We start from the raw sequence: 55,468 nt of genomic DNA on the forward strand, positions 1-55,468 counted from the left end.
CTGATCAGATCCTTGCCGGTCGACAGGTTGCGGCTTTCGAGCATGTAGGTTGCGTTGGTGCGCCAGCTAGCATTTTCCCACAACGGCACCTTGGTGCTGCCTTCCCAGCCACGGGTGCGGGCTTTGTCCGCATTCTCCAGCATGGTCCACCAGCGGCCCTGGAAATACCCCAGAGGGGCATATTCAATCTTGTCCTTGAAGTCGGTATGGAAGTACGTGAGGCTGGCCTCCCAGCCGTCGTGGTCGAATGAAACGCCGATTTCCTTGTTGGTACTGATTTCCGGGCGCAGGTTTGGGTTGCCTGCCATCCAGCAACTACCGGTAACATAGCCAAGCGGGCGTAGAGAGGTACAGCCGCGACCGCCAGAGTTGGTCGCTGCGCCCGCACTGCCTTCTTTCAAGCTGGGGGCCCGGAACCCGCGCGACACCCCACCGCGCACTGTCCAGTCAGGATGAGGGTGATAGACCACATAAGCGCGTGGGCTATTGTGGTTGCCGTATTCATCGCTGTGGTCGAAGCGATTGCCCAGTGTCAGCGACAGGTTATCGAGCAGGAACAATTCATCCTCGACGAACAGCGCGGAATAGTCACCTTCAAGCTCCGACCCTCCCACTGCTGCACCTTGGTAATCCACGGGCACCGTGCCCAGCGTGTCAGTGTTGGTCAGCTGTTCTCGTTTCCACTGGCCGCCCACGGTCAGGCGCTGGTTGACCAACAGTTCGAACGGGATATTAAGGCTGCCCTCGACAATTTTTTCTTCCGAGTTGGCCTTGCCCTCGCCGATGTCATTGTCGAATTTGTTCAAGTAAGCGTCGATACGCGAGGTTCCAAAGCCCCAGTCGCCATGGTGAGATACGACGAAACTGTCGCGCGTCAGGCGTCCGGCGCCGAAAGCTTCACCTACGGTATCCCCCCAATCACCGAACGTTTTCTTTGACGACCACGAACGCTCCACGCTGTGGATCGCCTCGAAGGACAACTCATGGTTGTCATTAACTTGCCAATTGAGCAAAGCGTTGACGCTGTGGTCTTTGGCGCCGCCGGCGCCGTCGTTGTAAACGAAGTCACCCGTTGCGTCGAGGCGAGGCGCGGCCTCGTCGGCAGCGCGTCGAGTGACATTGGCGCCCAGGCGCAGGCCGATGGTGTTCGTGACAGGCCCAGACAAGTTGACGCTGGTTTGGTTGGTCTGCCCGCGGTCGGAGTCTTCCGGCATCGTGGTGTTTACGTTGAGCGACCCACTCCACTCACGGGATACCTTGCGGGTAATGATATTGATGACGCCACCCATGGCGTCTGAGCCATACAGCGAAGACATAGGCCCGCGCACGATTTCGATCCGCTCAATCATGTTCGGCGAGATCCAGTTGATGTCCTGGCGACCCAGATCACGGCGGTAATTAGTGTCGGCGGAGCTACCGATGCGTTTCCCGTCCACCAAGATCAAGGTGTATTTGTCGTCAAGGCCTCGTAGCTTGATCTTCGACTGCTCGCCCACCGGGCCGTAACCGCCTGTCACGCCAGGGATACGGCGTAGGAGGGTGTTCAGGTCGTAGACAGGCTGGCGTTCGATCTCTTCCCGAGTGATGACACTGACACTGGCTGGCGCATCTCGTACATCCGTACCGCCCCCTGTGGCGGTGACGAAGGAGGCCTGCAGCTCGGTGGCGGGAAGCGGCTCGAGCTCGAGGGGTTCCTCGGCTTGCGCTGCAGCCGCGGCAAGCAATCCAACGGTGAGCAGGGCACGGGAGAACGGAGGGCATGGCAGCATTGCGTAACAGTCCTTGTCGATCGGTAGGGTTGAAATCGAGGCGGGACGTTAACGCAAATGAGAACTATTTGGAATAAAGTATGTAAAATTATTTACATAAACCTGACAAAAAATTTACTCAGCGGATAGATAGGCGTTCATCAACCGTGCGGTTGGCCCGGGAGGGTTTGATCATTCGGCAGATTGCCAAGGAGTATCTGGTCCAGAAGAAAGCGACGTGCTGCGCGTGAGCCGGCACTGATGCTACTCGGGTGCTGGATGCGATAGCACTGTATCGAGCCATGCAGGCGGAAGCGCCACAGCTGCTTTACCGGTATGCCTTGCGCACGGTAGTCACCCAGGTCGTTGCAAACGCTGAGTTCGCCTTTGTGCGGGAAGAATTGCTGTCGTATGTGGGCACTGCTCGCGCCGTTGGCAAACACGATGATGTCTGGGCGAAGAATGGTGATCTGCGCCTCGAGGAGGCGCTTGGATACCTTCATGAGATCTGCGAAATGCGGCCAGCGCATAGGGGACCCTTTCTGCCATGCGAAGCTGAAGAAGTTGGCCCAGGCGATACCTATGGGTTGGTCGGCCTGGTGGAGTTCGCGCAGAAAGTTGAAGAAGCTGGCCCCTCGGTCGGCTTTGTCCTGAATGTACTCTGCCAAGTGGCATTGCTGGATTGCCATGGCGCGCTGGATGTACTCGTCCAGGTCAATGAAGGGTTTGCCGGCAGTCAAAACATCCCAGCGACGCGTTTCGCGGCCCACAACCATGATACGTTTTGCCGCCTGCTCAAATTTCGGCGACGTACCAGGAAGAAACAAGCCTGAAAGGTGCTTGAAATCCGCTTCGTGCTCGCGGCTGCGATCCAGCCAATGCAGCGGTAGGTCTGATAACGTTTGGCGGTATGCGCTTATCAATTGTTGCTGCTTGCTTTCCATTTCATTTTTTCCAGAGCTGCATCTGTCGGCCAGATGTTGTCGGTGCGGAAGGTTTGCAAATGGGGGGGTAGTGTCGATTTGAAGTCTCACGATGAGAGTGGAACGTACCCACGATGACTAACGAAGCTTTCGCCCCTTTCCAGCGCCTGGCCGCTGACCTACTGAAGCATTTACCCGCTGACCACCCAGACGGCTCCCACGACCTGTCCCACATCCATCGCGTGTGGGTCAACGCGCAACGGATACAGCATGTAGAAGGCGGCGACCTGGAAGTGCTGCTTGCAGCGGTTCTGCTGCATGACTGTGTCGTAGTGGAAAAGAACTCGCCCTTGCGCGGGCAGGCGTCAACGCTGTCGGCAGAGAAGGCGACGTCAATCCTGGCGGACATGGGATGGCCCACGCAGCGCATCGAGCAGGTGGCGCATGCAGTCAAAACCCACAGCTACTCGGCTGGCATCGAACCACTCACCCTTGAGGCCAGGATTCTTCAGGACAGTGATCGCCTGGACGCCATCGGTGCAGTGGGTATCGCCCGGTGTTTTTACGTTTCCGGGCGCATGGGGTCGGCACTGTACGATTTCGAGAACCCCGCTGCACTGGGTCGGGAATATCAGGACACGACGTATGCGATCGAGCACTTCCATACCAAGCTGCTCAAGCTCGCTTCTGGCTTTAAAACCCGCGAAGGGGCTCGCCTTGCGGCTGAGCGGCATGAACGGCTTGAGGCGTATCTTGCGGACTTTATGGAAGAGGTTGGGGTGGGTGGCCCGGTGCGTGACCATTTGGCTTGACTGGTCTCGTGATCGTGGCTTGAGGCTGGCATTGCCGGGACCGCTTTGCGGTCCTTTCGCGACACAAGGCCGCTCCTACAGGGGCTTGCGCTGTATCAAGCACAAGGTTTGGCAGCTTGGAAGTGATCTGGCGCGTAGCTATTGCCCGGCAGTTAACAGTAGTCTTGGTTAACACGCTCTTCTGCCAGGACCGAACAGATGACTCAACCACCGGATGGGCTGCCGATTTACCGAGTGCTGACTGGCCCCGATGACGCTTCCTTTTGCCACAGGGTCAGTGATGCCCTGAAGCTGGGGTACCAACTCCATGGCGGCCCTGCACTCACGTTCAATGGCAAAGATGTGATCGTAGCGCAGGCTGTTACCTGGCCCGGGGCGCAGGATGGGGACAGCGACTAAGCGCTCAAGGCCCGTTTCAACACTTCGAAGATTCTGGCGTCCCCCGACTGCGCAACGTTGAACCGCAGAAAATCCCCCGCAGTCATGGACTGGCTAAAGGCATTCCCGGGCGCCAGCACCACCCCTTCATTCAAGCAAGCCCTGGCCAGCGTTGCGGCATCCTTGCCTTGCGGCAGCTGGCACCAGGCGTACAGGCCAGCCTGGGGAGTGATCCAGGGCTTGATACCAATCGCCTGAAGCCTGGCTACCGTTTTGTCCATTTGCTCGGCCAACCGAAGGCGAACACTCTCCATGTGCTTTCGGTACCCGCTATCGGTAATCGCGTGGTGGATGATGTCCGCCGCCAGGCGCCCACCGCCGAAGGTGGTCGCAATCTTGAGGTCGACCAGGCCCTCGATCCATTCACCGCGCGCAGCGATGTAGCCGCAGCGGATTGAAGCGGAGATGGTCTTGGAGAAGCTGCCGATCTGGATGACACGGGAGAGGCCATCGAACGCAGACAGGCGTGGCGCGGGTGTATGTTCGAAGTCGCCGAAAATGTCGTCCTCGACAATCACCAGGTTGGAGGTGTCGGCCAGCTTCAGTAGCCTGTGTGCCGTGACCGGCGACAGGGTGGCCCCGGTCGGGTTGTGGATGCCGGAATTTGTGATGTACAACCGGGGCACATGCGCGAGCAGGGCCGCGCCGAATGCATCGATGTCCGGGCCGGTCGGCGTGTAAGGCACGCCCACAACGTTCACCCGGTGTGCTTTCAGCAGTGCGTGAAAGTTGAAATAGCAGGGGTCGTCCACCAGCACCGTGTCGCCCGGTTCCAGCAGAAAACGGCAAATCAGGTCGATGGCGTGGGTGCCGGACTCGGTGAGCATGATCTGTTCAAGAGGGGCTTCGACCCCGATGCCTGCCAGCCGTCGCGACAGGAACTGCCGGAGCGGTGGATGGCCAAGCGGTGAAGCGTACTCCGTCAGTCTTGACGCGTCAGAACGGGCAACCATTCGAAGTGCTTTACGCACACCCGCTTCGTACATCCAGGAAGGCGGTAGCCACCCGCACCCGGGTTTCAACGCATCGAGGGAGGTTTCAAGCGATTGGCGCGAGATCCACAGCGGGTCGACGACACGATCCAGTTTGGGGCCAAGTTCGGTCAGTGCCAATGGCGCCACTGGGCCCGCGACGTAAAAGCCGGAGCCGGGGCGGGAGGTGAGTACACCCTCCGCCATTAACCGTTCATAGGCCTCAAGCACGGTAGAAACCGACACCTGCATGGCCTGGGCCATGGCGCGGACGGATGGAATTCTTGCGCCGGGTGTGTAGGTGCGAGAGGCGATCCTGGACTGGATCTCGGCCATGACCGTTCGAATTCGCGTGCCGTTGCGTTTCATCGCGCCCTCAACTGTGCTGGATTAATGTGCATAACAGTTCGGTTTAACTGTATTGGATTGTACATGGCCTGGGTGAGCCCGTCAGTGATGTACTGACGCCTGGCTTATCGAGGAATGACTGATGGAAAGATCAACAAGCGGGTGGATCAACGGCTTCATAGGCGTCGCAATTTTTGCGGGCTCGTTGCCGGCAACCCGCGTGGCCGTGGCGGACTTTGAACCGACGTTTCTGACCTGTGCCAGGGCTACCATTGCCGCCTTGTTGGGTGCGCTGTTCTTGATCGTGCTGCGCCAGCCTCGGCCGAAGCTGGGTGATTTGGCGTCATTGGCGGTAACAGCGCTGGGGGTTGTCATCGGGTTCCCGCTGCTGACGGCACTGGCGCTCCAGCATGTCACCTCTGCCCATTCCATTGTTTTTGTCGGGCTGCTGCCGCTGTGCACCGCTGGGTTTGCCGTTTTACGCGGCGGTGAGCGGCCTCGGCCGTTGTTCTGGCTGTTCTCCTTCATGGGGGCCGGGCTGGTCGCTGGCTATGCGTTGATGAATGGCGGCGAAGGGTCGTTGGTGGGCGACCTGCTGATGACGGCAGCGGTGGTTGTGTGTGGCTTGGGGTATGCAGAAGGGGCGCGACTGTCGCGCACATTGGGCGGGTGGCAGGTGATCAGTTGGGCATTGCTGGTGGCGTTGCCGTTCATGCTGCTGCTGACGGTCGTTAATTTTCCGGCACCTGATGCCTTTGCCAAGGTCAGTGCGCCGGCGTGGTTCGGCTTTGGCTACGTTTCGCTGTTCAGCATGCTGATTGGGTTCGTGTTCTGGTACCGGGGGCTTGTCCAGGGTGGCATTGCGGCCGTGGGGCAGCTGCAACTGTTTCAGCCGTTCATGGGGCTTGGGCTGGCGGCGTTGCTGCTGCACGAGCAGGTCAGCGGGTTGATGCTGGTGGTGACGCTGGGGGCTGTGATCTGTGTGGCCGGGGCCAGGAAGTACGCCCAATAAGTGAGTGAGTACAACTGTGGCTGGAGCTCGCCTTGGTAGTTGCCCAGTACAAAGACCGCGAGCATACCGCCACACAGCCCGGATCGTGATCGTCTCAACAAGGCGGCGCCACATACACAACCCGATCACGCCCGTTCTGTTTGGCGGCATAAAGCCCCTTATCAGCGCGTTCCAGTGCATCATCCATCGTTTCACCCTTGGCAAACAGGGTGCACCCGATGCTCAGGCTTACCTTCAATTGACCATTGGGCAGCTGCATCGCCCCTGCACTCACCTGTACACGAATTCGTTCAGCAATCCGCTGCAGCTCTTCGCTGTCCTTGACCTGCAAAATCGCGACGAACTCCTCACCCCCATGGCGCACCAGCAGGTCATCGGGGCGCAGTGCAGCGCGCAAGCGACGGGCAGTTTCGCAAAGCACCTTGTCACCGCCGCCATGGCCGTACTGGTCGTTGATGGATTTGAAATGATCCAGGTCGGCATAAACCGCCCCCAGCTGTAAGCCGTTCACCGCTGCCAAGCGCCGTTCATGCGCTTCGAACGCCGACAACGCGCCACGGTTCCAGAGTTGTGTCAAAGGGTCGAGCAGGGCTTTGCGCTGCTCGCGATCCATTTCAAGCCGCAGGTCGCGGTTCACCTGTGCCAGCGTGCGTAGCTGCAGATACCCCTCGGCGAGCGTGGCAAGGTCTCTGAAATTCGCCTGTTGGGCCTCGCTGAGCACGCGTGGCTGGGGATCGAACATGCACAGCGTACCGATGGCTTTGCCGTTGCCGGCGCGCAAGGGGTGGCCGGCGTAAAAGCGGATGTAGGGCGCGTTGAGCACGAGCGGATTGTCGATGAACCGCGTATCGCTCATGGCATCGGGGACCATCAGGGTATCGTCACCGAGAATGGCGTAGCCGCAGAAGGAAACACTGCGCGTCGTCTCGCTGGCCTCAAGCCCTATCCGGGCCTTGAACCACTGTCGGTCCTGGTCGATGAGGCTGATGAGCACGGTGTCCACATGGGCTAGGTCTTGGGTGAGCCGTACCAAGGTATCGAGGTAATGCTCGGCTGGCGTATCGACAAGGTTCATGTCATCGAGCGTGCGCTGGCGAAGCACTTCGTCAGCGGGTATGGGACAAGCTGGCATCGTTGGTCCTCCATTCCTTGGTTAGCTGCCACTGCACCTGGCGGTTGCACGTTCTCTATACCGTCGAGGCAAGCACAGCATAGGTTATGGCGTTGAGCCATGGGCTACAGGGTCGAGCGGTCATTTCTTGCCGCGTGTGTGATTTCTTCCGCTCGATCTTCGTCAAGAATGCTCCCCCTTAGCCGTCGCCTGGGGACTGATACAGGGCCTTCCATGCAAACGCTGTTGAACGAGATTCTTGAAGAAGTACGTCCCTTGATCGGCAAGGGCAAAGTGGCTGACTACATTCCTGCGCTGGCCGATGTGCCAGCGAACCAGTTGGGCATCGCAGTCTATGGCAATGATGGCCGCTATCACTGCGCAGGCGACGCCTTGGTGCCATTTTCGGTGCAGAGTATCTCCAAGGTGTTCAGCCTGGTTCAGGCGATTGGCCACTCAGGTGAAGCCATTTGGGAGCGGCTTGGCCATGAGCCCTCGGGGCAGCCGTTCAACTCGCTGGTGCAGCTGGAGTTCGAGCGTGGGCGCCCGCGAAACCCCTTTATCAATGCGGGTGCGTTGGTGATCTGCGATATCAACCAGTCGCGCTTTGCAGCACCCACGTTGTCGATGCGCGATTTCGTGCGGCGGCTCTCGGGCAACCCCCACATCGCTATCGATGCCCGCGTCGCCGATTCGGAGTATCAATTCCGTGCGCGCAACGCGGCCATGGCTTACCTGATGCAGTCCTTTGGCAACTTCCATAACGAAGTCGAGACGGTGTTGCGCAGCTATTTCAGTTACTGTGCGCTGCAAATGAACTGCCTGGATCTGGCCCGGGCGTTCTGTTTCCTGGCCAACGATGGGTTTTGCAAGCACAGCGGTGAGCAGATTTTGACCCGACGCCAGACCCAGCAAGTGAACTCGATCATGGCCACCAGCGGGCTGTATGACGAAGCAGGGAATTTCGCCTATCGGGTGGGGTTGCCTGGCAAGAGTGGCGTGGGGGGCGGGATTGTGGCGATCGTGCCGGGGCAATTCACTGTGTGCGTGTGGTCGCCGGAGTTGAATGCTGCGGGCAATTCCCTCGCCGGGATGGCGGCGCTTGAGTTGCTGAGTTCGCGGATTGGCTGGTCAGTGTTTTGATCAGTGGCCGGCGTTGTCTGTAGCGGAGCCTGCTATCGCCCGAGCAACCCAACCCTTGAACGCCTCCGCCACCGGCGATGGGTGCATCATGCCTGACTGGGCCAGCACCACTTTTTGCGGGGATACCGCTTCCAGCAATGGCCTGCATAGCAGCGGTGTGCCGTCATAGCAGTGGTCCCCGGCGGGCCGGGTGCATGACAGGGCCACGCCGTAGCCATGCGCGACCAGGCCCCGTTGCATTTCAAAGGTCTGGGTGTATTGCTGGCTACGCGGCTGCAAGTTATGCGCCCAAAACAGTGAAAGAAAATACTCACGCGTTTGTGCGATGTCCTCAAGAATCAAACACTCCTGCGCCAGTTCGTGCAGGGGTATCGCTGCCAGGTGAGCGAGGCGGTGGTCTGTGGCGATGAGCGCGTAGGGTTTCAACTCAGCCAGTACCTGGCGCGGCAGCGAGGGATCAAGGCCTATGTCGTAAGTCAGCGCGAGCTCGGCTTTACCGGCGCTCAAGTGGCGGTGTACACCTGCCAGGTCTGTCTCGAACAGGGTGACCTCGACATCGGGATACTGCTTGCGAAAGCTCGATAGCAGGCGTGGCGCGTAATAGGGGCCCAAGTCTTGGAAGCAGATAAGCGACAGGTTGCCGCGAAGCGAGCCTTGGGGCGTTTCTGCGTTCTGGTTCATGGCGATGGCCATGCCGATGATATCGCGTGCCTGGGCTAGCAAACGCGTGCCTGCAGACGTCAGCTCCAGCCCGCGGCTGACCTGGCGCCGGAAAAGCCGCTCGTTCAGCGCCTCTTCGAGCTGGGCAATCGCAACCGAAACCGAGGGCTGCGAAACGTGCCGGGCCCTCGCCGCAGCGCTGATGCTGCCGTGTTCGGCCACGGCGACGAAATACTCGAGTTGCCTGAAGGAGAACCCTATCATGTTTTCCTATACTCAGGATTAGGAAATATATTCTTTTCCTATTGGTATCAAAAAGCAATACTCGCTGTGCACCTTGCTTGTTCCACGTTTAACGCTGGCAATGGTGCGGTTGCCCAATAAAAAGACTAAAGGGTGCTTTATGAAACCGTCCGCCGAATTTCAACTCAGCGATGAAACCATCGAGGCTTTCCAGCGCGAGGGTGCTGTTTGCATCCGTCATTTATTCACCCCGGAAGAAGTTGCACTGCTGGAAACGGGTATTGAACAGAACCTGAAAGCGCCAAGTGAGCGCGCCAAAGTGGCCAGCCGCCCGGACGACCCTGGCTGGTTCTTTGAAGACTTCTGCAACTGGGGCGATATCGCGGCCTATCGCCAGTTCATCTTCGAGAGCCGGGTGGGCCGTGTTGCAGCGCAACTTATGAACAGCGAAACCGCCCGGCTTTATCACGACCACCTGCTGGTGAAAGAGCCAAACACGCGCCAGCGTACGCCTTGGCATCAGGACCAGCCCTATTACAACATCGACGGGCGCCAGAACTGCAGCATGTGGATGCCCGTTGACCCGGTCTCGAGAGAATCCACCCTTGAATTTGTCGGGGGCTCGCACCTTGGGCCTTGGCTGATGCCACGCAGTTTCCTCGATAGCCAAGCGCAATGGTTCCCGGAAGGCAGCCTTGCGGACTTGCCGGATATCGAAGCCGATCGCAGCGCCTGGAATATCCTCGGCTGGGACCTCTCCCCAGGTGACGCCGTGTTCTTCCACATGCTCACCTTGCATGCCTCTGGCGGTGTCGGGGGCAATCGTCGGCGCCGTGCCTTCTCGGTGCGCTTCCTGGGTGATGACATCACCCACGCACCGCGCCAGTGGAAAACCTCGCCACCGTTTCCCGGCCTCGAAACACAATTGGCCAGCGGGGCCCAGATGGACCATGAGCTGTTCCCGGTGTTGTGGCCAAGGGCTTGATGATTGTAGGAATGCGTGCCTGATAAAACCGCACGGCATCAGCGTTGTGCGGACCTGATAATAAAAGCAAGAAGGTATCTATGAACGCTCAATCTTCACACCAGCTGAAGCGGGGTCTCTCGACCCGGCATATTCGTTTCATGGCGTTAGGCTCTGCTATCGGTACGGGGCTGTTTTATGGCTCGGCATCGGCAATAAAACTGGCAGGGCCTTCGGTTTTACTGGCTTACCTAATCGGTGGTGCGGCCATTTACATGATGATGCGCGCCCTGGGTGAAATGGCGGTTCATAACCCGGTGTCAGGCTCGTTCGGCCACTATGCCAGCCAGTACCTCGGTCGTTACTTTGGCTTTCTGACAGGGTGGAGCTATGCGTTCTCGATGCTGGTGGTGTGCCTGGCGGACGTGACGGCGTTTGGTGTTTACATGGGGCTGTGGTTCCCCGAAACACCCAGTTGGATCTGGGTGCTTGGGATCGTGTTTTTTATCGGGGCGCTGAACCTGTGTAGCGTGAAAGTGTTCGGGGAGATGGAGTTCTGGCTGTCGTTGCTGAAGGTAACCGCTATCGTTGCCATGATTGTGGCAGGCGGGGCCGTACTGTTATTGGGTATCCAGTTGAACCAGTTGAATGAGGGGGCAGGCACCGTTGCCGGTCTCTCGAATCTATGGCGCCATGGCGGGTTCTTCCCCAATGGCATCAGCGGGATGATCGCTTCTTTCACTGTTGTGATGTTCGCCTTTGGCGGGGTCGAGATGATCGGCATCACCGCAGGTGAGGCGAGGGACCCTAAGCGTGTGCTGCCCAAGGCCATCAATTCAGTGCCGCTGCGCATCCTGTTGTTCTACATCCTTACGCTGTTCGTGCTCATGGCCATTTACCCATGGACCAGTATTGGCAGCCACGGTAGCCCATTCGTTCAGATCTTCAGTGGTCTGGGCATCAGTTCAGCGGCAACCGTGTTGAACATCGTGGTGATTTCAGCCGCTGTTTCAGCAATCAATAGCGACATCTTCAGCGCCGGGCGCATGATGTACGGCATGGCGCAAAACGGCCAAGCGCCTGCCGGCTTTGCATCACTATCACGTTTCGGTGTGCCTTGGATGACCGTCGCAGTGATGGGCGTCGCGCTACTGCTGGGCGTGGTACTGAACTACCTGGTGCCAGAAGACTTGTTCCTGGTGCTCGCTGCGGTCGTTACGTTCTCGATTGTCTGGGTATGGTTGATGATCCTGCTGTCTCAGGTGGCCATGCGGCGTGGCATGAGCAAGGAAGCGGTGGCTGCACTGGATTATCGGGTGCCACTGTGGCCGGTAGGGCCAGCGTGCGCGATTGCTTTCATGGTGTTCATTTTTGGTGTTCTCGGTTGGTTCCCGGCCAGTCGCACAGCCATGTATGTCGGGGTTGGCTGGTTGGTACTGCTATCCCTGGGCTACGGGTTGTGGGGCGTGCGTAGTCCGCGCCCGGTCTCAGCCTTATAAGCGGTGTTGAACGGGGCGTTCGACTGAGCATCGCTGAGCCACCCAGCGCAGGCTTGTCAGCGCCGCCGCAATACCGTGGCCGCCATGCCGGACAGCAACCCACCCAGCAGGCCGCCCCAGCGCCGCGAGGCGAGGGAGATGGCCCACATCAGCAGAGGTGTGACAATCAGCTCCAGATAGAGCAGGGTCATTGCGGGAGTGTCCAGGCTCGATGAACGTGCGCCCGCCGTTGGCATTGGGTGGGGCGCGGGTGAATCAGGCGCGGCTGGCCTCCAGGGCCTGGGCCAGGTCGGCGATGATGTCGTCGCTGTGCTCGATGCCGATCGACAGGCGCACCATGTCGCGTGGCACGCCGGCCTTCTCCAGTTCTTCATCGTTGAGCTGGCGGTGGGTGGTGGAGGCGGGGTGGCAGGCCAGCGACTTGGCGTCACCGATATTCACCAGGCGCACCACCAGTTGCAAGGCATCGATGAAGCGTGCACCGGCCGCTTGGCCTCCCTTGATCCCAAACGACAGGATCGAAGCTGGCTTGCCACCTGTGTAGCGCTGGGCCAGTTCATGCTCGGGGTGGTCGGGCAGCCCAGCGTACTTCACCCAGGCCACCTGTTCGTGAGCCTGCAGGTAATGGGCGACCTTCAACGCGTTTTCGGTGTGGCGCTCCATGCGCAGGGCCAGGGTTTCCAGGCCTTGCAGGATCAGGAAGGCGTTGAACGGTGACAGCGCGGCGCCCGTGTTGCGCAACGGCACCACGCGGCAGCGGCCGATGAAGGCGGCGGGGCCGAAGGCTTCGGTATAGGTGACGCCGTGGTAGGAAGGGTCGGGCGTATTGAGCAGGGCGAAACGTTCCTTGTTGTCCGTCCAGGGGAACTTGCCGGAGTCGATGACGATGCCGCCGATGCTGGTGCCGTGGCCGCCGATGTACTTGGTCAGCGAATGCACGACGATGTCCGCGCCATGCTCGAACGGTCGGCACAGCACCGGGGTGGCCACGGTGTTGTCGACAATCAGCGGCACACCATGGCGGTGGGCGGCTTCGGCCAGTGCGGCGATATCGACGATATTGCCAGCGGGGTTGCCGATGGACTCGCAGAACACCGCCTTGGTGCGCGCGTCGATCAATGCTTCGAGGGCCGCAATGTCGTCGTGGGCGGCGAAACGGGTATGGATGCCCATGCGCGGCAGGGTATGGGCCAGCAGGTTGTAGGTACCGCCATACAGCTTGGCCACCGAGACAATGTTGTCGCCGGCCTCGGCGACCGTCTGGATGGCGTAGGTGATGGCCGCCATGCCCGAGGCCACCGCCAGCGCACCAACCCCGCCTTCGAGGGCGGCCATGCGCTGCTCCAGCACGTCGTTGGTGGGGTTCATGATGCGCGAGTAGAGGTTGCCGGCCACCTTCAGGTCGAACAGGTCGGCGCCGTGCTGGGTGTCGTCGAAGGCGAAGGAGGTGGTCTGGTAGATGGGTACGGCCACCGCCCGGGTGGTTGGGTCGGGGCTGAAGCCCGCATGGACGGCGAGGGTTTCCAGCTTCATGCAATCGTTCCTTGAGCGTGGGTGGAAGCGTTCGAGCATGCGGTGGTGCGAGGGCGTGGGTCAAGGGTGTTGTGCCGGCGCGCTCTGGGCCTGGGCAGATTGTAAAGATAGGCAAAGTTTCCCCGGGCCATCATGCCGCCGCTCTAGAATCCGCCCGCTGCCGTACCGGCCCACGGTGGGCGGCAGATCTAGCCTTGTGGAGCGTTCCAATGAAGTCGAAACACCTTTTCCGCGCAGCTCTGGTTGCGGCGCTGGTATCCGCCCTGTCGGGTTGCTGGATGTTCATGCCGCCGGGTGGTGGCGGTGGTCATGGTGGTGGCGGCCATGGCGGTGGCGGTGGCTTTGGCGGCCATCAGGGCGGCGGCCCGCGCTAAGCTGACCCCGCGATGGAACGCACTGCCTCGGCCGGGCGGCAACAGCGCACCCGGCGCGAGGGCGTTCAATTGCCTCTATGCAATGCGACGGCGTTAGCCAGAAGGCCGAAAACCTTAAGTGGGCTCATGTCAATGCGTTCGCGGGTTGACTCTGCATCCGGCTTGACCCACTCCGAGTCGGCGTATGCGTACAAAGAGTTGTAGTGCATATCGTCCAGGCTTACACCCGGGGCGCTCCAGGACAGCATCAGGGCAAGCAGCAGATGTTCGCGCAGCCCACCGCGTGGTACATGGTTAGCTGTCTTGGCGAGCGCAGAGAACATCCTGTGCAGGAATGCCCCTAGATGTGCAATTTCTTCGGCGGTGGCCCGTCCTGCACCGCCACGGTACAGCGACACGTTGCAGATCGACTTGTCACTGACCGCATCTGGTACCGGCGCCAGGATATCGGTCGGCATCTCCTTCACTTCAAAGCTGAGCAAACGGTCGAACTGATCATGCTGTTCCAGCGTGCGGTAGTAATCGAAGCATTGAGACTTGAAGCCAGGTTCTTTGGCGGTGGTCAAAGTGACGTCGATAATGAAGCCCAGGCGTTGTAGCCCGTCCAGCATGAAACGAATGCCTTCGTCGAACACTTCGCGATAATTGCGGTTCCGCTCACCTTGAGCGTCGAAAATGTGCCCTTCGATATCCCGTACATCAGCCAGCAGGTTGTGCAACACACCACGCCGGCCCGCGTAAAAATGCTGCCAGGCGTTCTCCCAGTACACCTGTTCAATGTCGGGTGCGCGTTGAACAGGGGGGGATACAGCCGACTGCCCGGCCTGCAGTGTGTTGATCTGTTTCTTCAGGCTTTCAACTTCTGCGGTCAGTGCTTTTTCCCGGTTTGACAGGCCTTTGCGCACTCCCAGGCGCAGTGTATCGATACGCGTCTGCCCAACCGGGTATTCAAAACGCGCCACTGCAGGCCGGTGGTCGCCCAGCACATGGTCGCACCACCGTGCAAAGGTCGAATGTTCGCCATTGGCCCTGGGCAAACGCTTGCTCAACTTGCTCAGCGTGCTGTCGTCAATTTCGCTGCAGTCAAGCAAGACGTCGTAGCGTTCCAGAATGTTCAACTGAACCTGTTGAACGAGGGTGTCGCGGTCCATGCCCAGGCGCTCCGTGGCGGTTGTGAGGGCTGCGCAGTGCAGCGCAGCTAGTCTACGTTGCTGGCAAAATAGTGGCTACTGGCTATCTTGCGCTGAGTGTTCAGCTTGCACTGTTTCGGCAGGTGCGGTGATTGTGTGAGAAAGCGTCGGCGTAGCGTGCCTGTTCGCCACCCCGAATGGCACATGCACCATCGGCAGATTCCCGGCTGGCGATTGCAAGTGAGTGCGCTGGTCGTCAAAGAACACATGCGGCTTGAGGATCGACAGCACCCTCGGCTTTTCCATCCCGCCCAGAAAGAAGCACTCATCCGGCGACACGCCCCAATCTTTCAAGGTCGTCACCACCCGTTCATGCGAGGGTGCGTTGCGCGCCGTGACGATGGCAATGCGCAGAATCCGCTTGTAGTTCGGGTCTTCTGCCAGCTTGCGATCCTCCAGCATGCGAATCAGTGAAAGTTTGCGGTACAAGTCCGCCAAGGGCCCTGGCGAGTGCGGGGTGCCTTTGTGTACGCGCTCATGTTCCTGAAAGTCGTTCAGGTCGTCGTTGCGCTTGTACACGCTCTCTGCCTCGTCGTCGGCAATCACACCATCGAAGTCGAAGGCCACCCTTAGCTCTGTGTCAATTTCATCGTCGTAGATGCGCGTAGGCAGCACCCGCCCAGCCGGGTAGTTGGCGTCGATGGCCTTTTGCACATCTTCTTCGTTGGCACTGAGGAACAGCGAGGCATTGAACGCCGGGATGTACTCGTAGGGCGAACGGCCTGACATGAACGCTGCGCGGGTAATGTCCAGCTGGTAGTGGCTGATCGAGCGAAACACCCGCAGGCCGGTTGCCGGCGAGTTGCGTGAGAGCAGCACCACTTCCACGGGCAATTGGTCGGGGAAGGCCTGGTTGATGCTCAGGAAGCGGCGTATGAACGGGAACGCCACTCCCCTGGGAAACGGTTCGTCCAGATTGTCTTCCTGGTGCTGGCGGTAGGCCTCCACCCCTAGAGTCTTGTAGATGTCGTCCGAGACGGTGAGGTCGAACAGTGCACTCGAGGCAACGCCGATGACCAGTTTTTCTTCAATGGGGTAGGGCATGAGGCTGCTCCTGCAAGTGGCCTGGGGGCAAGTGTACGCGCACGCGGTGACGAAAGCCTTCAGGCCTCTGGCGTCAGCCCGAGCAGCACTTGAATCTGGTGCTGCAACTGGCTCACATGTTCGCGCTCTGCGCGCAGGGCGGCGTGCAACGTGCTGTTCTCCTGCTGGTGAAGGCGGGCGGTTTGCTCCCGTTCACGGTCGCTTTGCAACAGGTTCCACATCTCGCCTTGACGGACGGATTGCAGGCATACAAGCAGCAGGGTGATGCTGCAGACACACAGCAGGGAGATTTCCATCGCTTCCATTTAACGTTTCCTTGGGACGTGGCAACAAGCCGGTAAGCGAGACGATATGTCTATTAAGGATACATGTCGATAATGGTGACTTGTACAGGTAAAGGAATGGCGCAGGTTCCTCGGGCCTTACCTGGGTGCGGCATGGTGCTAGGTTAAGGCAATTTGATATCGCTCGACGGGCGCAACGCCATGCTGGCAAGGCGTTGCCTGCAATCGGTCTCTGGTTGGCTGAAGACGAAGGGTTTCGCCTGAATGTGACGGGTTAGTTGACATATCTCTCACGCTCTACTCGGCTGTGATCAAGTGGGCGAGCCTTGTCGGATACTGCCCAATTACTCAATTGTGCGACTCATCAGTGGATCCAGTGATGCCATTTTGATAGTTTTCCGCTCATTACCGCTGTATCCGGACAGGAATTGATGAGCCAGCCACACGAACACAGCACTTTGACCCCGCTCGCGAAGCCGATTGTGGACGAGGTGATCGAGAATACCCTTCAGGCAGATGCTTCGCCTCAGCCGGCCACCGAGCAAGGCACGCTGCACGCCAGTATCGAAGTGCTGAACCAGAAGCTTGTGGCAAGTACCCTGGCCCGGGTGCAGAAGGAGGGTGCTATCCGCAAGCGCCTTGAGCAGCACCAGCAGCAACTGGCAGACAGCAACCTGGCCAGGGAGGGCCTGTCGGCCACGGTGACCACGGCGCTGAAGAAGCTCGCACAGGCTACCAACACCCAGGCCGACCGCGTGGACAGCGTGGAGGCGCGGTTGGTCAGCCTGGCTGAGCGCCAGTGTGAATGCGACGGCCAGCGAGCGCACGGTTGGCCAGCGTATCTGGAGCGTCATGCCGTGTCCTTGTTGGCCTTGGCGGTGGCTGTGTTTACGCTGGGGCTGCACCTGCTCGGTTAATGCACGGCTATAGGGGCCTGTGCAGGTTGCGAGACAGTTGCTCTACCAGAAAGTCCACAAACACCCGCACCCGCGCCGGCATCGCCGAGCCGCCAACGAATACTGCATGAATCGGCTCGCGATCGTCGGGGTTGTAGGCCTCCAGCAGCGGCACCAGCCGTCCGCTGGCCAGGTCATCGACCACGGTGAAGGTGCCTATGCGCGCCACGCCGGCACCCAACCTGGCCAGTTGCGCCAGGGCTTCACCGCTGCTGCATTCGATATTGCCGGCCACCTTCAGTGAAAACACTTCGCCATTGCGGCGAAACGGCCAGTCGGGTGCGGCGCGGCGGAAGTTGAAGCGCAGGCAGTTGTGCCGGGCCAGGTCCTCCGGCACAAGTGGCGTACCGCAGCGTTGCAGGTACTCGGGCGAGGCGACCACCACCTGGCCAGTTTCGCCTATGGCACGCGCGCTCAACGAGCTGTCTGGCAGGTGACCGAAACGCAGCGCCACGTCGGTCTGGCCACCGAGAATGTCGGCCACCTCGTCGCTGAGGGTCAGGTCGACCAGCACTTGAGGATAACGCGCGCTGAACGCTGCCAGCAGCGGCACCACGGTCAGGCGGCCATGGCCCAGCGCAGCGCTGACCCGCAAGCGTCCGCGGGGTACGCCCTGGTCGGTGATGGTGTCCTCCAGTTCCAGCATGTCGGCCAGCACCCGTCGCGCACCGCGCAGGTACGCCTCACCCTCGGGGGTGAGGGTGATCGCCCGGGTGGTGCGCAGCAGCAGGCGCGTGCCCAGGCGCTGTTCGGTGCGGGCGAGGATGCGGCTGACGGCGGAAGGTGTCAGGCCCAGTGCCCGGGCGGCGGCGGACAGGCTGCCTTCTTGCGCCACCTTGGCAAAAATCTCCATCTCTCCGGATCTTCCACTGAAGTCCATTTGTGTCTCTCAGGCAAAGGTGATTCGCAAAAACGCAGTCTAGTGCGGTTTTTAAACACTTTGTAGCATTTGCGGCATAGATAAGGAGCTTGCCATGCGTATCAATCCACCTCTGGTCGCACTCGCCATCGGTGCCTTTGGCATCGGTGTCACCGAGTTCGCCCCCATGGGCATGTTGCCCAGTATCGCCACCGACCTTGGCGTTTCCATCCCTGCTGCCGGGCTGCTGGTCAGTGCCTATGCCATCGGTGTGCTGATTGGCGCGCCGCTGATGACGCTGGCCACGGTGAAGATCCCGCGACGTTACCTGTTGATCGGGCTAATGGCCATTTTCACCTTGGGCAACCTGATGTCGGCTTTGGCCAGTGACTACGCCAGCCTGCTGGTGGCCCGCGTGGTCACTTCGTTGAACCACGGCGCATTTTTCGGCATCGGCTCGATCGTTGCGGCCAGTGTGGTACCGCCCGAGAAGCGCGCTGGCGCCGTGGCTGCGATGTTCATGGGCTTGACCCTGGCCACCATCGGTGGGGTGCCGCTGGCGACCTGGTTTGGTGAAATGCTGGGCTGGCGCACAGCGTTCTGGGGTATTGCCGGGCTAGGCTTGGTGGCGATGACCACGCTCTGGTATGCGCTGCCTGATGTCGCATCGCCCAAGGGTGATGGGGCCATGGCTGAAATCCGCGTGCTGGGCCGTGGGCCAGTGCTGGCGGCGTTGTTGCTGACGGTGGTGGGGTCCAGTGCGATGTTCACGGTGTTCACCTACATTGCGCCAATCCTGCAGAGTGAGGCGGCGGCCTCCACTACCTTCGTGACGGTCATGCTGGTGCTGTTCGGGGTTGGCCTGACCTTGGGCAATATGTGGGGCGGCAAGGCGGCGGACCACTCTATCGATCGCACGCTGATTCTGTCGTTGGCGGTGCTGATTGCGGTGCTGCTGGCATTCCCGCTGGTCCTGGCCTGGCCACTGCCAACGGCCTTGGCGGTGCTGGTGTGGGGGGCAGCCAGCTTTGCCCTGGTACCGCCGCTGCAGATGCGGGTGATGGAGGCGGCCAAGGATGCGCCCAACCTGGCGTCGGCGGTGAACATCGGCGCGTTCAACCTGGGCAATGCGATTGGCGCGGCGCTCGGTGGCGCGGTGATCAACGCAGGACTGGGTTACCCGGCGATCGCCCTGGCAGGGGCGGCGATGGCGGCGTTGGGGCTGGTGATGGTGCTGCTGTTTGCCTGGCGTGGTCGGGTGGTGGCGGGCCAGGTTGCGGTGTAACAAACCTGTATCGTCGGGGCTGCATGCAGCCCCGGCGTCTTCCTTTTGATGTTAGGGCGTGCCGTTGCGACCATGCAGGTGATAGGCCGGGCGCTCGCTCAGGCGTTCGTAGTAATCGCGTACGGCCGGCAAGTGCGGATGCTCGAACGGTGTTTCGAACCAGCGGTTGACCGACAGGCCGATAGGGATGTCGGCCAGGGTGAACTGGCTGCCGGCCACATAGGCACCGGTGCTGGCCAGCTGGCGGTCGAGGATGTGCATGTAACGCGACCACTCGGCGCAACCGGCTGCAAGCGCCTGTGGGTCCTGGTGGGCGGGCGAATGCCTGACCAGCGACATGAATGCGTAGCTCCAGGAGCGGTTCAGGTCCGAGGCCTGCCAGTCGATCCACTGGTCGATCCTGGCCCGTGCCTGCGCCTCGCTCGGGTAGAACGCAGTGGCACCGTAGCGGTTGGCCAGGTAGCGGATGATGCTGTTGGACTCCCACAGGGTGAAGTCGCCATCCTGGATCACCGGGATCATGGCGTTGGGGTTAAGCGCAAGGAACTCGGCACTGTCGGTAGGCTGGAAGCCCGAACCCCAGTCTTCACGCTCGAACGCGACTTCGAACTCGGCACAGGCCCACAGGACTTTCCGCACGTTGATGGAAGAGGCTCGGCCCAGTATCCGTAGCATGGTGTTCGTCCTTGTAGAGGGGTAGTTGATCGTCCGCCACTGCCCAGGGGCTGGTCAAGGGGCAGATCAGCGACCGAGCGCCCCTTTAGCCGGGTTCTTGTAGTCCATTTCCGAAAGTAACCCTTTCCACCCCATTGGCCATTGTGGTGGCGCCGGCAGCCCCCTAGTCTCGGCACGCTCGTAACCCCGAGGAATGGACATGGAAAACGACACGCCCCAAAACAGCAACACGCTCAATGTCGTGCGTGCAGCAAGCCGGTTTGGCAATGCCGATGCCGAACTGGTGCAAATGAAACCTCAATTGCCATTTAGCACCGCATTGATGGAAGCTTCGAGCATCATGGGTTGCATCACCGAAATCACCCGCAAGGCCATCGACAGGCCAGGTGACCGCAAGGTGATGATGACAGCCACGTTCTATCTGGCAGGCATGGCCAAGGCACTGATCGATGGCCAGCTGTTGCAGATGCGTCAGGCGCGCGAAGGCGAGGGTGAAGCCTAGCCAGGCTTGCCTGTGGGCCACGAACTTGGCAACCTTGGGCAGTTTGAATCGCCGTATCATGACAGAAGGAAGCATGCATTGAGCTGGGACAAGGTGGGGAAGCTTCTCGTCGCCGTGCTGATTGGCCTGATGGTCCTGTTGGCCGCTTACGCGCTGCTCAGGGGCAACCCGCGCCTGGAGGCGTCACTGACCTATGCCTACCTCACTTACCCCAGCCAGTTCAGCGAGCGTATCAGCAAAGCCAGCGAGCAGCTCAAGTACGAGCAGTTGCAGGGGCGTATCAACAGCATCGACCAGGGCGAACTGAGCCATGATCAGGTCGAACGGCTGATCGAAATGGCCCAGGCGCCGTATGCACAGCTGTTCGCCAAGCCGTTCGAGGCCGGGCTGGTCGACCACCGTACCGGCTTGCTCATCGAACTGCGCAACAGTGGTGACGCACCGGTACGGCAGGTGAAAATCCGCCTGCCAGCCAAGGGGCTGGTGCAAGTGCGCGATGCTGCCGGCAACGACACATTGCTGGAGAGCGCCAGCGCGCAGGTGGATATCCCGGCCATCGAACCAGGTGGCACATGCAAGGTATGGGTGTATTTCGACGCCGACTATTCGCAGATCCGCCAGGGCGGGGTCAGCATCAGCCACGCTGACGGTGTGGCCAATGTGCAGGTGTACCACGAGGTCATCGGTTTCCCTGCCACAGTGGCCCGCTACAGCCGCGAGCTGATGGTGTTGCTGGGGGTATTGGGGGGCAGTGTGTTGGGCCTTGGATATGCCTGCCTCTCGCGACGTCGCGCGGTATAACTGCTTCGGTCAACATTCGCCATTGTGCAGCGCCAGGCTCTGGCGCAGCTGTTCCAGCATGGCCACGCGCAGCATGTGGGGCGCATGCACCCGGATCGAACCGGCCTGGGACAGCAGCCAAGTCATCAGCGCGCGGTTGTCGTCGACACTTGCCAGCAGTGTGGCGCCGCCATTTTGTTGTGGCGTCAGTTGCATATCCGTAGAAAGCGGGTGCGCTTCCAGGCGTCGAGCCAGTACGTCATCGACCCAGGCGTGCAGTTCAATGCGCGGCGGTGGGACAAGCACGTCGGGCTGCAAATGTTGTGCTTCGTTAAGGTCCAGACCCGGTTGCCAGTACCAGCCGTAAGGTATGCCTTTGCTGTTGCATTGCAGTGGGAACAGCGCCGCGAGCTCGACCAGGTCGCGCTCGACGGTGCGTTTGCTGGTGGTATGGCCCACAGTCTTCAGGGCAGCCTGCAACTGGGTGGAGCTCATTCCCGGGTGGCGACCGGGCAGCAACTTGAGGAGCTGCCACTGGCGGGCGATGGTGTGGCGGGTAGGGTGGCTGGGCAAAGGGCTCGTCCTTGAGGCAGGCGCCAAACCTGTCGAGTGATGGCGTATGGCTATTGCCTCAGCATACCCTTTTGCTGAATGGGATCCAAGTTTTCGGTCGAGTCATTCAGTGGGATGCCTCTCTGAGCCCGAGCCATTGCATCTTGTTTGTGTCCTATTTATGGACCAAAAAAAATATAGCCCAATTTAGAGGGTGAAGAACATGCAATCCATATTCGCTGACGTGGCAGTAAGCGTTTCGGAACTGAAAAAGAACCCGTCCGCCGTTATGACCAGCGCTGCTGGCATGCCTGTCGCAGTGCTCAACCACAATCGTGTGATGGGTTACATGGTGCCGGCGGAGCTGTACGAGGCCATGATGGAGCGCCTTGAAGATCTCGAACTGAGCGAACTGACCAGGTCACGGTTGGGTGAAAAGGGCGTACCGGTGTCTCTGGATGACCTATAAGCTAGAATTTCTGCCTTCGGCTTTAGCGGCTCAAAAGCGTTAGGTGATGGCACGCTGGTGCATTCACAATATGTTCAGCGCCCGCCATACACACTACACCCCACCCCGCCGCACATGCTTCACCAGCACCTTCTCCAACAACTCCCACATCGCCGGCTCCGTGCTGAACGCCACATTGAACCGCATCCACCCGGTCGCCTTGGCATCCACCATGAACAACTGCCCAGGCCCAAGCATGATGCCTTTCTCCAGCGCATCATCCAGCAACGCCGCGCTGTCCGGAATGGCCGGGTGGCGGGTCCAGATGTACATGCCTTCATCCGATTCGGTGAACAGTTCAAAGCCCAATCGATGCAAATGCCGGCCAACTTCCTGGTGCGCCTCGGCTAAACGCTGGCGCAGGCGCTTGAGGTGTTTGCGCCAGCGGCCGTCGATGATCGCGGCGTACACCACGCGCTCCATCACCTGCGAGGTGGTCAGGCCCGAGCGCATCTTCAGGTGCAGCAATTTCTGCATCAGCTCGGGGTTGGCGAGCATGTAGCCGACCCTCACGTTGGGCGAAATGCTCTTGGAGTAGCTGCCCACATACACCACCTGCTGCAGGTGGTCGAGGCTGGCCAGGCAGGGCTGTGGTTCGGCGACCATGTCGGCGTACAGGTTGTTTTCCACCAGGCGGAAGCCGTGCTGGCTGGCCAGTTGCAGCAAGCGGTGCAACTGCGGCAGCGGGGTACGCGAGCAGGTCGGGCTGTGCAGGTGCGGCTGGGTGAAGAACGCCGTCGGGCGGTGATGGGTGAGCAACTGCTCCAACTGGTTCAGGTCGTAACCGGCCGGCGTGCGTGGCACGCCGACCAGGGTAGCGCCCTGGGTACGCAGGATGCTCATCAGGTTGGGGTAGCCAGGGTCGTCCACCAGCACCACATCGCCCGGGCGCACCAGCGTGCGGGCGGCCAGGTCCAGGGCCTGGCTGGCGCCGTGGGTGAGCATCAGTTGCGCCGGGTTGGCGACGATCGACAGCTCTTGCTGCAGGTTCTGCGCGGTCAGTGCACGCAGCTCCATCAGGCCCATGGGGTCGCCGTAGCCGGACAATTCCAACGGGCTGCCGGCCACCTGGCGCAGGCCGCGACGCAGGCCGTCTTCGTACATCCAGTCGTTGGGCAGCCAGCCGCACCCCGGTTTGTAGGGCAGCTGGCGGATCTCGAAGATCTGCTGCAGGTACCACTCGGAGTTGAACGTTGGTCGACTGGTGTCGGCCTCGACGTTGTGCGGGTCCAGCAGTTCGCCTGCCGCCCGGTTGACGAAGAACCCCGCATTGCCACGGCTCACCAGCAGCCCTTGGGCGACCAGGCGGTCGTAAGCTTCGACCACGGTGAAGGTGCTCACCGAATAGCTCGCGGCAAAGGCGCGGATCGACGGCACCTTGGCGCCCGGCTTGAGGGTCTGGTTGTCGATCAACTCACGCAGCCCGTCGATGATCTGATTGACCAACGGGGTGGAAGAGTCTGGATGTAGTTCGAACATTCGGGGCCTTCAGGGTGCGTATCGCCTGGCGTTTGCAGGGTGTACTGCAAGGGCGACCTGTACAGTGCAGTGCGAGATTCATGCCACTGTGCATGGCTCTCTGCGTCGGACATTTTTACATTAGGTGTCGGATATCGCCACATAAAGCATGTTCAGTTCGCCTCAGGCAGCCGTCCTGGGGCGCGTCAGCAGGCCGCCATGGAGGGCCTGCGTGTGTTTGTTCACACCATCCTGCCCGCATTAGCACTGATGTACAGGTGAAGCCGCCAGCCATCGGGGTTTCACAGTTTTCCTTGGATAAAAAGAAGCACGGGGTACACAACTGATGGACGCAACATCCACAACCACCACCGCGAAAAGCGGGCACGAGAGCAAGCTCAGTGCCTCGCTGAAGTCGCGCCACCTGACGATGATGTCCATCGCCGGGGTTATTGGCGGCGCCTTGTTCGTCGGTTCCGGCAGCGTGATCCACAGCGCCGGCCCAGCCGCTGTCCTGGCCTACCTGGCGGGCGGCATCCTGGTGGTACTGATCATGCGCATGCTGGGTGAAATGGCGACTTCCTCGCCAGACACCGGCTCGTTCTCCACCTACGCCGACCGCGCCATTGGCCGCTGGGCCGGTTTCACCATCGGCTGGCTGTACTGGTGGTACTGGGTCATCCTCATGGCCTGGGAAGCCTATGTGGCGGGCAAGATCCTGCATGGCTTCTTCCCTGACGTCAGCGTCAACGTGTTCGTGCTGGCCACGACCCTGTTGCTGATCACCGTCAACTTCTTCAACGTCAAGCACTACGGTGAGTTCGAGTTCTGGTTCGCCTTGATCAAGGTGATCGCGATCGTCTGCTTCCTGATCGTGTGTACTGCTGCCGTGATGAACGTCTGGCAGTTCGGTGAAGTGCGTGGCATCAGCCATCTCACCGCCGAAGGCTTCATGCCCAATGGCATCACCACCGTGATCGGTGCCTTGCTCGGGGTGATGTTCGCCTTCCTGGGTGCTGAAATCGTCACCATCGCTGCTTCCGAAGCCAAGGACCCGGCCGCGCAAATCGTCAAGGCCACCAACTCGGTAGTCTGGCGTGTGTGCCTGTTCTACGTCGGTTCGATCTTCCTGATCGTCTGCCTGGTACCGTGGAACGACCCGCACCTGGGCGTTTCCGGCTATGGTGCCTACCGCCGTACCCTGGAGCTGCTGGGCGTGCCGTATGCCGAGCTGCTGATGAACTTCGTGGTGCTGACCTCGGTGAGCAGCTGCCTGATCTCGGGCCACTACACCGCTTCGCGCATGCTGTTCTCCCTGGCCCAGCGTGGCGACGCACCGTCGTTCTTCAAGATCACCCGCGCCGGCACTGGTGTACCGGTTTACGCGATCATGGGCTCGTGCGCCGTGGCCGTGGTGTGTGCGCTGATCAACTTCAGCGAGACCCTGCGCCCGAAAGATGTGCTGGATACCCTGATGAACACCACCGGCATGATCGCCCTGCTGGTGTACCTGGTCATTGCCTTCTCGCAGCTGCGCATGCGCCGCAAGCTGATTGCCGAGGGCAAGGAAGTACGCCTGAAGATGTGGTTGTTCCCGTGGCTGACCTACCTGGTGATCGCGTTCATCGTGGCGGCCCTGGTGACCATGGCCTTCATGCCTGACTACCAGATTCTGGTGATCTCCACCGGTATCGCTGCGGCAGTCGTGGTGGCGATGGGTGTAATCCACCAAATCCGCTCGGGTAACAAGCAGCACTAAGCGTCACTCGCGTGTGGAAACGGCCGGCGCCCTTGGGGACCCGGCCGTTTCGCGTTGTTGGGCCTGGGCTTTTTCTGCGGGCATGTGAAAGCGCTGGTTCATCCAGGGCGAGCCGAGCAGGGCGGCGGCAGCGATCAGGGCCAGGATGGCGAGGGCTATGTAGGTTTTCATGGGCATGCGCATGCAAGGGATGACCTGAAGCATAGCCAGCCAGTTCCGGCGCGGTGACTGGCGATTGGCTGACAAATGTATGTCTCAGCCCCTACAATGCGAAGCATTATCACTTGGCATCGGCCCGTCATGTCCAACACACCGCCCAACCAGGAACTGCTTGACGCGCTGGCGTTGCACTATGACGACCTTGTCCGGTACATCAAGCAGCGCTTTCGCGATCGGCACTTTGCCCGCGACCTGGTTCACGACGTCTACCTGCAGATCCTCGACAAACCACCTCGCCAGCGCATCTCGTTGCCACTGGCATTCCTGCGCAAGGTCACGTTCAACCGGGCCATCGACCGCGTGCGCGCCGAATCGCTGCGTGCAGCTCACCTGGCCGCCGCCAGTCATGACGAACCGGCCCTGGACAGCTGGGACGGTGCCCGCGAGCTGGATTTCGAGCAACAGTTGCATGCCCTGCTGGCGATTATTGAAGCCTTGCCGGCGCGTCAGCGCCAAGTATTCCTGCTGCACCGCATCCACGGCATGGCCCAGCGAGACATCGCTGACGAGCTTGAGATTTCGACCAACATGGTGACTCAGCATTTCAACCGTGCGCTGCGCACCATCGCTAGCCGTTGGGAGCCGGCCCGGCGTGTGCATGGCGAGGGGCGGGCATGAGCCAGGACAAACGTAACGACAAGCCTCAGGCCGACCCATTGGACGCGTTCAGCGAAGCCCTTCGCGCGCGGGTAGCGTCCCGCGAGGCGTTGCTCGCTGAAGGCAAGGCCATGACTGCACACCGGCGCAAGGCAGGCAAGGCGGCCAAGGCAAGTCTGTTGTCATTGCTGCTGGCCGGCGGCCTGTGGTGGCTGGACCCTGCCTGGCAGACCGAGCAGGTAAGGGTGGCAGTGGGCATTCAGCGCGAGCTGGTGCTGGCGGACGGTAGCCAGGTGCTGCTGGATTCCGGCAGCCGCTTGCTGATCGAACGGCGCCTGCGCAGCCGGCAGCTTGAGCTGGTCGAAGGGCAGGCGCGCTTTACCGTAGTGCATGCCGATGCGCCGTTCATTGTCCGCAGCCAGGGCGTGCAGGTGCGTGATATCGGTACGGTGTTCGACGTACGTAGCGATGCGCGTGGCGTGCGGGTAGGGGTGCAGGAAGGTGCAGTTGAAGTCGGCAGTGGGCACGGCGCCGTGCAGCAACTGACGGCCGGGCAGCAACTGCTTGCGGTCGCCGGTGAGCTGGGGGCGGTGCAGGCAGTGCAGCCTGGCGCGATGGCAGCCTGGAGCCGCTCGGTGTTGCGCTTTGACGGTACACCGTTAGGCGATGCGATTGTGGATTTGCAGCGCTACTGCGAGATGCCATTGCGCTTGGCGGACGAGCGCACGGGTAGCTTGCGCTTGTCGGGCGAATTCGACAGCCGACAGGTGCGGGCGTTGCTGGAGCACTTGCCGGCGGTGTTGCCTGTGACGGTGGTGCGCGGTGCTGATGGTGGCGTAGTCATTGGCCGACTTGATTGATTGCCTGTACCGGCCTCTTCGCGGGTAAACACGCTCCCACAGGATGGCGCCGTGGCTGAAACCTGCGCTGAACCTGTGGGAGCCGGCTCACCCGCGAAAGGGCCGGACGAGCAAACCAATACTTATTTTCATTAGCACATCAACATCCGCCCATGCCCAACCGCCATTCCCATGAAGTCACTTGAATCGTATGGGGAACACATGGGTAACCACCTTTCACCGCTGACGCTGCTGGCCGCCAGCCTGCTCACTTGCGCCAGCGTCCAGGCGCAGGACGCCACCTACGCCCTGGACATCCCGGCACAACGCCTGGATCGCTCGCTAAATGCGCTGGCCCAGCAAACGGGCACTCGCATCCTGTTTGCCACCGATGCTGCCGAGGGCCGGCAGGCGGGTGCGGTACAAGGGCGCATGAGTGTCGCGCAAGCCTTGCAGCAATTGCTTGCCGGATCGGGCTTGCAGTTGCAGCGTGCCGGGGAGGGTTACTTGATTGGCGCACCGGCCAGTGGCACGGCGCTGGAGTTGGGCGCTACCAACATCGACAGCCAGCGCTACAGCAACAGCACCGATGGCACAGGCGCCTATACACTGGGCACCACGCGTGCCGGCACCGGCCTGAGCCTGTCGCTGCGTGAAACGCCACAGTCGATCAGCGTGGTCACCCGCCAGCGCATGGATGACCAAGGCTTGAACGACCTCACCGAAGTGCTGCAGCAAACCCCGGGTCTGTCGGTACAAAGCCTGGGCAGCGAGCGTTTCAACATCTACTCGCGTGGCTACTCGGTAGACAACTACCAGTTTGACGGCATCCCCACCACCCTCGACATCGTCAGCCAGGTGTCGGCACAGAGCCTGGCCGACATGGCCATCTACGACCATGTCGAGGTATTACGGGGGGCCACCGGTCTGTTGACCGGCGCAGGTGACCCGTCGGCCACCATCAACCTGGTGCGCAAGCGGCCTACCGCTGAATTCAAAGGGCATGTCAGCGCCGGCCTGGGGTCGTGGAACAAGTACCGCACCGAAGTCGACCTGTCCGGGCCGCTGACCCCTACCGGCAACGTGCGCGGGCGCATGGTTGCCGCCTACCAGCAGAACGACAGCTTCGTTGACCACTACCACCAGGAAAAGCAGGTGTTCTACGGCATCCTTGAAGCCGACTTAAGCGACAGCACCTTGCTCACCGTGGGGGCCGACTATCAACGCAACCGCCCGGAGGGTTCGTCGTCGGTGGCGTTCCCGTTGTTCTACAGCAACGGCGAGCAGACCGATTTTTCCCGCTCCACCAACAGCGCCGCACGCTGGAGCAGCAACCCTCAGGACGCGTTGAACACCTTCGCCAGCATCGAGCAGCAACTGGGACACGACTGGAGCCTGCGGTTGGCGGTGAACCAGATGTACATCAACCGCGACGACTACCAACTGGCGACCGCCAGCTGGGGCTTCCCCGACAAGCAGACCGGCGAAGGCGTGCGCCTGTATGGCGGTGCCGGCAGCACCTGGCAGAAGCAGGTGGGCGTGGATGCCCAGCTCAAGGGGCCATTCCAGGCATTTGGCCGCGAGCATGAGTTGGTGCTGGGCTACAACTTCTCCCGCTATCAGAATCACCACGACCCGCTGCGCGGCACCGCAATCGAAGGCACCCGGGTCAACTTCTACACCTGGGACAACTACACCACCAAGCCCAACACCAGCAACGGCAAGCTGTACGACGGTGACACCAGCATCTACCAGAGCGGCACCTACCTGGCCACGCGCCTGCGGCCTACGGATGATCTGTCGGTCATCCTGGGCGCCCGGGTCAGCAATTACCGTTACCGCTACGACCTCAGCACGCAGCCGAACAAGATCCCGGGTAACCGCGAAAGTGGTGTGGTAACGCCCTATGCCGGTGTGGTCTACGACCTGAGCGACATCCACTCGGTGTATGCCAGCTACACCAGTATCTTCAAGCCGCAGACGGTACGGGATGCCAGCGGTGCGACGCTGGCGCCGCGTGAAGGTGACAACTACGAAGTCGGCCTCAAGAGCGAGTACTTCGGCGGGCGCTTGCAAACCAGCGTAGCGGCGTTCGAGATCAAGCAGGACAACCTGGCCGTGGTCGATCCGGGACAGGTCGTGCCAGGCACCACCACGGCGGCTTATCGTGCGATTTCCGGTGCGACCACGCGCGGCTTCGAAGTGGAGGCCAGCGGTGAGCTGCAGCCGGGCTGGAACCTCAGTGCCAGCTATAACCACAGCATCATCAAGGACGCCGACGGCGAGCGCATCAACACCGTGTTTCCGGCCAACATGGTCAAGCTGTGGACCACCTATCGTCTGCCGGGCGAGCTGGAACGTCTGACCGTAGGGGGTGGCATGAACTGGCAGAGCGGCACGCACTTTACCGCTGCGCCCAGCGAGCTGGGCACCGTGAAGGCCAAGCAAGGGCAGTTCGCCGTGTTCAACCTGATGGGGCGCTACCAGATCACCGACCAGCTTTCGACCACGCTGAACGTCAACAACCTGTTCGACAAGCAGTACCTCAGTGCGCTGGATACCACGTTCTACAGTGGCTATTACGGCGAACCGCGCAACGTCATGGTGACCACCCGCTGGGATTTCTGATTGCAAGTGCGGCCCTATTGCCGGAGATAGGGCCCTCACCGGCGACAGATGGAATATGCTGAGAGCATTGCCCGTCCCAAGGAGCCTCACATGGCCTGGTCCGCCACCCAGTATTCCCTGTTCGAAGATGAACGCACCCGCGCTGTGCGCGACCTGCTCGCTGCCATCCCGACCCCGCCGCGCCCGGTGCGCCACGCCACCGATCTGGGCTGCGGCCCAGGCAACTCCACCGAAGTGCTGCTGCAACGTTACCCCGATGCTCAGGTAACGGCGCTGGACAGCGACCCGGACATGATCGACAAGGCCCGCGAGCGCAAACGGCTGTGCATCCCCCGGGTACGCACGGCCATCGCTGACATCGCCAGCTGGTCCGCCCCGGAGCCACAGGACTTGATCCTGGCCAATGCCTCGCTGCAATGGGTCCCCGACCACGCGTCGCTGTACCCGCATCTGGTGCGCCAGTTGAGCGAAGGCGCCAGCCTGGCCGTGCAAACCCCGGACAATCTCGACGAACCGGCCCACCGGCAATTGCGCGAAATTGCCAGCCAAGGCCCCTGGGCGGCGAAGTTCGTCGACTTCCAGTTGCCACCCCGGCACAGCGCGGCGTTCTACTACGACCTGCTCAGCCCGTTGTGCGCGCGGGTGGACGTGTGGCGCACCACCTATCACCACCCTTTGCCGGGTGGCGCCGAAGCCGTAGTGGAATGGTTCAAGGGTTCGGCGTTACGACCTTACCTGGCCAGGCTAGATGAGCAGGAGCAGGCCGACTTCTTGCAGATGTACCTGCAAGCCATGCAGCGCGACTACCCACCGGCCACCGATGGCAAGGTGCTGTTGCCGTTCCCGCGGTTGTTCGTGATCGCTACCCGCTAGGCCGACGCCAGCGCCAGGCCACATAGCTGTAGACGCCGAGGTTGAGCAGCAGCACAACGCTGCCTAGCTGCAGTTGAATGTGCGGGGTCAGCCCGGCGGGGTAGATCAGCGGCCAGATGTAGTGCTCGACGAAACCACCCTGATAGCCCGCATCGCCGGCCGCACGGCGCATGTGGTTTTCCCAGGCGGTGAGCGGGCAGCCCAGGTGCAGGCATTCCACCGCCAGGCCCCAGGCCAGGGCCGGCAACTGGATGAGCAGGGCGGGGCGCCACTTGAGCACCAGCAGCCCGCCGAATAGCACCAGCAGGATGAAGGCCAGGTGCAGCAACACCAGGGTGTCGGCGGCCAGGCGGTAGAGCATGGAGAGTGTGCCCGTGGGTTGGCGTTATCCCAGCATAGTTGGGTCGCCTGTGCTGGCCTACATCCCTTCCTCGACCATCTGCAAAAAGGTCGCCACCACCCGCCGCGTACGCTGCTCGCTCAGGCAAACCAGTGTCTCGGTCAAATGCCGCTGGCAATCCACAATCGGCAACGCACACACCCGCGCATCGGCACCAAACTCCGCCGCTGACACCACCCCCACGCCGATCCCCACAACCACCGCTTCCCGCGCCGCCTCGCGTCCCTCCACCTGGATCGCCGGGCGAATCCGCAGCCCGGCCCGTTGCATCTCTTCTTCCAGCGTCTGGCGCGTTACCGAGCCGGGCTCGCGCAGCACCAGCGGGGTGTCGTCCAGGTCGGCCAGGCTGATCGAGCCTCGGCTGGCCCAGGGGTGGTGGTGGGAAACGAACGCCACCATCGGGTCGCGGCGCAGCGGTAGGCAATGCAACCGCTCATCGTCCACATCCCGGCCCAGCAGCGCCAGGTCGGCCTGGTAGCTGAACAGCCTGGCCAGCGACTCATCGGTGTTGCCGGTCTCGATCTTTACCTGGATGCCCGGGTAGCGCTGGCAGAAGCGGGCGATCTGCGGCAACACATGCACCGGTGCGTCCACCGCCAGGACCAGGCTACCAGTTTGCAGTGCGCGTGAATCCTGCAGCAGGTCATGGGCCTCGGCCTCGCAGGCGAACAGGCGCTGGCTAATGCCCAGCAGGCGCTCGCCAAGGTCGGTGAGCTGCACCGAACGCTTGTTGCGGTGGAACAGTAATACCCCAAAGCGCTCTTCCAGCTTGCGCACCTGGTCCGACACCGCAGGCTGGGTAAGAAACAGCTTTTCCGCCGCGCGGGTAAAGCTGCCGTGCACGGCCACCGCGTGGAAGGCCTTGAGTTGTGCGTGAGAAACCGACATGACCACCTCAGTAACAAGCTGAGCTTATGTGTGAAATACGATAAATCGATTTTATTTATCTTAGCGCAACTGTTTCCATGCATGTCAGCCCGACGCTGGCACCACGAATGCCGCCAGGGCCATGGTGCCCACACGGTGCCATCTGACCCGATGACAGCCTTGTCATCGCTGTGCGTAACACAAGAACAAGACAGGCGTTTCTTCACATTCTGCCGGCACACTTGAGCAAGAGGTCAGACGTACATGAATCAATCACTAGCCGCGTTCAAACGTTGGCGCATCCAGATTTTCGCCATCACCTGGCTGGCCTATGCCGCCTTCTACTTCACCCGCAAAGCCTTCTCGGTGGCCAAGTTGGGCATCGCCGAAGACCCCAACTTCATGCTCGACAAGGCCGCCATGGCCAACCTCGACGCCATCTATCTGGCCGCTTATGCCGTGGGCCAGTTCACCTGGGGCATGCTCGCCGACCGCTTCGGCCCGCGTGTGGTGGTGTTGGGCGGGTTGCTGATTTCCGCTGTGGCGGCGGTGGTGATGGGCAGCTACGCCACCTTCCCGATCTTCGCCACCTGCATGCTGGTGCAGGGCTTGGCGCAGTCCACTGGCTGGGCCGGCTTGTGCAAGAACATCGGCAGCTTCTTCCCGGCCTCGCAGCGCGGGCGGGTGCTGGGGTTGTGGAGTTCCTGCTATGCCTTCGGCGGCCTGGTGGCTTCGCCGTTCGCGGGGTGGTGGGCCTATACCCTGGTTGGCACTTGGCACGCAGCGTTCTTCTCCAGTGCCGCGGTAGTGGCGTTGGTCGCGGTGCTGTTTTTCTTCCTGCAGCGCAACACGCCTGAAGACGTCGGCCTGCCGGCGGTGGAGCCCGAGCCGCAGAGCATGGCCCCTGCCGGCAACCTGTGCAGCGTGTGGGCGCCGCTGAAGGAGATTCTGCGCAACCGCACTGTGATGACCCTGGGCCTGGCGTACTTCCTGTTGAAGCCCGCGCGCTACGCCATCCTGCTATGGGGGCCTGTGATCGTGTTCGAGCAGATGCCTTCGGTGGGCAAGGTCGGCGCAGCGATCATTCCGACCGCCTTCGAACTGGCCGGGCTGCTCGGCCCGATCATCATCGGCCTGGCCTCCGACAAGCTGTTCGGCGCCCGGCGTATGCCGGCCTGTGTCATCAGCCTGGTGCTGTTGACCATGACCCTGGCAGCGTTCATGGCGGCCATGCACACCGGCAGCGTGATGCTGGTGGTGGCCTTGCTGTTTGTCATGGGCCTGACCCTGTACGGGCCGGATTCGATGATCAGCGGCGCTGCAGCCATCGACTTCGGCACCGCCAAGGCCGGCGCCACTGCGGCGGGGTTCGTCAACGGCTGTGGTTCGGTGGGCGCGGTGCTGGGTGGGCTGCTGCCGGGGTATTTCGATGGCGTCACGGTGTTCATCGTGTTCGCCGGCTGCGCGCTGTTCTCGGCGCTGGTGCTGCTGCCGCACTGGAACAGCCGCCCGGCCAGCACCCCACAAAGCGCCGATGTGGCACCGAATACCAGCATGGCAATCAAGCCACTGCGTACCTGAAAGGAAAGCGAGCAAATGAGACCCTTCTGGCTGCAACAGGCCCTGGATTCGGCGCAGGAGGCGGTGTGCCCACCGCTGCAAGGCGATACCCGTTGCGATGTGTGCATCGTCGGCGGCGGCTACACCGGCCTGTGGACGGCGCTGATGCTCAAGGAGGCGGTGCCGGCGCTGGACATCGTGCTGATCGAGGCGGATGTCTGCGGCGCTGGCGCCAGTGGCCGCAACGGGGGTTGTGCATTGTCCTGGTCGGCCAAGTACTTCACCCTCGAACGCCTGTTCGGAGTGGCCGAGGCGGTGCGCCTGGTGCGCGAGTCGGAGCGCAGCATCGGTGATATCGGCACCTTCTGTGCGGCCAACGGCATCGACTGTGACTACCGCCTGGACGGCACGTTGTACACCGCCACCAATGCGGCCCAGGTCGGCGCCACCGACGCAGTGATCGCGGCGTTGGAGCAGAAGGGTATCAATTCGTTCCGCCGCCTGCCGCTGGAGCAGGTGCAGCGCCTGGCAGGTTCGGCGCGGCATCTGGAAGGCTGGTTCTCTCCGGCCGCCGCCACCGTGCAGCCGGGCAAGCTGGTGCGCGGCTTGCGCCGGGTGGCCTTGCAGCGCGGCGTGCGCATCCATGAAGGCACAGCCATGACCGGCCTGGAGCATGGCGCCCCGGTGCAGGTGCGTACGGCCAACGGCACAGTGCGCGCCGACCGCGTGGTGTTGGGCCTGAATGCCTGGATGGCGCGGGCCTTCCCGCAGTTCGAGCGCAGCGTGGCGATCGTTTCCAGCGACATGGTGATTACCGAGCCGTGCCCCGAGCTGCTGCGCGAGATCGGCCTGGACAGCGGCGTCAGTGTGCTCGACTCACGCATTTTCGTGCACTACTACCACAACACCTCCGACGGCCGGCTGATGCTTGGCAAAGGCGGCAATACCTTTGCCTATGGCGGGCGCATGTTGCCGGTGTTCGACCAGCCATCGCCGTACCGGCCATTGTTGCGCGAAAGCCTGGGCGGGTTTTTCCCGGCCTTGGCCGAGGTACCGCTGGCGGCCAGCTGGAACGGCCCGTCGGACCGCTCGGTGACCGGCTTGCCGTTCTTTGGCCGGCTGGACGGGCAGGGCAACGTGTTCTACGGCTTTGGCTACTCTGGCAGTGGCGTGGGGCCGTGCCACATGGGCGGGCAGATTCTGTCGTCGCTGGCACTGGGGCTGGATAACCCGTGGACCCGCTCGCCGCTGGTCAAGGGGCCGCTGGGGCTGTTCCCTCCCGAGCCTATCCGCTACCTGGGTTCGCTGATGGTGCGCAATGCCATCCGCCGCAAGGAACGCGCCGAAGACCAAGGCGTGCGGCCGCGCCGGCTGGATGTGCGTCTGGCGCGGTTTGCAGCGGCAGCGGGCAAGGCCGATAAAGGCTGATGAGATTTCTTGTCGATCCCATGCTTGAGGGCGTATAAAATGCACCCACTTTTGGCCGGTCGCTTCCTGAACCGGCCGCTGAAACAAGAGAGTCGACATGGGCGCACAGTGGAAAGCCAAACATAGAGAAACAGCGGCCAATGCCAAAGGCAAGGTCATGGGCAAGCTGTCCAAGGAAATCCAGATCGCTGCCAAGTCGGGCGCCGATCCTGACATGAACCCGCGCCTGCGCCTGGCCATCGTGCAAGCCAAAAAGGCCTCGATGACCCGCGAGACCCTTGAGCGGGCGATTCGCAAGGGGGCTGGCCTGGACGGCGATACCGTGCAGTACCACGCCGTCAGCTACGAAGGCTTCGCCCCGCACCAGGTGCCGCTGATCGTCGAGTGCCTGACCGATAACGTCAACCGCACTGTCGCACAAATCCGCGTACTGTTCCGCAAGGGCCAGCTAGGTGCCAGCGGTTCGGTGGCCTGGGACTTCAACCACGTCGGCCTGATCGAAGCCACCCCGGAAGGCGATGCCGACCCGGAAATGGCGGCCATCGAAGCCGGTGCCCAGGACTTCGAGGAAGGTGAAGAAGAGGGCTCGACCCTGTTCATCACCGATACCACCGACCTGGACGCGGTGCAGAAGGCCCTGCCAGAGCACGGCTTCACCGTGACCTCGGCTAAGATCGGCTACACCCCGAAAAACCCGGTAAGTGCTGCCGGCCTGAGCGCTGAAGCGTTGGCTGAGGTTGAAGCGTTCCTCGAAGCGATCGACGAGAACGATGATGTGCAGAACGTGTACGTCGGGCTGACTGACTGATCTGCTTTTCCGGGGCCGCTTTGCGGCCCATCGCGACACAAGGCCGCTTCTACAGGGACCGCACCTGCCCAGGGCCTGTGCGGTCCCTGTAGGAGCGGCCTTGTGCCGCGAAACGAGGCAAAGCCCTCGCCTGCGGTCTGGAGCCGAACCCTTGATGAATCCCACCTTCGCCTCCCTCAGCCTTGCCCACCTGCGCACCCTCGACCACCTGTTGCAGCTGAAAAACCTCAGCCACGCCGCCGAGCGCCTGGGTGTCAGCCAGTCGGCCCTGAGCCGCCAGCTGGCTCACCTGCGTGAAGCGTTCGACGACCCGCTGCTGGTCCGTCAAGGCCGTGGCTATGTACTCAGCGAACACGCCGAAGCACTGGTCGAGCCCCTGCGCCAGGTCCTCGAAGAACTGAGTGCCTTGCGCCAGCCCGCTGTATTCGATCCGGCGCGCTGCGAGCGGCGCTTCTGCCTGGCTGCCTCGGACTATGTGGCCGAGCACATGCTGCCGTTACTGGTGGCAGCGCTGGAGCATGAAGCACCGGGGGTATCGCTGGAATACCGTACCTGGCAGGCCGGCCAGTATGCCTTGCTGGCCAGCGGCGAGATCGACCTGGCCACTACGCTGTTCGACGAGTCGCCACCCAACCTGCACGGGCGGTTGCTGGGCGAGGACCGGGCCGTGTGCCTGATGCGTCAGGACCACCCGCTGGCCGCCCATGGCGCACTCAGCCAGGCCGATTACCTGGCGCATAAGCATGTGCGTATTTCCGGCGGTGGCGACAAGGACAGCTTCATCGACCGCCACCTGCGCGCCCAAGGCCTGCAGCGACGGGTTAGCCTGGAAGTGCCGTTCTTCTCCGCCACTGTGCAGGTGATCGCCAACAGCCAGGCCGTCGCAACCGTGCCCGAGCATATAGCCCGGCAACTGTGCCGCCTGAACGACCTGGCCTGGCGGCCGCTGGGGTTTATCGATCACAGCCAGCGCTACTGGGTGGTGTGGCACCAGCGCCTGCAGGCCTCGGCCGAACACCGCTGGCTGCGCAACCGGGTGTTCGAACTGTGGCGCCAGTCGCAGTTCGGGGTGCAGGGTGGGCATGCGGGTTTGCCATAGCAGGTATGCGCGAAGCGGGGTTATTCGCTGCGGCACAGGTGCCTAGACTGGGGGCAGTGGAACAATCACAGGAGCCCCCACGTGACCCCCGAGCAATTCCGTCAGTACGGCCACCAACTGATCGACCTGATCGCCGACTACCGGCAAACCGTCGGCGAACGCCCGGTCATGGCTCAAGTCGAGCCCGGCTACCTCAAGGCCGCCTTGCCCGCAACCGCGCCACAGCAAGGCGAACCCTTCGAGGCCATCCTCGACGATGTCAACCAGCTGGTCATGCCTGGCCTGTCCCATTGGCAGCACCCGGACTTCTACGGCTACTTCCCCTCTAACGGCACCCTGTCATCGGTGCTCGGCGATTTTCTCAGCACCGGCCTGGGCGTGCTGGGCCTGTCGTGGCAGTCCAGCCCGGCACTGAGCGAGCTGGAAGAAACCACCCTCGACTGGCTACGCCAGTTGCTCGGCCTGTCGGGCCAATGGAGCGGGGTGATCCAGGACACCGCGTCGACCAGCACCCTGGTAGCGCTGATCAGCGCCCGTGAGCGCGCGACCGACTACGCCTTGGTACGCGGCGGCCTGCAGGCCGAAGCCAAGCCTTTGATCGTGTATGTCAGTGCGCATGCCCACAGCTCGGTAGACAAGGCCGCGCTGCTGGCAGGTTTTGGCCGCGACAATATCCGCCTCATCCCCACTGACGAACGTTATGCTCTACGCCCAGAGGCGTTGCGGGCGGCGATTGAGCAGGACCTGGCTGCTGGCAACCAACCCTGCGCGGTCGTGGCCACCACGGGCACCACGACCACCACCGCCCTCGACCCGCTGCGCCCGATCGGCGAGATCGCCCAGGCCTACGGCCTGTGGCTGCATGTGGACTCGGCCATGGCCGGTTCGGCGATGATCCTGCCTGAGTGCCGCTGGATGTGGGATGGCATCGAGCTGGCCGATTCGGTGGTGGTCAACGCCCACAAGTGGCTGGGTGTGGCCTTCGATTGCTCGATCTACTATGTGCGCGACCCGCAGCACCTGATCCGGGTGATGAGCACCAACCCCAGCTACCTGCAGTCAGCGGTGGATGGCGAGGTGAAGAATCTGCGTGACTGGGGCATTCCGCTGGGCCGTCGGTTCCGTGCCTTGAAGCTATGGTTCATGTTGCGCAGCGAGGGAGTCGAGGCATTGCAGGCACGGTTGCGGCGCGACCTGGACAATGCTCAGTGGCTGGCGGGGCAGGTTGGGGCTGCTGCTGAGTGGGAGGTGTTGGCGCCGGTGCAGTTGCAGACCCTGTGCATTCGCCATCGGCCGGCGGGGCTGGCAGGGGAGGGGCTGGATGTGTACACCAAAGGGTGGGCCGAGCGGCTGAATGCATCTGGCGAGGCGTATGTGACGCCGGCGACGTTGGATGGGCGGTGGATGGTGCGGATTTCGATTGGTGCGCTGCCGACCGAGCGGGGGGATGTCGAGCGGCTCTGGCTGCACCTGCAGGAAGCGGTTAAAGGCTGAGATTGCTGGGGCCGCGTTGCGGCCCATTCGCGGCACAAGGCCGCTCCCACAAAAAGCCAGAGCGGGTCTGGAGGCAAGGATCAGAACTGGTAATCCACCTGCGCCAGCAGCGTGCGCCCCGGCATCGGCTGCAGGAAGGTGTTGGTGGAACCGGCCAGCCCACTGACGAAGTTCAGTTCATCGGTCACATTGAGCATGCGCACCGTCACCCCCCACTGCGGCTGACGGTAATACACCGCCAGGTCAAGGTTGTATTCGTCCGGCACCTTCACCGTCTTGCTCAGGTTCAGGTACCAGCTGCTGGTCCACCAACCCGACAGTTCCACGCCAAACCCTGAATCGAAGCGGTAGTCGACATAGCCGCCGGCGTTGTATTCAGGAATTTGCACTGCATCGAACTTGCCGGACGGCCGCTGGTTGAGGCTGTTGTTGTCGCCGAACACCGTACCGTTGTCGGGAATGAAACCGGCCGATGCGAATCCGGCCTGGCTGGTGAACTCGTTGTAGGCGCTGATGCGGCTGAGGTTGAGGCCGCTGCGCAGATGCTGGTCCTGGTAGCGCAGCGTTGCCTCCCAGCCTTTGACGATCAACCGGGCGATGTTGTTGTTGCTGTCCGGCGACTGGTCGCGGGCCTGCTTGTAGGCAGCCAGGGTAAGGAACAGCTGGTCGGGCACTGCCTCCACTTTCAAACCCACCTCATGCAACACGCTCAGGCTTTCGAAGGCCAGCGGATTGAGCTGGTTGGCCCCACTGCCGCTGCCCCAGCCCAGGCCATTGGTGAAAAAGCCGGTGTTCACCGCCAGCGAGCGGTCGAAGGTGTAGTAAAGCGTGCTGTTTTCCGTAGGTTTGACATAGGGGCTGACCTGCACCGAGAACAGCCTGTAGTTGTCCGAATCCTTGCGCGGGTTGCCGCCGGGCAACACGAAGGGGTTTTCGATACGGGCGTCTATCCAGCTGCGGCTCGCGCCCACGTTCAGGCCCACGCGCTCGCCCAGGCGCAGGTTGTGCTGGCTGAACAGGGTCTTGGTGGTCCAGGTGCTGTCGGCGGTGTACGGCGCCACTGACTCGGCATACAGGCCATGCCCGGCCGGGTACATGGCGGGCAGGTTGAGCCAGCCGTAGTAGCCGGAAAGCTGAGGCACGCCGGGTTGGCCGATCCAGGCAGCATTGCCACCGGCGGGGTTGCGGCCACTCAGGCCGAGGAGGTCGCCGGGGTTCTTCAAGGTCGGGTCGAGGGTCAGGTCATAGGCGTTGATGGTGCTGCCGAAGCTGTTGTTGGCGGCGATCGACTCGTTACGTTCGCGGCGGTAGATCAGCCCGGTGTTAGTGTCGTCGACCAGGGTCAGGTCGCCCAGCTGCAATTGGCCACGGGCGCGGAACTCGAAGCGGTTGTCGAAGATATCGTCCTTGCCCTGCACCTGAAACGCACCCACTGCGTCCGTTGTGTCGGTGGAGTGCTGGTAAAAGGTGCTGTTGGCCAGGGTGATCGACGGGGTCAGGTCACCTTCGACGCGCAGTTGCGTGGTAAAGCGCCGTGAGCGGTTTTCGTCCTGTGCACGCTGGCCGGTTTGTGACGACAACGAGGTCAGGCCGTTACCCGCAAGTGACGGGTCGTAGACCCAGCCGCGCAGGCTGCCGGGGTTGGCCTGGGTATTGGGCGAGGCGCCCTGAAAGCTGCCGTCCACCACTGAGTACTGGCCCTGGGCATTGCGCTGGCGTTGCACCCAGCCGAGCACCTGGGCGTCGGCTGCGCCCGAGGACAGCACCGGTGACCACAGGGTGTTGCCGTTCTGGATGATCGGCGTGGCACGGCCGGCATAGTACTTGCCGTGGTCGACCAGGTCCTGGGTGGCGCGGTTCCAGCCGTGGGTGATGTTGTAGTCGTAGTAGTCGTCGTAGGCGGCGTTCCAGTCCACCCGCACGTTGTCGTTGCGCCAGGCCAACGCACCGTAGAACGCGTCGAAGTTGTTCTCGACGTTGTCGTAGAAGTCTTCCTGGCGCTGGCGGGTGATGCTCACCCGGTAAGCCAGGTTGTCCGTAAGCGGGCCGGTGTTGTCGATGCTGAACGTGGTGGCATCGCGCGATTCGCCATCGGGGATCCAGCTGCCGATTTCGCCGCTGAGTTTGGTGCGGAAACGGTTGAAATCGGGTTTCTTGCTCAGGTAGTTGACGTAGCCGCCACTGCCGCTGACCGAGCCGTAGGTCACCGACGACGGCCCGGCGACGATATCGGCGCCTTCGTAGGCGTTGAAGTTGGCGGGGTGGCGAACCCCGTAGGCGCGCTGGCCGTCCTGAAACACCTCGGTGTTCTGCCCGCGCATCTGCGGGGCGATCCCGGCGTTCTGGCCACCGCCTCGGGTGATGCCGGGGGCGTATTTGACCAGATCGTCGGAACTGCGGATGGGGTCGTTGGCCAGTTGTTCGGCGTTGATCTGGGTGACCGAGCGCGGGGTGTCGAGCACCTTGGCTTCCAGGCCGCCATAAATCGAGGCGGGCGGGCGAGTGGGCAGGGCGTCGTCGTCGGTCTGCTCGGCCTGCACGGTGACGGTTTGCAGCTGGGTGTCTTCGGCGTGGGCCAATGACGTGCTGGTGGCCAGGATCGCCAGCGCCAGGGCGCTGGGCTGGAATTTTGGGTGCAGCAAGGTAACGCGGGGCATTGGCTGGGCCTCGTTCGACAGTAGGAATAGGGGAAAAACGAGGGCGCAGCCGCGCCTGCGGTTATGGGGTTCTGATGCGTTTACACGGTCTCTGTGGGAGCGGGCTTGCCCGCGAAGAATCCACCGCGCTGCATGGCCAGGGCTTTGCCCTGGTTCGCGGGCAAGCCCGCTCCCACAGAAGACTGTGCTGGATCAGCGATCAGCTCTTGAGCCACAGGCTCTCGAACCGCCAGGTACTGAACAGCGATTGCTCCGCCTGCGCGCCGCCCACGCGGGTGCTGACACTGTCGAGCAGGTCGGCAAAGCCCCAGATCAGCATGCCGCCGCGCGCGTACTGAATGCGTTGCGCCCGGTGCACCAGCGCTTTGCGTTGCTCCAGGTCCGGTTGAGCCATGGCGGCCAGGAAGGCCTCGCTGAACTCGCGGTCGTGGAAGTGGGTCTTGTTGGCCACCGCGAACGGCGCGTCGGTGTGGATGGCGCTGGCCAGGTACGGCGCACCGATGCTGCCACCTGTACTCAAGGTCCAGTCGTCGCGCTGTGGGCCCTGGAAGGTGGCCAGGTCAACCTGGCGCACATTGATCGTCACGCCGATGCGCCGGGCCTGTTCGGCCAGCACCAGTGCCGAAGCCAGTCCCGGCCCAGCCGTGGTCACCAGTTCCACCTGCAACTGCTCATGGCCGGCTTCACGCAACAACTGTGCTGCGCGCTGTGGATCATAGGGGCGTGGGCCAATGCTGTGGTCGAAGGTGGGGTCGAACGGTGCATACAGGTCATTGGCCACCCGGCCCTGGCCATTCAGCGCGCGGCGCACCAACTCGTCACGGTCGGCCAGCAGGCGGAATGCCTCGCGCACGCGCGGGTCATCGAACGGGGCTTTGGCCGTGTTCATGTCGAACGACAGCCAGTTGCCGCTCACCGACTTCAGCAGGCGCAGCCGTGGGTCGGCCTGCAGCACCTGCAGGTGCTCGGTGGACATGACGTTGGCCATGTCGATCTGCCCGGCGCGCAGTGCCGCCAGGCGGCCGGTCTGGTCCTTGAAGTCGATGATCTCCAGTTCATCGGCGTAGGGCTTGCCGGGTTTGTAGTAGTTGTCGAAGCGGGTAAACAGCGAGCGCTGGCCTGGGGTGAAGCTTTTCAGTTTGTAAGGCCCGGCGCCGACCGGGTTGGTGACCGGGTGGTAGTCCACCGGCACGATGCCGCCGAAATTGACCCAGGTTTCCGGCAGCGGCAGGTAGCTGCGCCCCTCGCGAAACGCCAGGCGCACGGTACGGTCATCCAGCCTGACCAGGTTGTCGCGGTCTACCCAGTGCAGCAGCGCCGCGTAGGGCGAGGCCAACTGCGGGTCGGTGAGGCGGCGGATGGAGAAGATCAGGTCGTCGGCGTCGATGGTCTTGCCATGGTGGAACTCCAGCCCGGGCTTCAGGCGCAGGGTCCAGCTGCTGGCATCGGCATTGGGCTCGGCGAACTCGGCCAGGGCCAGGCGCGGCTGCATCTGCTCGTCCCACTCCCACAGCTTGCTGTACAGCGCAAAGCCACGCACGATGCCGCTGCCGATGGGCTTGTGGGCGTCGAGGTTGCCGCTTTGGTTGCCGTCGATGATGCCTAAACGCAGGCGCCCGCCATGGCGCGGCTGGTCGGCCACGGCATGGTTTGGGCTCTCGGCAGGGCCGCAGCCGGCCAGCAAACCGCCGGCCAGCACGCCCGCGTGGCCAAGGAAGCTGCGCCGGCTCAGTGGGTAACCGTCCCTGGCCATGGCGTCAGGCTCCGTTGCTGGCGTGCAACTGCACGGGTTCGCTTGCCGGGCGGGCAAGGGCTGCGCGCTGCGCACGGAAGTGCGGCAGGATGTGCTCGCCGAGGCGGTAGGCCTCTTCCAGGTGCGGGTAGCCGGCGAGGAAGAACAGGTCGATGCCGATGCCGTGGTACTCGCGGATGCGCGCTACCACGTTGGCGTAGCTGCCCACCAGCGCGCAGCCCGGCGGGATACCGATGTAGCCGAAGCCGGTCCACACGTTGGGGTGGATGAAGAAGTCGTCGAAGGCCTGTTGCTCGTCCTTTTCGTTGTAGTCGTGTTCGTAGCTCAACTTGCGTGCTGTGCGCAGGCCGGTGTGTGCGGCGCGGGCCTTGACCGTGCCTTTGGCCACGCCTTCGTCGAAGAAGCGTTTAGCCTCGGCCCGCGCTGCCTCTTCAGTGTCGCGGGCGATCACGTCGATGGACAGGCCAAAACGGATATCGGTGCGCCCCCACTTCAACGCGCGGGCGCGGATGTCGGCGATCAGCGCAGCGATCTCGTCCGGGTGCTCGGCGCGCATCAGGAAGAAGTCGGCGTGCTTGGCGGCAAACTCCCGCGCTGCCAACGACGAGCCGGCCGTGCAGATCAGCGGCAGTTCGGCCTTTTTCAGTGGGCCGCGAAGGCCGCCGCCTTCGGCACGGTAATAGGTGCCTTCGTAGTGGAACTGCTCGTTGTGCCAATAGCCGCGCACCACGTCCATGAATTCGGTGGCGCGGGCGTAGCGTTCGTCATGGCCTTCGAAGTCGCCGACCTGGCGCTGGATGGCATCCGAGCCGCCGTTGATGATGTTCCACACCAGGCGGTTACCGGTGGCGCGCTGGTAGGTCGCGGCCTGCTGCACGGCCACCCACGGGGTGTAATGGTAGGGCTGGAACGCGGTAACGAATTTCAATGTGCGCGTTTCCCGAGCCAGCAGCGAGCACACTGTCCACGGTTCTTCGCCGGTCGGCGCGTTGACCATCAGCGCGCCGCCGAAGCCGTTGATTTCCGCCGCGCGGGCGATCTGGCCGAGGTAGTCGATATAGGTGAAGTGATCACCTACGGCAAACCCCGACACTGCACCGGAACTGGGCCCGCCTGCATGCCAGTCGCCGCGGTTGCGCGGGTCGCCGGGCAAGAACTGGGTTTCGCCGTGCAAGGGCAGGCGGGTGAAAAATTCGATGCTCATGGGGCGGCCTCCTTACTGGACGCTTGGGCTGCAATTGGGGGTGACTGGCTGGCCGCTGATGACCTGGCGGGCGAAGGGGATCGAGTCCTTCAGCGAGGCATTCACCGTTTCGCTGTGGCCCAGGCCCTTGTACAAGTGGCCCTGCACCACAGAGCCGGCCTTGCAGGCGTCCTGCATCAGCGCTACCTGGGTAGCGGCGGCGGGGGTCTTGTCCTCGGCACCGGTGCCGATGAAGATCGGCTGGGCCAGTTTCAGGGTCGGGTACGACACCTGTGCCAGCCATGGTTTGAGCTTGTCGCCCTTATAGTCTTTCTTGGCATTGGCCGGGGTCAGGCCGGTGCCGACCACATCACTGACCAGCGATGACAGGCAGCTGGTACGTGCCTGCTCGAACAGCGGCAGGGCCTTGTCGGTATAGAAGTCGCGCGGGTCGATGCTCGGGTCATACTGTTGCGCAGCCAGCAGGGTGTAGAAGCCGTAAGCCAATGCCGGGTCGACTTTGTCCTGGTCCTGCTCGCCAACGTTTTTCGAGCCCACGGTATAGATCACGCCAGTGCCGATACTGCCCTTGACCCCTAGCTTGGGCGCATAAGTGGCCGCGTAGGCACCAGCGGCAAACGCACCGGCACCGCCCTGGGACTGGCCGATGATCAGCACCTTGTCGGCCAGCCCCGGTACGCCGGCCACCACAGCCTTGGCCGCGTCGAGAATGCCGTAGGCGGCCATGCGGTTGTTCAGCAACGGGTGGCCGCCCGGGACGCCCAGGCCTTGGTAGTCGGTGGCAACGATGGCGTAGCCCTCTTCGAGCCAACGGTTGAGGTATTGCACGTCGCGGTAGCTGCGCCCGGCCCAGGATGGCGCGCAGATGTCGGCCACGCCGACCGTGCCATGGCCCCAGCTGGCAACCGGCCAACCGCCTGCCGGTGCCTTGCCTTTGGGGATGAACAGCGCGCCGGAAACCACAACCGGGGTCTTGCCGTCGATACCGTCCAGCGAGGTGTAGAGGATGCGTTGCGCACTGGCCGCACTGGGCAAGCTCAGGGCTTGTTCCAGCGGTTCGCTGCGCAGCAGTTTGCCGGGCGTGGCGGGGATGATCTTGGTCCAGGTGTAGAAGGCCGACACGCGCCCATCGCCCTGTTGCGGGTCGGGCTTGGGTGCGTAGGTTTCGGCGGCCACGGCACTCACGGACAGGGCCAGGGCGCTGAGGGCGAAGATGAGGGAAGCAGGCAGTTTCATGAGTCAGGGTCTCAAGGTTGATGGCTGAGTTGAGCGTTTGAGGAGGGCCAGTCGTTGGCGGCTTGCTTGGTCGCCCAGAGGATGCGCACCCCGCGTTCGTCTTTTAGGGCGCTGGCTTCGTTGAGCAGCACGGCGGCATCCACTTTGCCGGTGGACATGGCAGCGGCGCCAAGGTGAGGGCATGACGCGAGGGATTGTTCATGTGCAGCTCCAGGCAAAGGTTCCTCAGGCCTGGAGCGAAATGCATGCCAGCCAGTTGAAAATGGCCTGCAGGGCTCGATTGGCGGGGCTTTCGGGGAGGGATTGCCTGTCGGTGAAGGGCTTGGCCTGCTGATCGGCGGGCAGGAGAGTGCTGGCGGGTTGCTGCTGCAGCAGCAGTCGGCTGCTGAAAAATCGAATATTCCTTTTTCGAATATTCAAATACTAATTAATAATTTTTTGATCTAATTTGTTTCATGCACTATGGGCCTGCGCGTCAACTGCCAGGAATGCCCCCATGTCGCTGATCACCCACCCCAATGCCCGCGAGCTGACCAAGTCGGTACGTGCCACCGTGCTCGTGTTCAAGGACCCGCGCTCCCAGGAACTGCTCAGCCGTATCGAGCGCCTGGCGCCCAGTGAGGCCAATACCCTGATCATCGGCGAAACCGGCACCGGCAAGGAGCTGGTCGCCCGCCATATCCATCACCTCAGCCGCCGTGGGCGTGAGCCATTCGTGGCGGTGAACTGCGGTGCTTTTGCCGAAACCCTGGTGGAGAGCGAACTGTTCGGCCATGAGAAGGGCGCGTTCACCGGCGCCACCAGCAACAAGGCCGGCTGGTTCGAGGCGGCCAATGGCGGCACGTTGTTTCTCGACGAAATCGGTGACCTGCCATTGAACATGCAGGTGAAGTTGCTGCGGGTGCTGCAGGAGCGTGAAGTGGTGCGCCTGGGCTCACGCACGCCAATCCCGATCAACGTGCGGCTGGTGGCGGCAACCAACGTCAACCTGGCCGATGCGGTGGTGGCGGGGCATTTTCGCGAGGACCTGTTCTACCGCCTGCACGTCGCGACAATCCGGCTGCCGCCGCTGCGCGAGCGGCCGGGGGACATCCTGCCGTTGGCGGAGTTTTTCATCGAAGAGCATTGCCGACGGTTGGGTTACGAGCGCGCCTCGCTAAGTCCGGATGCCGAACGAAAACTGCTGGCGCATAGCTGGCCGGGCAACATTCGCGAGCTGGAGAACGCCATTCACCATGCGTTGCTGGTGTGCCGCTATCAGGTGGTGGCGCCGGCGGACCTGCACTTGGTGGACATGAGGCCGACGAGCCCGGCTGCAATCCAAAGCCATGCTCCGGTGGCACTTGCGCCGCCACCGGACCTGGAGAGTGCGTTGCTGGCATTGTTCGAGCAGAATGTCCCTAACCTGTACGAACACATAGAGGAGACGGTGTTTCGTGCCGCGTATCGGTACTGCCATGGGAACCAGCTGCAGACCGGCAGGCTGTTGAACATCAGCCGCAACATTGTCAGGGCGCGCCTGGAAAAGATCGGGGAGCTGACAAAAGCGTGAAAGCTGTTCAGTCTGTAGGTATCGACTTGGAAAGATGAACGTAGCAATCTATCTGGTGGTCCGCCTTCACATCAGCTTGAGGGGAGGGCCCCGCTTGCTTGGCAATCACTTCCAGGCCCAGACCCTCACTGATGAAGTCACCAACCGAATAGGTATTGAGCAGATAGCTGTACTCGGTGCGGTTGAGTGAAGCTGGCTTATGGGTTGTCCTGAATTTAATGGAGGAACGCACAGTCCAGTCGTCTGGGGCCGTCCTGTAATTCAGGGTGATGGTCGAGGCTGAAGGGATGTCGCTCATCGCAATTTTGCTGTAGCTGGCAACAACCGTTTTACTTGCCGTCTCGCCACTTCCCTCTGCTGGTAAATTAAGACCCTCGCTTGGTCCGGTACCGTTGTTTTCTTTCCAGAACATGATGACACCGCTCTGTTTTGGGGTGTTGTCGTTTCCCATGATACGCACCTCGCGTTAAAGATTATGTGCCCTTAGGACCTGTCACCGCCTGTCTCGGCGTAGAGTCGTTGTATGGGCTTGAATCTAAAGCAGCGCAGGCGCTTGCGCACCTAGCAGAATTGACAGGTCGGGCCACCTTGCAGCCCGACCATCGCCCGCTTACTTGATAAAGCGCACCTGACTGTTGATCTTCTCGATCACTGCCCCTTTGCGTTCGTTGAAGCGGGCCTTGTTCTGCTCGAACAGGTTGTTGCCCTTGGTATCGATCGAGATGATCAGCGGCCCAAACTCACGCACGCGGTTCACCCAAAGCGTTTCAGGCATGCCCAGATCCTGCCATTCGGCACGTTCGATCTCTTCCACCTGTGTGGCCGCCAGCACCGCGCATCCTCCCGGGAACACCGCATGCACCGCCTTGTTCTCCAGGCAGCCGGTGGTGGTCTCCGGGCCCATACCGCCCTTGCCGACAATCAGCTTGACGCCGGTCTGCTCGATGAACTGCTTCTCGAACTTTTCCATGCGCATGCTGGTGGTCGGGCCAATGGACACCATCTCGAAGCTGCCATCGTCTTTCTTCCTGACAATGGGACCGGCGTGGAAAATGGCGCCGCCACGCAAGTCAACCGGAAGCTCGCGACCCAGCTCGATGAGACGCCGGTGTGCCACGTCACGGCAGGTCACCAGTTGGCCGGTGAGGTAGACCACATCGCCCACGTTGAGGCTGGCCAGGTCTTCGTCGCTGATCGGGGTGCTGAGGATCTTTTTCACAGTACTACCCCTTCGTGGGAGAGGATGTCGTAGGTCAGGTCGGCGTTGATGCGGATCTTGCCGCGTCGGTGGGCCCAGCAACCGGTGGACACAGCCACGCCGATGGTGGAGGGGTGACGGGCCGAGGACTCGATGTTCACGCCCATCACGCTGCTGTTACCGGTCAGGCCTTGGGGGCCGATGCCGATTTCGTTCAGGCCGTCTTCCAGCAGCTTTTCCATCATGGCCGCGCTTTCGTTGGGGTGGCTGGAATCCACTTCACGCAGAATGGCTTTCTTCGACAGGCGTGCTGCTGTTTCTACCGAGGTTGAAACCCCAACCCCCACCAGCAACGGCGGGCAGGCATTGACCCCGCGTGAGGTGATCACATCGAAGACGAACTCGGTCACCCCTTCATAGCCTTGACCCGGCATCAGCACCTTGGCCGAACCTGGCAAGGTGCAGCCGCCACCTGCCATGTACACATCGACGATGCAGTGATCGGCATCGGGGATGATTTCCCAGTCCAGCCACGGGATTTTCGAGCCGGTATTGGTGCCGGTGTTTTTCTCGATGAACGTTTCCACTGCGTTGTGGCGCAGCGGCCCCTGGATGGTGGCTTCCTTGGTGGCGTTCTCAAGGATGCCTTCCATCTCACCCAGCAGCGGGAAGCGTGCGCCGGCCGAGACGAAGTACTGGATCACGCCGGTGTCCTGGCAGCTGGGACGGTTGAGTTTGTCGGCGTATTCCTGGTTGTCGGCCATCGAGTCGTACACGGCGATGGCCAGCGGGTTGGTTTCGGCAGCACGTAACTTGGCGGTCTTTTCCTTGACGTCTTTGGGCAGGCGCTTGCCGATATAGGCGGTGAACTTGGCCATCACGTCGGTAAGCGATGACACGGCGGTTTCTTTGTCCATGATTATTTCCTCACTGCATCACAAGGCGGGTTCGTTCTTGCTGTTATCGAAAGGTCAGGGTGTGGGTGTGTCGGCCTCCATGCGTGCAAGGGCAGGGTGCGGCGTAGCGGCTTGCGGTTCGGCCGGCAGCTGGCCGTCCAGGGCCTGCGCCATGCGCTGCTTGTCCAGCGCGCCCACCCAGTGGGCGATGGCCACCGTGCCGACGGCGTTGCCGATGGTGTTGGTGATGGCGCGGGCCTCGGACATGAAGCGGTCCACGCCCAACAGCAGCACCATGCCGGCCACGGGGATGTTGTCCATGGTCGCCAGTGTGGCGGCCAGGGTGATGAAGCCCGAACCGGTCACACCTGCCGAGCCTTTGGAGGTGAGCAGCAGCACGCCCAGCACGATCAGTTGGTCCATCAAGGTCAATGGTGTGTTGGTGGCCTGGGCGATGAAGATGGCGGCCATGGTGTAGTAGATGCACTGGCCGTCCGGGTTGAAGGTAAGGCCCGAGGGGATCACCAGGCCGACCACCGGTTTGGACACGCCGACCTTTTCCAGCTTGTTCATCAGTTGCGGCACCACCGACTCGGACGAGCTGGTGCCCAGTACCGTGAACAGCTCTTCCTTCAGGTACTTGAGGAACTTCCACAGGTTGAAACCGCACAGCCGGGCAATGGCGCCCAGCACGATCACCACGAACAGGAAGCAGGTCAGGTACATGGTCGCCATCAGCTTGCCCAGCGAGACGATCGAGCCCAGGCCGTACTTGCCGACGGTGAAGGCCATGGCGCCGCAGGCGGCCAGCGGGGCCACACGCATGATCATGCCGACGATGAAGAACATGCCGTGGGAAAAGGCTTCCAGCACATCCACCATCGGTTTGCCGCGCGGGCCGAGGTGGGAAAGGGCGATGCCGAACAGGGTACTGAACAGCAGGATCGGCAGGATCTCGTTCTTGGCGAAGGCGTCGGTCACGCTGCCCGGGATCACATGCAGCATGAAGTCGATGAAGCCGCCACTGTTGCCGGCCGCCGCAGCGGTGTAAGTGGAGATGCTCTTGGCGTCGAGGGTGGCAGGGTCGACGTTCATGCCTTGGCCGGGCTGCACGATGTTGACCACCACTAGCCCAAGCACCAGGGCGAAGGTGGACAGCACTTCGAAGTAGATCAGCGCACGTACACCCACGCGGCCGAGTTCCTTCATGTTTTCCATCTTGGCGATGCCCAGCACCACCGTGGCGAAGATGATCGGGGCGAAGACCATCTTGATCAGTTTGATGAAGGCGTCACCGATGGGCTTCAAGTCCGCGCCAACCTGTGGCCAGAACACCCCGATCAGCACCCCGAGGGTTACGCCGATCAATACCTGTACATAAAGCTTGCCGAACAATCGCTTGGCCATTGCCGTCTCCGAATTATTGTTGTGAGTCGGATTTATCTGGCGGCCGGGCTGATCGTGGGGTGCAGGTCACACCTGGCCTTGGCGGCCGAAGAGCCCAGCGTTTTTGTGGTTAATCACGCAGGGCAAAAGGTAATGGTTTTTCAGAAATGCTGTAATACAATGAAATTCAACTCATTGTTTCCCTAAGGTTAATTATGAATCCGGTATCGGAGCTGGCGTTCTTCACCCAACTGATCAGGGTGGGCAGCCTGGCGGGCACCGCGCGCGAACTGAACCTGACCCCGCCAGCCGTCTCCAAGCGCCTGGCGCAACTGGAGCAGCGCCTGGGTGTGCGCTTGCTCAACCGCACCACGCGCAGCATCAGCCTTACCGCCGAAGGCGAGACTTACCTGGTGAATGCCCGGCGGATATTGGGTGAAATCGAGGAAATGGAGCGGCAGGTGTCCAGCAGCCGTGCCGAGCCGAAGGGGCTGTTGCGTGTCAATGCGCCGTTGGGGTTCGGGCGTACCCATGTAGGGCCGGCAGTCTCATCATTTGCCAAACGTTTCCCGGAGGTGGAGGTGCAACTGCACCTGACCGACCGTCCCATCGCGTTGCCGAACGACGCCATCGATGTGGCCATCCGCTTTGGTGAACTGCCCGACTCACGCCTGATCGCTCGCAAGATCGCTGCCAACCGCCGCAGGTTGTGCGCTGCACCCAGCTATCTGGAAGCTCACGGCACCCCGCAAGCCCCCAAGGACCTGGCCAGCCACAACTGCATCGTGTTGCGCCAGAACGATGCCGCGTTCGGCATCTGGCGGCTCAGCCGTGGGAAGCATGGCGAGTCGGTGAAGGTGCATGGCAGTCTCAGCACCAACGATGGCGAAGTGGCGCTGAACTGGGCGCTGGATGGGCAGGGCATCCTGCTGCGGGCCGAGTGGAACCTGGCCGATCACCTGCGCAGCGGGCGCCTGGTGGAGGTGCTGGGCGATTACCAGACGCCGCCAGCGGATATCTATGCGGTGTACCTGGAGCGGCTGAACCTGTCGGCCAAGGTGTCGTGTTTTGTTGAACACTTGAGGGCGTTTTTCCGCCATGGCGACACCTTGGCAGCATGGCAGTAGAACCGCCCCAGGCGGTGCCTACTACCAACGATACGTCAGGTCCACAGTGACGGTACGCCCCGTTCCCAACAGGCAGGCCACCGTGGCGAAGCAGCCGGCCACATAGTATTTGTCGGTCAGGTTCTTCACGTTGAGTTGCGCCGACAATCCTTGCAGGCCGTTGTTGGCCTTGCCGAAGTCATAAGACAGCATGGCATCGACCAAGGTGTAGCCCGGCACTTCGAAGGTGTTCTGTGCATCGCCATAAGTGGCCCCGGTGTAGCGCACGCCCAGGCCGCCGCCAAGCCCGGCCAGTGGCCCGCCTTGCAGGGTGTAGTCGACCCACAGCGAGGCCAGGTGGCGCGGCACACGTACCGGCGCATTGCCCTTGTTGCTGACACCCAGCGCGTTCGGGTTGTCCTGGGTTACCTCGACATCGTTGTAGGTGTACGCTGTGATCAGGTTAAGCCCCGGCAGCGGTTTGGCCACGCCCTCCACCTCGACCCCGCGTGAGGTCACTTCACCCTGCTGTACGCTGAAACCCGGGTGATCGACATCGGTGGTGGCCACGTTTTGCCGGCGCAGGTCGAAGGCCGCTACAGTGATGGAGTGTTCGCTGCCGGGTGGCTGGTACTTGATGCCCACTTCATATTGCTTGGCGGTTTCCGGCTCGAAAGGGGAGCCGTCGAAGCTGTTGCCGGCGGCCAGCTTGAACGACTCGCTGTAGCTCACATAGGGGAACAGGCCCATGTCGAAGCTGTAGCCGAACGAGGCGCGAGCGGTGGTGGCCTCGTCGGTGATCACCTGGTGGCTGCCGAGGATGCGGTTGGTGCTGTCCTGGCGCGCCCAGTCGTGGCGTACGCCAAGGGTGGCGACCCAGTTGTCGAGGTGCAGTTGGTCTTGCAGGTACAACCCGACCTGGCGGTCATCGCGGGCGGTGGACAGCAGCGAGGTGTAGCGCGAAGTGTCGATCTGCACGCCGCGCACCGGGTTGTAGAGGTTGATCGACGGCGCGTCGCCGTGCTGCATGTCCTGGTTGCGGTGGCCGCGCAGGTAGTCGGCCCCCAGCAGTACGTCATGGCGTACAGGGCCGGTGCTGAAGTTGGCCAGCAGCTGGTTGTCCAGGGTGTAGTTGTCGCTTTCGTAGTCACGCAGTTCGTAGTAACGGGCCAGGGTGTTGCCATTGATCACGCCACTGTTGCGGAACAGCTGGTCCTGGTAACCGTGCATGTGGCTGTAACGGAAGTTCTGCCGGAAACTGAAGGTGTCGTTGAAGCGGTGGCTCAGCTCGTAGCCCAGGTTGTTCATTTCTGATTGCTCGCGGTCGAAGCCCGGCTCGTTCAGCGAGCGGTGGCGGGGCACCCGGCCGTTGGGGTTGGAGCCGTCGAACAACGAGTAGGCCATGTTCGAGGTGAACAGGTTGGTGTTTTTCTGGTATGACGCCAGCAGGGTCAGGCTGGTGTCTTCGTTGAGCGCCCAGGTCAGGCTGGGCGCAACGTACTGGCGGTCGTCCTTGATGCCGTCGATTTCGTTGTCGGCATCGCGGCCGAGCATCACCAGGCGGTAGGCCAGGGTGCCTTGGCTGTCGAGCAGGTCGCCGACATCCAGGCTCAGTTGCTGGCGGTCGTGGTTGCCCAGTGACAGGCCCACTTCACGGTGGGCGGCGAACAGCGGTTTTTTCGAGACCAGGTTGACCATGCCGCCGGGCTCACCCTGGCCGTAAATCACCGAGGCAGGCCCTTTGAGTACCTCGATGCGTTCCAGGCCAAAGGGCTCGGGGGCATAGTAGCCGGTGTTGTTGTTGCGCAGGCCGTCGGTGTAGGCATCGCTGTTGATCTGCTGGAAGCCGCGCACCATCAAGGTGTTGTCGGTGGGGTTGTTGCCAGACACGTTGGTGTGCACGCCGGCAGTGTAGCTGAGCGCTTCGGTAATGGTCTGCGCACCCTGGGCCTTGATCCGGTCGCGGGTTACCACCGACACCGAAGCTGGGGTTTCCAGCAGCGCGCTGTCGGTCTTGCTGGCGCTGCTGGCACGGGTGGCCAGGTAGCCGTCCACGGCACCGTAGGCACTGTCGCGACGGGCGTCAACGCTGGTCGGCGCCAGCTGCAGGCCTGCGCCTTGTGCCGCAGGTTGCAGCCGGTACTGGCGTTCGCCTGTGGGTACGGCGACCAGGCCACTGCCTTGCAATATGCGCTCAAGCGCCTGCTCGGGGGTGTAGTCACCTTGCAGCGGGTTGCTGGCCTTGCCTTGGCTGAGCGCGCCGTCGCCGGCGATGTAGATACCGGCCGCACTGGCCAGGCGGTTGAGCTGCTGGGTCAGCGGGCCAGAGGGCAGGTCGTAGCGGCGCGTGGTTTCGTCGGCCATCACGGCGGTGGTAGCGAGCAACGGCAAGGCCAGCAGCAGAGGGCGCAAGGTGAACGGGAGCAGGGGCATGGGTGTTCCTTGTGGGGGCAGATGAAGCGGGGTGTTCATCTGCTAATCCGAACGAGCGCGGGAAAACCGGAACACGCCTGCGAAAAAAATGCCATTCAACGCGGCTCGACGCTGTACCACCAAGGCAAGGTCCTGCGCACCCTGATCGGCAATGCGCTTTCGAGCATGGCCAGGGTGCGTTCGGGATCATCGGCCGGGAAGCTGCCCATCACCCGCAACGACTGCACATGTGGGTCGATACCCAGATGGCCGGGCAGGTAGGCCCGCAGTTGCTCGATAAATTCCCCAAGGCTGATGTCGTTGGCCAGCAACCGGCCATCGCGCCAGGCCTGACGCGACTCGTCCACCACACATGGCGTTTGCGCGCCCTGGCGATCAAAGTCGGTTTGCCAGCCGGCGACCACCAGGCTGTCGTCGCCCTCTGCAGGCTGTAGCCGTACCGCACCGTCGAACACACTCAAGCGTGCGGCATGGCCGCGCTGCCACACACTGAAGCGAGTGCCCAGTGCTTGCAGGCGGCCCTGACGGGTGTCGACCACGAAAGGTCGGTTGTCGTGGGCCGTTTCCACCAGCACTTCGCCAGCCAGCAGCTCCAGCCGACGCAGGTCGGCGCGGTAATCGATGTTCAGGGCGGTCGCGCTGTTCAGCCACAGCTGGCCGCCGTCTGGCAGGCGCAGGCTGCGTATTTCACCCGTCGCGGTGCGCTGGTCGGCACTGAGCGCCAGCAGCTGTTGCCGGGCGGCAGGTACCCGCCAGCCAGCCAAGGCCAGCAGGCCGCCGCCGCACAGCAGGCCGAGCAGGCCAACTGCTCGCCGGCGGTCAAGGTCGGTACGGCGCACGCTGCCCAATGCCTGTAGCGAGGCATCGGCTTGCAGCTTCAGCGGGGTAAAGCGCTGGCTGATGCGCTCCACATGGGCCCACGCCACCCGGTGTGCACTTGCGGCGCCCAGCCATTGTTGCCAGCGCAGCTGCAATTGCTGGTCTTGCGGGGCGGCGAGCAACTGCGCATACCAGTGCGCGGCCGCCTGCAGGGTGGCGTGGTTCGGGTGCTCGCTGCCGGTCATGGCAGGTCCAGTTCCAGCAGCAGGCACTGGTACATCGCCTGAGCCATGTATTTGGTCACGCTACGTTCGGACACCTTTAGCTGGCGGGCGATTTCCTGGTAGCCCAGCCCCTGGACCTGAGCCAGCAGAAAGGCCTGGCAGACCTTCTCCGGCAGGCGCGCAAGCATTCCCTGCACCTGCTCCAGTGCTTCGAACACCAGTGCGCGTTCTTCTTCGCTCGGCGCCAGTGGTTCAGGCAGCGCCGCCAGGGCTTCAAGCCAGGCCTGTTGCAGGTGCTGGCGGCGCCAGAAATCGATGCACAGGTGGCGGGTGACGGTACTCAGGTAGGCGCGTGCGTGTTGCTCGGTCTGGAACTGCTGGGGCTTGCTCAGCAGGCGCACGAATACGTCATGGGCCAGGTCGGCGGCATCGCTGGCATTGCCCAGGCGTTTGTGCAACCAACCGCGAATCCAGCCGTGATGGGCGTTGTAGTAGCTGTGGACCTGCTGGTTGAAAGTGGGGTCGAGACGCGACATCAGGGCATCCTTTCGCTGTGCGACA

At 62.1% G+C, this 55,468-nt stretch carries 53 protein-coding genes and 1 pseudogene (1 of these 54 cut by a window edge); 25 read left to right on the plus strand and 29 right to left on the minus strand.

What is annotated here, in order from left to right; all coding sequences use genetic code 11:
• Window positions 1-1,769, minus strand: the 5' portion of a protein-coding gene (locus QQL85_RS16965; RefSeq protein ID WP_284354724.1) for a TonB-dependent receptor domain-containing protein. 280 nt of this gene lie to the left of the window's left edge; 1,769 of the gene's 2,049 nt are visible here — the first part of the coding sequence; the start codon lies at window positions 1,767-1,769; its stop codon lies beyond the left edge, outside the window.
• Between the two features lie 140 nt (window positions 1,770-1,909).
• Entirely contained in the window at window positions 1,910-2,692 is a 783-nt protein-coding gene (locus QQL85_RS16970) for a hypothetical protein (RefSeq protein ID WP_284354723.1), read from the minus strand.
• A 113-nt stretch (window positions 2,693-2,805) separates the two neighbouring features.
• Between QQL85_RS16970 and QQL85_RS16975 the strand changes: the two genes are divergently transcribed.
• Both QQL85_RS16975 and QQL85_RS16980 read left to right on the plus strand, forming a co-directional pair.
• Window positions 2,806-3,483: an HD domain-containing protein gene (locus QQL85_RS16975; protein WP_284354722.1), complete on the plus strand. Its 678-nt coding sequence runs from the start codon at window positions 2,806-2,808 to the stop codon at window positions 3,481-3,483.
• Between the two features lie 198 nt (window positions 3,484-3,681).
• On the plus strand, window positions 3,682-3,882 hold the full coding sequence (locus tag QQL85_RS16980) for a DUF1737 domain-containing protein (RefSeq protein ID WP_284354721.1): 201 nt from the start codon (window positions 3,682-3,684) through the stop codon (window positions 3,880-3,882).
• Here the strand turns inward: QQL85_RS16980 and QQL85_RS16985 are convergent.
• Window positions 3,879-5,261, minus strand: coding sequence for a PLP-dependent aminotransferase family protein (locus QQL85_RS16985; RefSeq protein ID WP_284354720.1), 1,383 nt, complete (start codon window positions 5,259-5,261; stop codon window positions 3,879-3,881). The genes QQL85_RS16980 and QQL85_RS16985 overlap by 4 nt on opposite strands.
• A 121-nt stretch (window positions 5,262-5,382) precedes the next feature.
• On the opposite strand from QQL85_RS16985, the gene QQL85_RS16990 reads away from it, so the two are divergent.
• Window positions 5,383-6,252, plus strand: coding sequence for a DMT family transporter (locus QQL85_RS16990; protein ID WP_284354719.1), 870 nt, complete (start codon window positions 5,383-5,385; stop codon window positions 6,250-6,252).
• 94 nt (window positions 6,253-6,346) lie between these two features.
• Here the strand turns inward: QQL85_RS16990 and QQL85_RS16995 are convergent, their stop codons facing one another.
• The gene (locus QQL85_RS16995; RefSeq protein WP_284354718.1) at window positions 6,347-7,384 is read right to left on the minus strand and encodes a sensor domain-containing diguanylate cyclase; all 1,038 of its coding nucleotides are present in this window, start codon (window positions 7,382-7,384) and stop codon (window positions 6,347-6,349) included.
• A 213-nt stretch (window positions 7,385-7,597) separates the two neighbouring features.
• Here QQL85_RS16995 and glsB point away from each other — a divergent pair, with 213 nt between their 5' ends.
• On the plus strand, window positions 7,598-8,506 hold the full coding sequence (gene glsB / locus QQL85_RS17000) for a glutaminase B (RefSeq protein ID WP_284354717.1): 909 nt from the start codon (window positions 7,598-7,600) through the stop codon (window positions 8,504-8,506).
• On the opposite strand, the gene QQL85_RS17005 is transcribed toward glsB, so the two are convergent.
• A complete protein-coding gene (locus tag QQL85_RS17005; protein WP_284354716.1) occupies window positions 8,507-9,430 on the minus strand; it encodes a LysR family transcriptional regulator in 924 nt (307 codons plus the stop codon).
• Window positions 9,431-9,569: 139 nt separating this feature from the next.
• Between QQL85_RS17005 and QQL85_RS17010 the strand changes: the two genes are divergently transcribed.
• Both QQL85_RS17010 and QQL85_RS17015 read left to right on the plus strand, forming a co-directional pair.
• Window positions 9,570-10,394: a phytanoyl-CoA dioxygenase family protein gene (locus tag QQL85_RS17010; RefSeq protein ID WP_284354715.1), complete on the plus strand. Its 825-nt coding sequence runs from the start codon at window positions 9,570-9,572 to the stop codon at window positions 10,392-10,394.
• Between the two features lie 80 nt (window positions 10,395-10,474).
• Complete coding sequence (locus QQL85_RS17015) at window positions 10,475-11,872, plus strand: amino acid permease (protein WP_284354714.1); 1,398 nt, start codon at window positions 10,475-10,477, stop codon at window positions 11,870-11,872.
• A gap of 56 nt (window positions 11,873-11,928) precedes the next feature.
• Here QQL85_RS17015 and QQL85_RS17020 read toward each other — a convergent pair whose 3' ends face one another.
• Both QQL85_RS17020 and QQL85_RS17025 read right to left on the minus strand, forming a co-directional pair.
• Window positions 11,929-12,063 (minus strand): hypothetical protein, encoded by a 135-nt coding sequence (locus QQL85_RS17020; protein ID WP_284354825.1) that lies wholly within the window; start codon window positions 12,061-12,063, stop codon window positions 11,929-11,931.
• 64 nt (window positions 12,064-12,127) lie between these two features.
• Window positions 12,128-13,405 carry a bifunctional O-acetylhomoserine aminocarboxypropyltransferase/cysteine synthase gene (locus tag QQL85_RS17025; RefSeq protein WP_284354713.1) on the minus strand — a complete coding sequence of 426 codons (1,278 nt, stop codon included), beginning with the start codon at window positions 13,403-13,405 and terminating at the stop codon, window positions 12,128-12,130.
• A 209-nt stretch (window positions 13,406-13,614) separates the two neighbouring features.
• Here QQL85_RS17025 and QQL85_RS17030 point away from each other — a divergent pair, with 209 nt between their 5' ends.
• On the plus strand, window positions 13,615-13,779 hold the full coding sequence (locus tag QQL85_RS17030; protein WP_177410275.1) for a hypothetical protein: 165 nt from the start codon (window positions 13,615-13,617) through the stop codon (window positions 13,777-13,779).
• Window positions 13,780-13,844: 65 nt separating this feature from the next.
• On the opposite strand, the gene QQL85_RS17035 is transcribed toward QQL85_RS17030, so the two are convergent.
• The 3 genes from QQL85_RS17035 to QQL85_RS17045 all read right to left on the minus strand — a co-directional run bounded on the left by QQL85_RS17035 (window position 13,845) and on the right by QQL85_RS17045 (window position 16,318).
• Window positions 13,845-14,930 (minus strand): hypothetical protein, encoded by a 1,086-nt coding sequence (locus tag QQL85_RS17035; protein WP_284354712.1) that lies wholly within the window; start codon window positions 14,928-14,930, stop codon window positions 13,845-13,847.
• A 75-nt stretch (window positions 14,931-15,005) separates the two neighbouring features.
• Window positions 15,006-16,013, minus strand: a complete 1,008-nt coding sequence (locus QQL85_RS17040) for a 5'-nucleotidase (protein WP_284354711.1) — start codon at window positions 16,011-16,013, stop codon at window positions 15,006-15,008.
• A gap of 59 nt (window positions 16,014-16,072) precedes the next feature.
• The gene (locus QQL85_RS17045; RefSeq protein WP_284354710.1) at window positions 16,073-16,318 is read right to left on the minus strand and encodes a hypothetical protein; all 246 of its coding nucleotides are present in this window, start codon (window positions 16,316-16,318) and stop codon (window positions 16,073-16,075) included.
• A gap of 410 nt (window positions 16,319-16,728) precedes the next feature.
• On the opposite strand from QQL85_RS17045, the gene QQL85_RS17050 reads away from it, so the two are divergent.
• The gene (locus QQL85_RS17050) at window positions 16,729-17,214 is read left to right on the plus strand and encodes a hypothetical protein (RefSeq protein WP_284354709.1); all 486 of its coding nucleotides are present in this window, start codon (window positions 16,729-16,731) and stop codon (window positions 17,212-17,214) included.
• A gap of 7 nt (window positions 17,215-17,221) precedes the next feature.
• On the opposite strand, the gene QQL85_RS17055 is transcribed toward QQL85_RS17050, so the two are convergent.
• Window positions 17,222-18,133, minus strand: coding sequence for a LysR family transcriptional regulator (locus QQL85_RS17055; RefSeq protein ID WP_284354708.1), 912 nt, complete (start codon window positions 18,131-18,133; stop codon window positions 17,222-17,224).
• A 94-nt stretch (window positions 18,134-18,227) separates the two neighbouring features.
• Between QQL85_RS17055 and QQL85_RS17060 the strand changes: the two genes are divergently transcribed.
• Window positions 18,228-19,397 (plus strand): MFS transporter, encoded by a 1,170-nt coding sequence (locus QQL85_RS17060; protein WP_284354707.1) that lies wholly within the window; start codon window positions 18,228-18,230, stop codon window positions 19,395-19,397.
• Between the two features lie 51 nt (window positions 19,398-19,448).
• Here QQL85_RS17060 and QQL85_RS17065 read toward each other — a convergent pair whose 3' ends face one another.
• Window positions 19,449-20,072: a glutathione S-transferase family protein gene (locus QQL85_RS17065; RefSeq protein ID WP_284354706.1), complete on the minus strand. Its 624-nt coding sequence runs from the start codon at window positions 20,070-20,072 to the stop codon at window positions 19,449-19,451.
• Window positions 20,073-20,271: 199 nt separating this feature from the next.
• On the opposite strand from QQL85_RS17065, the gene QQL85_RS17070 reads away from it, so the two are divergent.
• Together QQL85_RS17070 and QQL85_RS17075 are read left to right on the plus strand one after the other, a co-directional pair.
• On the plus strand, window positions 20,272-20,574 hold the full coding sequence (locus QQL85_RS17070) for a DUF3077 domain-containing protein (RefSeq protein WP_284354705.1): 303 nt from the start codon (window positions 20,272-20,274) through the stop codon (window positions 20,572-20,574).
• Between the two features lie 78 nt (window positions 20,575-20,652).
• Window positions 20,653-21,375, plus strand: a complete 723-nt coding sequence (locus QQL85_RS17075; RefSeq protein ID WP_284354704.1) for a hypothetical protein — start codon at window positions 20,653-20,655, stop codon at window positions 21,373-21,375.
• A 9-nt stretch (window positions 21,376-21,384) separates the two neighbouring features.
• Here the strand turns inward: QQL85_RS17075 and QQL85_RS17080 are convergent, their stop codons facing one another.
• Window positions 21,385-21,927, minus strand: a complete 543-nt coding sequence (locus QQL85_RS17080) for a WYL domain-containing protein (protein ID WP_284354703.1) — start codon at window positions 21,925-21,927, stop codon at window positions 21,385-21,387.
• Between the two features lie 202 nt (window positions 21,928-22,129).
• Here QQL85_RS17080 and QQL85_RS17085 point away from each other — a divergent pair, with 202 nt between their 5' ends.
• Window positions 22,130-22,375, plus strand: coding sequence for a type II toxin-antitoxin system prevent-host-death family antitoxin (locus QQL85_RS17085; protein ID WP_284354702.1), 246 nt, complete (start codon window positions 22,130-22,132; stop codon window positions 22,373-22,375).
• Between the two features lie 93 nt (window positions 22,376-22,468).
• Here QQL85_RS17085 and QQL85_RS17090 read toward each other — a convergent pair whose 3' ends face one another.
• Window positions 22,469-23,893: a PLP-dependent aminotransferase family protein gene (locus QQL85_RS17090; protein WP_284354701.1), complete on the minus strand. Its 1,425-nt coding sequence runs from the start codon at window positions 23,891-23,893 to the stop codon at window positions 22,469-22,471.
• Window positions 23,894-24,218: 325 nt separating this feature from the next.
• Between QQL85_RS17090 and QQL85_RS17095 the strand changes: the two genes are divergently transcribed.
• A complete protein-coding gene (locus tag QQL85_RS17095) occupies window positions 24,219-25,631 on the plus strand; it encodes an amino acid permease (RefSeq protein WP_284354700.1) in 1,413 nt (470 codons plus the stop codon).
• A 3-nt stretch (window positions 25,632-25,634) separates the two neighbouring features.
• On the opposite strand, the gene QQL85_RS17100 is transcribed toward QQL85_RS17095, so the two are convergent.
• The gene (locus QQL85_RS17100; RefSeq protein WP_284354823.1) at window positions 25,635-25,814 is read right to left on the minus strand and encodes a hypothetical protein; all 180 of its coding nucleotides are present in this window, start codon (window positions 25,812-25,814) and stop codon (window positions 25,635-25,637) included.
• A 117-nt stretch (window positions 25,815-25,931) separates the two neighbouring features.
• On the opposite strand from QQL85_RS17100, the gene QQL85_RS17105 reads away from it, so the two are divergent.
• The 4 genes from QQL85_RS17105 (at window position 25,932) to tam (ending at window position 30,787) form a co-directional block, all read left to right on the plus strand.
• Window positions 25,932-26,468 carry an RNA polymerase sigma factor gene (locus QQL85_RS17105; RefSeq protein ID WP_284354699.1) on the plus strand — a complete coding sequence of 179 codons (537 nt, stop codon included), beginning with the start codon at window positions 25,932-25,934 and terminating at the stop codon, window positions 26,466-26,468.
• Window positions 26,465-27,307 carry a FecR family protein gene (locus tag QQL85_RS17110; RefSeq protein WP_284354698.1) on the plus strand — a complete coding sequence of 281 codons (843 nt, stop codon included), beginning with the start codon at window positions 26,465-26,467 and terminating at the stop codon, window positions 27,305-27,307. Before QQL85_RS17105 ends, QQL85_RS17110 begins: the two co-directional genes overlap by 4 nt.
• Before the next feature lie 201 nt (window positions 27,308-27,508).
• On the plus strand, window positions 27,509-29,914 hold the full coding sequence (locus QQL85_RS17115; protein ID WP_284354697.1) for a TonB-dependent siderophore receptor: 2,406 nt from the start codon (window positions 27,509-27,511) through the stop codon (window positions 29,912-29,914).
• A gap of 90 nt (window positions 29,915-30,004) precedes the next feature.
• Window positions 30,005-30,787 (plus strand): trans-aconitate 2-methyltransferase, encoded by a 783-nt coding sequence (tam, locus tag QQL85_RS17120; RefSeq protein ID WP_284354696.1) that lies wholly within the window; start codon window positions 30,005-30,007, stop codon window positions 30,785-30,787.
• Here the strand turns inward: tam and QQL85_RS17125 are convergent.
• Both QQL85_RS17125 and QQL85_RS17130 read right to left on the minus strand, forming a co-directional pair.
• Entirely contained in the window at window positions 30,777-31,148 is a 372-nt protein-coding gene (locus tag QQL85_RS17125) for a DUF2784 domain-containing protein (protein WP_284354695.1), read from the minus strand. The genes tam and QQL85_RS17125 overlap by 11 nt on opposite strands.
• Before the next feature lie 57 nt (window positions 31,149-31,205).
• Entirely contained in the window at window positions 31,206-32,075 is an 870-nt protein-coding gene (locus QQL85_RS17130; protein ID WP_284354694.1) for a LysR family transcriptional regulator, read from the minus strand.
• Between the two features lie 243 nt (window positions 32,076-32,318).
• On the opposite strand from QQL85_RS17130, the gene QQL85_RS17135 reads away from it, so the two are divergent.
• From QQL85_RS17135 to QQL85_RS17155, 5 genes are all read left to right on the plus strand, one after another.
• On the plus strand, window positions 32,319-33,635 hold the full coding sequence (locus QQL85_RS17135; RefSeq protein ID WP_284354693.1) for an MFS transporter: 1,317 nt from the start codon (window positions 32,319-32,321) through the stop codon (window positions 33,633-33,635).
• Between the two features lie 15 nt (window positions 33,636-33,650).
• A complete protein-coding gene (locus QQL85_RS17140; protein ID WP_284354692.1) occupies window positions 33,651-35,042 on the plus strand; it encodes an FAD-dependent oxidoreductase in 1,392 nt (463 codons plus the stop codon).
• A 97-nt stretch (window positions 35,043-35,139) separates the two neighbouring features.
• Window positions 35,140-35,850, plus strand: a complete 711-nt coding sequence (locus tag QQL85_RS17145) for a YebC/PmpR family DNA-binding transcriptional regulator (RefSeq protein WP_284354691.1) — start codon at window positions 35,140-35,142, stop codon at window positions 35,848-35,850.
• Window positions 35,851-36,004: 154 nt separating this feature from the next.
• Window positions 36,005-36,949, plus strand: a complete 945-nt coding sequence (locus QQL85_RS17150) for a LysR family transcriptional regulator (protein ID WP_284354690.1) — start codon at window positions 36,005-36,007, stop codon at window positions 36,947-36,949.
• An 81-nt stretch (window positions 36,950-37,030) separates the two neighbouring features.
• Window positions 37,031-38,443: a DOPA decarboxylase gene (locus QQL85_RS17155; RefSeq protein ID WP_284354689.1), complete on the plus strand. Its 1,413-nt coding sequence runs from the start codon at window positions 37,031-37,033 to the stop codon at window positions 38,441-38,443.
• 80 nt (window positions 38,444-38,523) lie between these two features.
• Here the strand turns inward: QQL85_RS17155 and QQL85_RS17160 are convergent, their stop codons facing one another.
• From QQL85_RS17160 to QQL85_RS17180, 5 genes and pseudogenes are all read right to left on the minus strand, one after another.
• Window positions 38,524-41,100 carry a TonB-dependent receptor gene (locus tag QQL85_RS17160; RefSeq protein WP_284354688.1) on the minus strand — a complete coding sequence of 859 codons (2,577 nt, stop codon included), beginning with the start codon at window positions 41,098-41,100 and terminating at the stop codon, window positions 38,524-38,526.
• 199 nt (window positions 41,101-41,299) lie between these two features.
• Window positions 41,300-42,853 carry an ABC transporter substrate-binding protein gene (locus QQL85_RS17165; protein WP_284354687.1) on the minus strand — a complete coding sequence of 518 codons (1,554 nt, stop codon included), beginning with the start codon at window positions 42,851-42,853 and terminating at the stop codon, window positions 41,300-41,302.
• Between the two features lie 4 nt (window positions 42,854-42,857).
• Window positions 42,858-44,057: an LLM class flavin-dependent oxidoreductase gene (locus QQL85_RS17170; protein WP_284354686.1), complete on the minus strand. Its 1,200-nt coding sequence runs from the start codon at window positions 44,055-44,057 to the stop codon at window positions 42,858-42,860.
• 12 nt (window positions 44,058-44,069) lie between these two features.
• Complete coding sequence (locus QQL85_RS17175; RefSeq protein ID WP_284354685.1) at window positions 44,070-45,293, minus strand: lipase family protein; 1,224 nt, start codon at window positions 45,291-45,293, stop codon at window positions 44,070-44,072.
• Window positions 45,294-45,340: 47 nt separating this feature from the next.
• Window positions 45,341-45,472: pseudogene (locus QQL85_RS17180) on the minus strand (nitrate ABC transporter substrate-binding protein); the annotation flags it as partial.
• Between the two features lie 124 nt (window positions 45,473-45,596).
• On the opposite strand from QQL85_RS17180, the gene QQL85_RS17185 reads away from it, so the two are divergent.
• Window positions 45,597-45,740, plus strand: a complete 144-nt coding sequence (locus tag QQL85_RS17185) for a hypothetical protein (RefSeq protein WP_284354684.1) — start codon at window positions 45,597-45,599, stop codon at window positions 45,738-45,740.
• Between the two features lie 49 nt (window positions 45,741-45,789).
• Window positions 45,790-46,845 (plus strand): sigma-54 interaction domain-containing protein, encoded by a 1,056-nt coding sequence (locus QQL85_RS17190; RefSeq protein ID WP_284354683.1) that lies wholly within the window; start codon window positions 45,790-45,792, stop codon window positions 46,843-46,845.
• 7 nt (window positions 46,846-46,852) lie between these two features.
• Here QQL85_RS17190 and QQL85_RS17195 read toward each other — a convergent pair whose 3' ends face one another.
• From QQL85_RS17195 to QQL85_RS17210, 4 genes are all read right to left on the minus strand, one after another.
• Entirely contained in the window at window positions 46,853-47,296 is a 444-nt protein-coding gene (locus QQL85_RS17195; RefSeq protein ID WP_284354682.1) for a hypothetical protein, read from the minus strand.
• Window positions 47,297-47,455: 159 nt separating this feature from the next.
• Window positions 47,456-48,064, minus strand: a complete 609-nt coding sequence (gene ttdB, locus QQL85_RS17200; protein ID WP_019097988.1) for a L(+)-tartrate dehydratase subunit beta — start codon at window positions 48,062-48,064, stop codon at window positions 47,456-47,458.
• Entirely contained in the window at window positions 48,061-48,960 is a 900-nt protein-coding gene (ttdA, locus tag QQL85_RS17205; protein WP_284354681.1) for a L(+)-tartrate dehydratase subunit alpha, read from the minus strand. The genes ttdB and ttdA overlap by 4 nt, the downstream gene beginning before the upstream one ends.
• A 54-nt stretch (window positions 48,961-49,014) precedes the next feature.
• Window positions 49,015-50,346 (minus strand): dicarboxylate/amino acid:cation symporter, encoded by a 1,332-nt coding sequence (locus tag QQL85_RS17210; RefSeq protein ID WP_284354680.1) that lies wholly within the window; start codon window positions 50,344-50,346, stop codon window positions 49,015-49,017.
• Window positions 50,347-50,540: 194 nt separating this feature from the next.
• Between QQL85_RS17210 and QQL85_RS17215 the strand changes: the two genes are divergently transcribed.
• Window positions 50,541-51,452 carry a LysR substrate-binding domain-containing protein gene (locus QQL85_RS17215; RefSeq protein WP_284354679.1) on the plus strand — a complete coding sequence of 304 codons (912 nt, stop codon included), beginning with the start codon at window positions 50,541-50,543 and terminating at the stop codon, window positions 51,450-51,452.
• A gap of 21 nt (window positions 51,453-51,473) precedes the next feature.
• Here the strand turns inward: QQL85_RS17215 and QQL85_RS17220 are convergent, their stop codons facing one another.
• The 3 genes from QQL85_RS17220 to QQL85_RS17230 form a co-directional block, all read right to left on the minus strand.
• A complete protein-coding gene (locus tag QQL85_RS17220; RefSeq protein ID WP_284354678.1) occupies window positions 51,474-53,864 on the minus strand; it encodes a TonB-dependent siderophore receptor in 2,391 nt (796 codons plus the stop codon).
• Window positions 53,865-53,959: 95 nt separating this feature from the next.
• Window positions 53,960-54,928 (minus strand): FecR family protein, encoded by a 969-nt coding sequence (locus tag QQL85_RS17225; protein WP_284354677.1) that lies wholly within the window; start codon window positions 54,926-54,928, stop codon window positions 53,960-53,962.
• Window positions 54,925-55,443 (minus strand): sigma-70 family RNA polymerase sigma factor, encoded by a 519-nt coding sequence (locus QQL85_RS17230; protein ID WP_284354676.1) that lies wholly within the window; start codon window positions 55,441-55,443, stop codon window positions 54,925-54,927. The genes QQL85_RS17225 and QQL85_RS17230 overlap by 4 nt, the downstream gene beginning before the upstream one ends.
• Between the last annotated feature and the right edge of the window lie 25 nt (window positions 55,444-55,468).

The sequence above is a fragment of the Pseudomonas putida genome (genome assembly GCF_030159595.1).
In the GTDB taxonomy this organism is placed as follows: domain Bacteria; phylum Pseudomonadota; class Gammaproteobacteria; order Pseudomonadales; family Pseudomonadaceae; genus Aquipseudomonas; species Aquipseudomonas putida_AC.

Bases quoted from the DNA above. Each gene is read 5' to 3' on its own strand.
- QQL85_RS16970 (WP_284354723.1), bottom strand. From the start codon at position 2,692: ATGGAAAGCAAGCAGCAACAATTGATAAGCGCATACCGCCAAACGTTA.
- QQL85_RS16975 (WP_284354722.1), top strand. From the start codon at position 2,806: ATGACTAACGAAGCTTTCGCCCCTTTCCAGCGCCTGGCCGCTGACCTA.
- QQL85_RS16980 (WP_284354721.1), top strand. From the start codon at position 3,682: ATGACTCAACCACCGGATGGGCTGCCGATTTACCGAGTGCTGACTGGC.
- QQL85_RS16985 (WP_284354720.1), bottom strand. From the start codon at position 5,261: ATGAAACGCAACGGCACGCGAATTCGAACGGTCATGGCCGAGATCCAG.
- QQL85_RS16990 (WP_284354719.1), top strand. From the start codon at position 5,383: ATGGAAAGATCAACAAGCGGGTGGATCAACGGCTTCATAGGCGTCGCA.
- QQL85_RS16995 (WP_284354718.1), bottom strand. From the start codon at position 7,384: ATGCCAGCTTGTCCCATACCCGCTGACGAAGTGCTTCGCCAGCGCACG.
- glsB (WP_284354717.1), top strand. From the start codon at position 7,598: ATGCAAACGCTGTTGAACGAGATTCTTGAAGAAGTACGTCCCTTGATC.
- QQL85_RS17005 (WP_284354716.1), bottom strand. From the start codon at position 9,430: ATGATAGGGTTCTCCTTCAGGCAACTCGAGTATTTCGTCGCCGTGGCC.
- QQL85_RS17010 (WP_284354715.1), top strand. From the start codon at position 9,570: ATGAAACCGTCCGCCGAATTTCAACTCAGCGATGAAACCATCGAGGCT.
- QQL85_RS17015 (WP_284354714.1), top strand. From the start codon at position 10,475: ATGAACGCTCAATCTTCACACCAGCTGAAGCGGGGTCTCTCGACCCGG.
- QQL85_RS17020 (WP_284354825.1), bottom strand. From the start codon at position 12,063: ATGACCCTGCTCTATCTGGAGCTGATTGTCACACCTCTGCTGATGTGG.
- QQL85_RS17025 (WP_284354713.1), bottom strand. From the start codon at position 13,405: ATGAAGCTGGAAACCCTCGCCGTCCATGCGGGCTTCAGCCCCGACCCA.
- QQL85_RS17030 (WP_177410275.1), top strand. From the start codon at position 13,615: ATGAAGTCGAAACACCTTTTCCGCGCAGCTCTGGTTGCGGCGCTGGTA.
- QQL85_RS17035 (WP_284354712.1), bottom strand. From the start codon at position 14,930: ATGGACCGCGACACCCTCGTTCAACAGGTTCAGTTGAACATTCTGGAA.
- QQL85_RS17040 (WP_284354711.1), bottom strand. From the start codon at position 16,013: ATGCCCTACCCCATTGAAGAAAAACTGGTCATCGGCGTTGCCTCGAGT.
- QQL85_RS17045 (WP_284354710.1), bottom strand. From the start codon at position 16,318: ATGGAAGCGATGGAAATCTCCCTGCTGTGTGTCTGCAGCATCACCCTG.
- QQL85_RS17050 (WP_284354709.1), top strand. From the start codon at position 16,729: ATGAGCCAGCCACACGAACACAGCACTTTGACCCCGCTCGCGAAGCCG.
- QQL85_RS17055 (WP_284354708.1), bottom strand. From the start codon at position 18,133: ATGGACTTCAGTGGAAGATCCGGAGAGATGGAGATTTTTGCCAAGGTG.
- QQL85_RS17060 (WP_284354707.1), top strand. From the start codon at position 18,228: ATGCGTATCAATCCACCTCTGGTCGCACTCGCCATCGGTGCCTTTGGC.
- QQL85_RS17065 (WP_284354706.1), bottom strand. From the start codon at position 20,072: ATGCTACGGATACTGGGCCGAGCCTCTTCCATCAACGTGCGGAAAGTC.
- QQL85_RS17070 (WP_284354705.1), top strand. From the start codon at position 20,272: ATGGAAAACGACACGCCCCAAAACAGCAACACGCTCAATGTCGTGCGT.
- QQL85_RS17085 (WP_284354702.1), top strand. From the start codon at position 22,130: ATGCAATCCATATTCGCTGACGTGGCAGTAAGCGTTTCGGAACTGAAA.
- QQL85_RS17090 (WP_284354701.1), bottom strand. From the start codon at position 23,893: ATGTTCGAACTACATCCAGACTCTTCCACCCCGTTGGTCAATCAGATC.
- QQL85_RS17095 (WP_284354700.1), top strand. From the start codon at position 24,219: ATGGACGCAACATCCACAACCACCACCGCGAAAAGCGGGCACGAGAGC.
- QQL85_RS17100 (WP_284354823.1), bottom strand. From the start codon at position 25,814: ATGCGCATGCCCATGAAAACCTACATAGCCCTCGCCATCCTGGCCCTG.
- QQL85_RS17105 (WP_284354699.1), top strand. From the start codon at position 25,932: ATGTCCAACACACCGCCCAACCAGGAACTGCTTGACGCGCTGGCGTTG.
- QQL85_RS17110 (WP_284354698.1), top strand. From the start codon at position 26,465: ATGAGCCAGGACAAACGTAACGACAAGCCTCAGGCCGACCCATTGGAC.
- QQL85_RS17115 (WP_284354697.1), top strand. From the start codon at position 27,509: ATGGGTAACCACCTTTCACCGCTGACGCTGCTGGCCGCCAGCCTGCTC.
- tam (WP_284354696.1), top strand. From the start codon at position 30,005: ATGGCCTGGTCCGCCACCCAGTATTCCCTGTTCGAAGATGAACGCACC.
- QQL85_RS17125 (WP_284354695.1), bottom strand. From the start codon at position 31,148: ATGCTCTACCGCCTGGCCGCCGACACCCTGGTGTTGCTGCACCTGGCC.
- QQL85_RS17130 (WP_284354694.1), bottom strand. From the start codon at position 32,075: ATGTCGGTTTCTCACGCACAACTCAAGGCCTTCCACGCGGTGGCCGTG.
- QQL85_RS17135 (WP_284354693.1), top strand. From the start codon at position 32,319: ATGAATCAATCACTAGCCGCGTTCAAACGTTGGCGCATCCAGATTTTC.
- QQL85_RS17140 (WP_284354692.1), top strand. From the start codon at position 33,651: ATGAGACCCTTCTGGCTGCAACAGGCCCTGGATTCGGCGCAGGAGGCG.
- QQL85_RS17145 (WP_284354691.1), top strand. From the start codon at position 35,140: ATGGGCGCACAGTGGAAAGCCAAACATAGAGAAACAGCGGCCAATGCC.
- QQL85_RS17150 (WP_284354690.1), top strand. From the start codon at position 36,005: ATGAATCCCACCTTCGCCTCCCTCAGCCTTGCCCACCTGCGCACCCTC.
- QQL85_RS17160 (WP_284354688.1), bottom strand. From the start codon at position 41,100: ATGCCCCGCGTTACCTTGCTGCACCCAAAATTCCAGCCCAGCGCCCTG.
- QQL85_RS17165 (WP_284354687.1), bottom strand. From the start codon at position 42,853: ATGGCCAGGGACGGTTACCCACTGAGCCGGCGCAGCTTCCTTGGCCAC.
- QQL85_RS17170 (WP_284354686.1), bottom strand. From the start codon at position 44,057: ATGAGCATCGAATTTTTCACCCGCCTGCCCTTGCACGGCGAAACCCAG.
- QQL85_RS17175 (WP_284354685.1), bottom strand. From the start codon at position 45,293: ATGAAACTGCCTGCTTCCCTCATCTTCGCCCTCAGCGCCCTGGCCCTG.
- QQL85_RS17190 (WP_284354683.1), top strand. From the start codon at position 45,790: ATGTCGCTGATCACCCACCCCAATGCCCGCGAGCTGACCAAGTCGGTA.
- QQL85_RS17195 (WP_284354682.1), bottom strand. From the start codon at position 47,296: ATGGGAAACGACAACACCCCAAAACAGAGCGGTGTCATCATGTTCTGG.
- ttdA (WP_284354681.1), bottom strand. From the start codon at position 48,960: ATGGACAAAGAAACCGCCGTGTCATCGCTTACCGACGTGATGGCCAAG.
- QQL85_RS17210 (WP_284354680.1), bottom strand. From the start codon at position 50,346: ATGGCCAAGCGATTGTTCGGCAAGCTTTATGTACAGGTATTGATCGGC.
- QQL85_RS17215 (WP_284354679.1), top strand. From the start codon at position 50,541: ATGAATCCGGTATCGGAGCTGGCGTTCTTCACCCAACTGATCAGGGTG.
- QQL85_RS17220 (WP_284354678.1), bottom strand. From the start codon at position 53,864: ATGCCCCTGCTCCCGTTCACCTTGCGCCCTCTGCTGCTGGCCTTGCCG.
- QQL85_RS17225 (WP_284354677.1), bottom strand. From the start codon at position 54,928: ATGACCGGCAGCGAGCACCCGAACCACGCCACCCTGCAGGCGGCCGCG.
- QQL85_RS17230 (WP_284354676.1), bottom strand. From the start codon at position 55,443: ATGTCGCGTCTCGACCCCACTTTCAACCAGCAGGTCCACAGCTACTAC.